The sequence below is a fragment of the Streptomyces sp. NPDC001514 genome (assembly GCF_053597075.1).
The window spans coordinates 1-45,702 of record NZ_JBSFHO010000048.1 but is presented as its reverse complement, the minus strand read 5'-3'; the positions used below and the strand labels follow the sequence as shown (position 1 = coordinate 45,702).

The window sequence follows — 45,702 nt, the reverse complement described above, 5'->3', positions numbered from 1 at the left end:
GAACGGGGTTATCCAGGACGGCTCCGACGCCGTGATCACACCAGACACACCAAGATCATCTCACCCGGGACCAGCAGTTGCGGGACAGCGCTTAGAGCCGGGCGAAGGTTCGCTCGACCACCCATCGATAGGTTCCCAGGCCGGTTCCGTGCCGGGTCCCCGGCGGGCGATGGCCAGCACGATTCCCAGGGGTCGGACCTGGTCGCGGTAGATGTCGTGGTCGTAGCCGCGGTCAGCGAAGAGGGAGTCGGGCTTGCTGCCTGGGTGGCCGACGCGGCCCGGATGGGTGGGATCGCTTCCAGGAGGGGCATGAGCTGGGTGACGTCGTTGCAGACCTGCAGAAGATGCTCGCCAGCATCCCGGTGACCGACGAGGAACGCGCCGCGGCCGACGACGGCCAGGCCGCCCTCGATCAACTCCAGGAACGGCTCACCGATTTCCCCGCCTCTGCCGGGCCGGCCCGCGCCAGATCGGTGTCCCCACCCGCCGCGACGCTGCTGCCCGTCGTGGAAGTGAGTCAGCGGTCCGCAACGACGTGACAGGACCCGCGCCACTCGAACAGGTCCTCACCCCCGCAGGGGATAGCCAATCTGGGCAATGTCCTCTTCAAGGCCGGCAAGGTCGACATCGGGGTTCAGCGATGACACGACGCTCTGTGTGAGAGGTCGCAAGGCATAGACGTGACGCGCGGCCTCGAGGTCTACCGCCACCTCGTAGTACTTGTCGTCCTCCACCCCCTTCGGCAGGGCCTTGACGGCACCGCACTTCCACTCGGTGTCGGCCTGTTCGCGCCAGAAGCACACCGTCGCTCGCGGTGTCCGGTCGACCTCGCTGAAGGCGGACTCTGCGACCTGGGGAAGGAATGCTTCGGGCAGTCCGTCGAACAGTCCGGGCCACGGCGCCGGGGAGTCACCCGATGCGGGCTCATCGGCGACTCGTGATCGAAGCCGCGGGCATAGACACCCGCTGGTGAGAAGACGATCGAGTAGTTATTGCCGCAGCCGTCGCGCATGGAGGCCAACTCCTGCGTCGGCGACCACCGGGGTCGAACGCGTAGAACCGGGACTCCCGGTCCGGGCTCATGAGGGCATCCGCCATGGCCATGGCCGGGGAGCGATCCCGAACGATCGAGATCTCGGGCAGCCGGCGGATCACTTCATAGGCAGACACAGCCACATCCAAGCCGATCTCACTTGTTGAAGGAGAGGCGACCACCCTTAGCCACGCGGGCCGTTGTGCGTAACTCTGCCTGGCCTGACCTCAGGCGCCATCAGTGATCACCCTGAGTCCGCGAGACACCCGTCAACTTGACCCGGCTCTAAAGGGCCGGGCTTGGAGGTAGTGCCCAACTGGCTGCTGGGTGGGCTCCTCCGTCCAGACACCCCTATGGGGTGGCAGGGGCGCGTGACTCACGCCCCGCAGTCCACGCAGCCTCGCCCTTGCGGGCGATGTTGCGGGAAGCGTTCCGGTCTGCGTGGGCAACGACCCCGCAGTTCCGGCAGGTGAACAGGGCCTGGCTTGCCCGGTTCTTCTTGTCGATGTGGCCGCACTCGCTGCACTGCTGCGAGGTGTAGGCGGGATCGACGAAGACCACGGGCACGCCGGCCCGCTTGGCTTTGTAGACGATGAAGTCTCCGAGCTGGGCGAAGGCCCAGGAGTGGAGTGCGACCCGTTGGGGCTTGCGGAGCCGTACCCTCTGCCGGATTCCCTTGAGTTCTTCCAGGGAGATCCCGGCCGAGGTGCGTTCAGCCTCGGTCACGATCGTCTTGGCGATGATGTGGTTGGTGTTCTTGGCGTGCCGCTGCTCTTTGCAGGCACGGGCCTTGAGTCGTCGCTTGGCGGACTTGGTGCCCTTCTTCTGGAGCTTGCGCCGCAGGTCGAGCTGCCGCTTGCGGTGCCGGTTCAGGCCGCGCCCGCCGGCCTGGTAGCCGGTGGACGTTGTGGCGATGTTGACGATGCCGAGATCCACGCCGATGAAGCCGTCCGGCTCGTACTGCTCGGCCTCGGGCACGTCGCAGACGGCGATCAGGTAGAACACGCCGTCGCGCTCGATCAGGTCGGATTCGCCCTTGCGGTGCTGCTGGAGGGTCTTGAGTGCGTCCGGGGAACAGGCGAACCGGACGTTCTTGATGCGCCCGGCGGTCGTCCAGATCGACACCGTCTGCGCGTCGTACTGCCAGGAAAGGCACCGGTCGTCATACGGCTGTGCAGCCTCGGGCCGGAAGGTGACCGGCTTCATCTCGGCCTTGGTCCGGCGCTTGGAACCCGGCTTGCCGAGGTTCCCGGCCCGGATGTTGGCCTTGAGGGTGGTGTAGGCGTCACGGACCTTCTTAATGGTGTGCTGAGCAGCCTGCGACCCCAGTCCCCTCGCCCTGAGTTCGGCGTAGGTGTGCTTGCGCAGCTCGTACTCACGCGGCACGCCACGCTCGAACGCCACCGCCGACACCCAGTTCGCTGCCTCGTTGACCGAGTGCAGGGTCGCCGAGAGCGCGGCGGCCTGGTCGGCCTCCGGTATCAGCTTCACCTGCGTCACGATCTTCACAGGCGTGATCATACCATCACTCTATGTCACCTCGATGGGAGTCAAACCCCGATATCCGCAGGGGCCGTACGGTCGTCTACACCCTGCATGCGCACTTGGTCTTCACCCCCAAGTACCGGCGCGGACCATTCATGCACGACATCCTCAACCGCTGCGAAGAGATCATGCGCGCCGTCTGCGAAGACTTCGGCGCGGAGCTGCGGGAGTTCAACGGTGAGACCGATCACGTCCATCTGCTCGTGCACTACCCGCCGAAGGTCGCTTTGTCCCGGCTGGTAGGCAGCCTCAAGGGCGTCTCCGCCCGCAGGCTCCGCCAGGAGTTCCCCGCACACATCCGCAAGTACCTGTGGGGCGAACACTTCTGGTCCCCGTCCTACTTCGCTGCCTCCTGCGGCGGCGCACCCCTCGCCGTCATCAAGGAGTACATCGAGAACCAGAAGCGTCCTGGTTAAGAGGTCGTTTTCTCCCGGTGTTTCATCCCGGAATCTGCAGTTGATGCGGCTTTGCGGGGTCGCGCCAGGAGATGGTGGTCTCGCCAGTGAGGCGGCGGGTCATGAGGTCGGTCATGGCCAGGTGGATCATGGCTTCGGAGCGGGCGGGCAGGGTCTCGTAGTCGCGGGCCAAGCGGCGGTGGAGCATCAGCCACCGTAGGTCCGCTCGACGGTCCAGCGTTTCGGGATCGGGGTGAATCCCCTGGTCCCCGGGGTGCGTTCGACGATTTGCAGGTCGATGCCGAGGGTGGCTGCGTGCTCGACGAAGTGTTTGCGGTAGCCGCCGTCGACCCACTCCTTGCGGATGGTGGGGTGAGTGGCGGCCACCTGGTCGAGCAGGTGGGTGCCGGCCACGGAGTCCTGGACACTGGCCGCGGTGACCAGCACCGCCAGGAGGAGACCGAGCGTGTCGGTGACGATGCTGCGTTTCCTGCCCACGATCTTCTTGGCCGCGTCCGTGCCCTGACTCGTGGCGGGGACGCTGGTGGAGGTCTTCACGCTCTGCGCGTCGATAACGCAGGCCGACGGTTTGGCGTTCCGGCCCTCCTTTTGCCGCACCAACTCCCGTAGCAAGCCGTTGAGCTGGGCGAACACGCCGTCTTGCTGCCACTTGGCGAAGTAGCCGTAGACGGTTTCCCAGGGCGGGAAGTCGTGCGGCAGGTAGCGCCACTGCACTCCGGTGCGGTCCACATAGAGGATCGCGTTCATGATCTCGCGCAGTTCGTGCTCGGGTGGCCGGCCGATGTCCAGGGCATGCCGCCGTCGCTCGGCCCGCCAGGCCGTCAGGACCGGGTCGACCAGCTCCCAGCGGGCATCGGATAGATCACTCGGATACGCACGACGTTCAGCCATGACCTGGACATACCGCCCCAGTCGGAGTGCGCCCAGGCGCGCAGCATCGCCCCCGGAAGCGCGGGCACAGATCGGGCGTCCCGGAATGAGACAGGCGCAAGCCGCCACCTGTCGCAGCTGCCACACCGCTGGACCCATGGGAGCCGATCGACCCGACAGCCTCTTCAGCACCACACCATCGCGGGAAAAGAATAGGGCGATAGCGGTACACCACAGGTGAAAACGACCTCTAAGGACAACAGTGCAGACCCGCGGTCCAGCACGGGTCAGGGCAATCGAGAGAAGCGCTTCCTCCCGGGCGTGAACGCCCGGGGTTCCGCGCTAGAGCGTGCTGAAAGCCCCCTGCCACCCGTCTCGGACAGGCCCTAGCTGCACCGCGTCAGGTCCGGCGGGCTTCCCTCTTGGAACGTGTGCAGTTCCAGCGACTCGGAGACCGTCCGGGTTCCCCGCCGCACCTGCACGGTCACCGAGCCGAGCGTGAGGTCGAGGAACTTGAGGGCGTGGACCGTACGTCGCCCGCCCGCCATCACGCCGACTTCCTTTACGTCAACCGGTTCCCCGTTGCACGTGACGGACTCCACCGTCTGGTGCTCCGCGCCGAAGACGACGTTCCAGCCCGTGGCCATCATCCGTACCAGCGGCACGAGCCGGGGGTCCTTCCCCACCGGGGGTGAGTTCGGATGAGTGGCGCAGGCAACGGTCGACGACCCGGTCGTATTCGCGGCACCGTGGCAGAACCGCTTGTCCGCCGTCTCCCAGATGAAAAGGGCACTGCTCGTCGACTTGTCGACCAGCAACAGCCCGGGAGGGGCTGGTGTATTGGCCCCGGTCGCGCCGGCCAGTACCCGTTCCCGGGCCGCAGCGACGGCATCGACAACGCTCGGTGAACCGTCCGGCGAGTCGTGCGGGCCCGTTCCCGGCTTCGCCGAGGATTTCACGGGAGCCGCCGGCTGCTGTTGCCCCGGCCTCTCACTGCCTGCACACGAGGCCACCGAGAGGACAACCGCTCCCGCGACCAGACGCGTGATCACCCTTCGCACCGTTCCCCGTTCCCCCACGTCCGCGCTCTCACCGACCGCTCGACGATCTCACCGAAGCGCGGCGCGCGCAGCGGCAACGACGCAACAATCCGGGCTCGGTACGCGTCATGTGCAGGAGAGTGCCGCTACTGTCGCCCTCGGTGCGGTGTCTCGACCGCGGTCTGAACGTACGCATGACGAGACCTCCCGGTGAGCACCGGGAGGGGCTTGTGCGTGGGCGGGGCGGGGGCTATCGGGAGTGCCGGAACCTGCTGCGGTATTCCGTCGGTGTGGTGTTCAGTTTCCGGCGGAATGCGCGGATCAGGGTGTCGGGTGTGTTGAAGCCGCATGCCGATGCGACACGTTCCAGGGTGTCGTCGGTGGATTCGAGCTGGTTCCGTGCCACTTCGACGCGGGCCGATTCGATGTAGGCGGCGGGGGTCATGCCGAGTTCGGTCTTGAAGATGCGGGTGAGCTGCCGTTCGCTGACGTGGGCGTGCTCGGCGAGATCGGTGACGGTGAGGCGGTCGGCGATGTGCTGCGTGATGTAGTGGCGGATGTCGTCCATGCGGCGGGTGGTCGAGACGGGTTCGATGGGGACGCTGAACTGGCTCTGTCCGCTGGGGCGTTTGAGGTACATGACGAGCTGCCGGGCGACGCGCAGTGCGACGGCCTCGCCGAAGTCTTCGGCGACGAGAGCGAGTGACAGGTCGAGGCAGGCGGTGATGCCGGCTCCGGTCCACACGTTGTGGTCGCGGATGAAGATGGGGTCGGCGTCGACGTCGACCGCCGGGTGGTCGGCGGCGAGCTGCTGTGCGGTGGACCAGTGGGTGGTGGCGCGCTTGCCGTCGAGCAGCCCGGCGGCTGCCAGGATGTGCGCCCCCACGCACACGGACGCGACGCGCTTGGCCCTGCCTGCCAGGTCCTTCACCCAGTGGACCACGGTGGGGTCGGTGATGGCGTGGACGCGGCGGTTGGCGTCGACCTCGACCGAGCCGGGGACGATGAGGGTGTCGATGCTGCGTGTGGATGCTTCCTGGAAGGTGGTGTCGGGGAGGATGCGCACCCCGGCAGAGGTGGTGACGGGATGCATGGTTTCGGCGGCCAGAACCACGTGGTAGCTCTCTGCGTTGCCGGTCTCCCGTTGCAGCAGGGCGAACACCTCCGGGGGGCCGGTGACGTCGAGGAGGTCGACGCCGTCGAAGAGGAGCACGACGATGAACCGGTTGAGGCTGCTCAAAGGGGGTGTCCGTCCGGTCGGGGGCGGTGACACGACACCAACCAGGTGTCTGTATCTGCAAGTTACCTGACATTGCCGCCATGCGGGGTGGGTTCGTAGCGTGGGCGGTGCGCCATCACACGGTGGCCCTGACCTTTTGATACGTGACCCGAGAAGGTGCAGCATGCCTACGACAACCCTGCGGGAACTCAACGGATTCGACCAGACCCCGGCGTCGCTGGCCGGTGCGACGCTGATCCTGGTCGACTACCAGAACACCTACACCCGCGGTGTGATGGAACTGGAGGGGTGGCAGCCCGCGCTCGAGGCTGGTGCCGCGCTGCTGACCCGAGCCAGGCAGGCGGGTGCGAAGGTCGTCCACGTCGTCAACGACGGCGGCGAGGGCACCCCGTACGACATCCGTGCCGAGATCGGCCAGATCCACCCCGGCGTGGCGCCCGTCGAGGGCGAGCCGGTGGTCGTGAAGACCACGCCCAACGCGTTCCACGAGACGAACCTGGGTGAGCTGGTGGATGGTTTCGGGAACAAGGACGTCATCATCGCTGGGTTCATGACCCACATGTGCGTGCAGTACACGGCGTCCGGCGCGTTCCTGCGCGGCAACCGGCCGACGGTGGTGGCGGATGCGTCGGCTACGCGTTCCCTGCGGGCGGCGGGTGTCGAGGTGCCTGCGGCGCAGGTTCACGAGGGTGCGCTGGCGACGATCGAGGACCTGTACGGCGTGGTCGCCCCGTCCGCTGCGGCGCTGGGCTGATCAAAGGACGAGCAGAAGACGCTCGCCTCACCCGTGCGTGGAGCACACGCCCCCGGCCCGGCCCGCTTCGGTCAAGCAGACCGGGGCCCGCACACACCGGCCGGAGCGCAGCAGAACGCTGCCCGCGCCGCAGCCATGGCACGCAAGGCGGCAGCCGAAGCAGTTCGTCGTGCGACTGCGTCGAGTGCGGGGCCATCGGTCGTCTTCACCACTCGGGCTCTGTCCGAAGTGCGCCGCACCGCGCCAGCTCCGCTCGCTCCTCACCGGCCGGACGGCCTCATGCGTCCGGAGCTCGAGCCCATCGTCACGGCCCTGGCCTCCAGCAGCCCCGCGTCCCTCCTCACCCGGCTGCGGCACCGGGGGCCTCGCCTTGTCCTCACGGCGCTGGCAGCTGAAACCGGACCCGTCACCCACGAAGTACTTGACCGACTGCCGCAGCCCCAGTCGGTTCGCTACCTCCGCGCCGCGCTGGTCTCGACCGGGGTGCTGCCCGAACGAGACGAACTGCTGATCCGGTTTGAGCAGTGGATCAACCGCGTCGTGGAGGAGGTCCAGGACCCAGCCGAACGCCAGGTCGTCAAAGCCTTCACCGCGTGGTTCTACCTGCGCCGGCTTCGACGACGCTCTCCACGGCGTCGCCCGACCACCACCAGTCTCTACAGCTGCATGAGGTTCGAGATCCGGGCGGCCATCCGTCTGCTCGCATGGCTTCGCCAACGTGGAGCCACCCTGGCCACCTGCACGCAGAGCGACATCGACCAGTGGCTGAGTTCCCAGGAGTCCGGCAAATACACCATCCGGAACTTCGTGGTTTGGGCCGTGAGGCGCGGACACGCCCGCAACATCACAGCGCCCACCCACACCAGCTCGCGCGGCCAGGAAATGCTCGGTGAAGTCGACCAGCGATGGGACCTGAGCCGCCGCCTTCTGCACGACACCACGATCGCCACAACCGACCGAGTTGCTGGATGCCTCGTTCTTCTCTACGGGCAGCCCCGCACCCGTATCGTGGCCCTGACCACCTCGCACGTCACGAAGACTCACGACGGAGTCCAGCTACGGCTTGGGCCGAAGCCACTTGAAATGCCAGAGCCCCTGGCTGGCCTCGTCCTCAAGCTCGTTCGCACTCGGCAGGGGCATGCCGTGGTGGGCCACACGGACAGAACTCCCTGGCTGTTTCCCGGCGCACTCCCCGGCCGCCCTATGAACGGCGTCTCCCTCACGGCTCGGTTGAACCGCATGGGGATCAAGGCCCGAGCCGGACGCAACACCGCACTCATGGAGCTCGCTGGCGAACTCCCGGCTGTCGTCCTGAGCGACCTTCTCGGCATCCACATCAGCACCGCCACGCTCTGGTCCCAAGAGTCGGGCAACACCCGACCGGGATACGCAGCAGAGGTGGCACAGAGGGAACTCGGCAAGAACTGATGGGCAGGGTTACCAGTACACCCCTGGAAAGTGATGTCACACCCATCATGACAGGTCAGAGGGTGTTTTCGTAGGAGGAACGGCACAGGTGACCAGCCTTGCTCGGCCCCCTCCGGGGCACCCAGAATCTCCGTTATGAATCACTCGGGGAAAGCCGATCAGGACGACATCGTGCGAGCGCGGAATGTGCTGCTTGCGTCGGGACGTCGCACGCCGCGCGAGGAAGTCGACGCCTACCGGGTGCTCGCTCAGGTCAGCCCCGCCTCGTACCTGCCGCTCTTGGCCAGGGCGCTGCAACGTCTGAGCTACGACAGCGGCTCCGGCAAGAAGCATGCGGCCTGTCTCGCGCTGTGCGAGGAGGCGGTGGCCGCGGCGCGGTCCATCGATCCGGCCGAACCTGCCCGTGCGGATGTTCTGTACGAGGCCCTCAACACGTGCCAGAGAGAGCTGTACAGCCTGGGTCGACGCGCCGAAGGACTCGCCATGCGTGCCGAGATGCTCGCCATTGGCCGTGCACAGGCCGAACTGTCCGGAGACCCCGTGGTCAAAGGGCTGCATGAGTGGGCTGCCGGACTCTGCGAGGAAGGCCGGTATGCCGAGGCTGCAGATGCCATGACCGAGTTGGTCGCAGCGATCCTGCCCGACGGGCCCCGCAGTGGGGCTCTCGCCTGGTCACTCCTGGAGTGGATCGCCGCTCTCCATGACGCCGGCCGGTCCGGCAAAGCACTCGCCGCATTCGAGACACTCGTCAGCATGGAAGCGGCCGAAGCCGCGAACGACCGCGGGCCGATGGCCTGCCATCTCTACTCGCTCATCGGGTACGCACAGATGCTCGACACCCACGGCCGAGACGAGCAGGCGGCCCTCGCGCGGCAAGAGGCACTCGCCTTGCTGAAGGAGTTGGCCGATACCAGTGAGCGGAAGTCCTGGAGTGGCTATCAGGCGTCGTATTGGGCGGTGCTGCTGACCTTCTCCGGCGCCGAAAGCGATCGGCCTGCGTCCGATGAACCGCGTCCGCCTTCGGGTGCGGCGCCCATGCAGTGGTCGCCCGATGTCAAGCAGCGCTACTTCGACAGCCGTCATGCCCTTCGCGAAGAGGTGGACACCCTTGCTCCGCGAGCCACCGAAGATCCGGACCAGCACCTGGCCGAACTGGTCCGCCTGCATCGCGTCCTCACCATCCGCTCCGCTGTCTACTGGGAGAACCGCACCCATCTGTTCGCGGAGCAAGTGCACTCCCTGTTCGACGAGGGAGTGAGCCTGGCCCGCCGACTGTCTCAGCACGACCCGGCAGAGGGAGCGCGAACACTGGCCAGGAGCCTGATCGACCGATCGACCTTCCACACCGCCGCCCGCGAGTTCAGGCCCGCCCTCGATGACTTCCGCCAAGCCCTGAGCTACCTGGGGGAGGCCAACTAGCCCGAGCCGACCAACGTCCGCCCCAGGACTCGTGCACACAAGCAGCTCGCGTCAGATCAGGAAGTTCGGCCATTCCGCAACTTCCAATAGCCCGGGTTACCAGTATCAGCCTTGTGCGTGAGCACGACGCGATCGGGCACGAGCGGCTGAACACAGCGGGGACCTGCGCCCCAAGGCCAAGCCCGACCCCGACCAGGAAGGCGCATTCCTCCCGAACGGTCCTGCCGCGAAGGCCGGACCGAACCGCAGTATTCTCGACGCATTGGGGCACTGCGAACGCAGACCACGTCGGCGCAATGAACATCCTCAGCAGGGCCGGGCTGGTCCTCTGCGACGCTCTTAGCCAGCGACGCAGACGCCTCACGGACCCAAGCCGTCAAGGGGCGGGCTGAGATGCCCTGTGTAGCTTTGCTGCCTGTTCGATTACGGGTTCAAGGGGAGTTTCAGTGGACGTGGTGCGCGTCATGGAGTCGCTGGCCGAGCAGGGGGTCACAGTCCTGTTCAAGGCTGATGCCGAGCGCATGCGTGAGGGCACGAAGCCGTGGACGTTCGTTGCGAGCGGAGCCCCGTTCCACGAGGACCTCCTGGTGCGCACGGACGCCGTCTCTGTGGAGGCCTGCCTGGACGTCTGCTTGCCCCGGCTGCGCGAGTTCGGCCTGGTCATCCCCGAGTAAGGGCAAGCCCGTCATCGCCCGCCGTTGCACCGAGCACGGCTCTGGTCTGGGGAGCAAGCGGTGGGTGGTTGAGCAGACCATCGCGCTGCTGCACTGGTCAGCCGCCTGCGCATCCGTTGGGAGATCCGAGACGACATCCACGAGGCGTCTCTCTAGCTCGCCTCCTCGCTCATCAGCTGGCGCCGCGTGCAGACTGGAGCTCGGCCAGCGGCCCGCTATTCGGCCTGGTCAAGCCGTTGCAGCACCTCATCGACGGCGAAGCTCCATCCCACCAGACGTGGCCCGGACCAGTTGATACCGACGAGCAGACCGTCCCGGTCCGCGCAGGGCAGTTCCCTGTCACGCCAAGCGTCCAAGGGCATCGACTCCACCCGCAGCCCCGGTCCCCAGATGTCCACCGCGCGAGCTGCGCGAGTGGCAGACGACCAGAAGGGCAGGCTGCGCCTACCGTCCGCACCCAGAGGGGCGGGGCTACCTCCGTCGTCCCGGACGAACCAGACCGTCCCTTTCTCACGGACATCTCGAAAGAAGGCTGCCGCCTGTGCACCGCTCTGACTCATGGCAGACAGAGCGTAGCGTGGCCCATCCTCATTCCGGTCGGGGGCTCTTATGCGCCGGTCGCCTCAAGCCCTTCCGGCGAGGGCGGGAAGGCCAGTGCTTCGTCGTAGCGATGATCGTGCTGCAGGCAGTGATAGAGCTGCCCGACCATGCGGTTGAACAGGTGGCGCAGGGCTGAGGCGTGCCAGTCACCGTGCTTGTCTCGTCGTCGCCGGTAGTGGACCTTGGCGCCAGGCGACGCGGTCAGCGCGGCGAAGGTCCAGAGGTAGCCGGCGTGGTTGAGTCGGTCGTTCTTCACCCGGCGTCGGGTGATGCTGGACTTCTTGCCGGAAGCTCGGGTGATTGGCGAGGAGCCGGCATAGGCCTTCAGGCCCCGGGCGTCGGCGAATCGCGTGTGGTCGTCGCCGATCTCGGCCAGCACCCGGGCGCCGAGCTGGACGCCGAGTCGCTGAGGAGGATGTCAGCGTCCGGGTGCTGAGGGAATGCTTCCTCCACCGCCTTCGCCAGGTCGTCGGCGGCGGTGCATGAGGCCTCCAGCTGCCCCAGAAGGGCCAGCATCTGCTTGCCGAGTGCCTCCTCGACCAGCGGCAGCTGCCGGGCCCAGTCGACGCGCAAGGCTTCCCGGAGCCGCTCAGTATCGGCCTCGATGCCACGCTTACGACCAGCGCGCTTGAGGGCAGCACTGATCTGCGTACGAGTCAGTCGCGCCGCCCTGGCGGGAAGGCATCAAGACCGGACCAACAAAGGCATTCCGCCCGGCAGCCACGAACGTCAACACCCTTCGCCTATGGCGGTGGCCACGAGGACGCCGGGCGCCACCGGTCTAACCAGAGACCTCAAGGCCAGCCCCGCAATAGGCATCCGCCCGGCATCCACGAGACCCCACCACGATGAGCGCAAGGCCCGCCCGCACGCTCTAACCAGAGGCTTCACAAGCCCAGCTCGAAGAAGGCGTAACGGACCTCACTACTCGAACACCCCGGTGATCCCACCCGGAGCCACCGGAGTGCTTAGCAAGGAATTGGGAAGCCCGCCGCTTCAGCGGCGGGTGGAGTCACGAAGTTCATTCTCACCTCGTACGCGAAAGATTCGGACTTCCCGGACAGTGAGACGGATGTCTCGTTCGTGGGTGCGGAGTTCCTCGCCGACCTGTTGGGGGTTCCGGAGGCCGGTCTCGTCGATACCTACCCTCCTCCGTCAGGCTTCCGGCCCGAGCGCGCGCTCGGGCCGGAAGCCATCTTCATCTGCAGCTCTGGTGGGTGCGGCGTGGTCTGCCGTTGACGCGGAAGGAACGCTAGGGCATCTCCCTGGTTGGGCAGGTCACCACATTGCCTGACCAGCGGAGATGCCCAGTGGCGTCCGGCGGGGCGGACCGGCGGTACTGCCAGGAGGGTTGTTGCCGCTTGCGTCGGATGGGGAGCTGGGATCCTGGGTGCCGGGCTTGCAGCTGCCGCAACGGCAACTTCTACCGTCTTTCCACCAGGGCCGGAGAGACCGGCCCGGTGAAACAGTCGTGAGGGAGGCGGCGATGGCCTGGCCGATCGCAGAGGTCGCCCGGATGTCGGGCGTGACGGCCCGGACGCTGCGGCACTACGACGAGATCGGCCTGCTGCCGCCTGCCCGGATCGGCCCGGGCGGCCACCGCTACTACGAGGAGCGCCAGTTGCTGCGGCTGCAGCAGATCCTCGTGCTGCGAGCGCTGAGCCTGGGTCTGTCCGAGATCGGTCGGATCCTGGCCGCGCAGGTCGACGAGCTGGAGGCCCTGCGCGGCCACCACCGCCGGCTGCTCGCCGAGCGCGACCGGCTTGACGCCCTGGCCGGCACCGTCGCCCGCACGATCACCGAACTGGATCAGTCCAGGAAGGACGGCAGACCCATGACCAGCATCAACCGGCCCGAGAACCTGTTCGAGGGAGTCCGGCCCGCCCAGTACGGGGAGAGTCTGCGCGACTTCCCGGAGCTGGCCGGGGAGGTCGAGCGGCGCACCTCGACGATGAGCGAGGCCGAGATCGAGGCCGGGCACCGCGAGCGCACGGCGCAGATGATCCGGCTGGCCGAGCTGCTGGCCGCCGGTATGCCCGCCGACGCCGGCCCGGTACAGGCCGAGGTCTATGCCCAGTACCGGCCGCTGGCCGAGCTGCGGGCGGTCTCCGCCGAGGAGTATCGCGCGATCGGGCGTTCCTGTGTGGACAACGAGCAGTGGCGCGCGGCGTACGAGGCGATCGCGCCGGGCCTGGCCGCGTACCAGCGGGACGCCATCGAGGCGTACGCCACGACCCGGTTGAGCTGAGCCGCACCGGGCCGCCGCCAGGGGATCGGGCCGCGGCGGCCCCTTTGCTCCTGCGGCTTCGTCGTGCTGCCACGCAGGTGGGTCGTTGAGCGGAGTCCGGCGTGGAGCATGCACGCCCGTCGGCATGCATGCGACGACGAAACAGCTCGTCCAGCACTCCGAGCGCTCATCACCTGGGCCGCCATCACTCTGATGACGCGCCGTCCCACCCGGGGCGAGAGCCTGACCCGCCTGTCCGTCATCCCCACCCGGGCTCACGCAAGCCGCCTGACCACGTCGGCCTCCGGGCGATCGAGCGTGCGGCTGGGGTGGTCACGTTTCGTACGCGGTCCTGCTCCGGGTCGGCGAGATCCCAGGGTGGGCCGGGGTGCAACTGCCGTGCACCACCTGGGGCCAGGCCGAGGCAGGCAGGGCCACCACTCGCGGCAAGCTGGTCCCCGGCGACCTGGTGCTCAGCTACGGCGGAGGCCACGTCCAGCTCTACATCGGTAACGGCAAGGTCGTCCACGCGCCCCGCCCCGGCAGCACCGTCACCATCGCACCGCTACCACCCGCCTCACAGGTCGTCGACTACCGCCACATCACCGCATAGGACCAACCGATGCCCGGATCACACACAGTCGTTGGTCACGTCCCAGCAGGTCTCCTCCGGGAAGGGATCGCCACCGCCATCCGAAGGCGGTGTGCTCGTCGAAGGCGGCGGTTCGTAGGGAGGTGGCGGTGGTTCGTAGGGGTCCGGTTGCGGTGTCCACGAGCTCCGTCCCGGCTCCGGCTCCCGGGGGACGGTCGTCTTCTTGGACGGGACGGGCGGCGAGACCACGCGCGTTCCGCCCGGCGCAGGCTTGCCCTTGATGGGCCTGGTGGCAGCATCGCTGGAAGTCGCACCGTCCGTGGGAGAGCTCGGCGTGCTCGACGGGGAGACCGTGGCCGCCGGAGCGCCCGACCGGCTCTCTTGCGGCTCGCCAGGATCGTTGTCCGGACGCAGAATCCCTGTGACCGTGGCTGTAAGAAGCACAATCACGACAGCGGCCGTGATGACCACGCCCGGTCGCCGAAGACCACGCAGGGCCGCCCTCGGCCCCGCCGGGGCGGGGTTCGCTGCCGGCGGCGCAACGGAGGAGCCCTCCTGCACCAAGTCCGCGGCCGGGGACCCCGTGTCGGCGTCAGCCACCGGCTCAGCGACCGGCAAGCCATCAAACCCGAGCGGATGCGGCACGCCCTCCTGAGCCTCCGTACGAGCAACGGGCTTCTCGCATGCGCCTACCGCTCCCGAGGTGTCCGTATCAGCAGCCTTGCCGTGGCAGTCGGCACCGTCCTGGGAGCCTTCCTCCGACCCACTGTGCGAGTCCGGGTCTCCCGCTGCAGGCACGAGATCACAGGAGTGCTGCTCGAGCTCCACAGCCAGGCGCTTGCGGACTCCCACCCAGGCCCCGACCGTGGCCTCGTCACCGCCGCAGGCCCGGACAAAGGCAACCAGCAACTCCTCCCGGGGCAGCTCCTGCCTGCTCAGCGCGCCGGAGAGGGTGGCACGCGGCAGCACGTCCCCCACCGCCCCCGCCCGGCGTTCCAACTCGCGATAACTCACATCCGCCCATCGGCGTAACTGGCGCATCACCGCCACGAACTGCGCAGAGTCCTTGACGTCATGCGGCCGCGGCATCCCCCCGTGCACCACGGTCCCCCACATCCTTTGTCGGAGCTCGGTCATCCTCCCGCAGCTTAGTACTGCAACCGCATGTGGGGGTCGTGGCCTCGGCGTTGGTAATGGCAGCGGCTGGCTCGGGCTTGGCTGCGGCGTCGGAAGTGTGACCAGTGCAGACGGTGCTCGTTGGCATGGCAACGGGGCGTGACGGCGATGTGCCCGATCATCCGGCGGATCTCCGGGACGCTGAGGGTTATGAGGTCATGCTCGTCCTCTCGACCGCCCCTTTTGCGGCTTCTGTGGCACGGACGGCCGTGAGGTAGGCAAGGACGGCCATGGTCAGGGTGATGTGCCGGTACCAGGCCCGGTAGAGCCGCACCTGGTAGTGATCGAGTCCGCACTCGCCCTTCGCGGTCTGGAAGCACTCCTCTACCTGCCAGCGTGCGCCGGCGGTCTTGACCAGGTCTTTCAGCCGGGATCCGGCTGGGCCGTAGCAGACGTAGTAGGCGATCTCGGTCGGGTCCGAGAGGCTTCGGCGGGCGAGTACCCAGTGCCCGTACCCGCCCTCCCAGGACGGCCGGATCGCGACACGGGCCCAGTGGTAGATCCGCAAGCCGTGGGCGCCGGCCCCTGCCGAGATCCGCTTCCATGCCTGCTTGGGCAGCGCCGCGATCAACTCATCGACCCGCACGTCGCGGCCGACGGTGGTCACAACGGTGTCGTTGACCTTCGTGGCCAGCCCATACGCTGCCCGCGTTCCTCCAGCCACATGCGGAAGTGTTTGACCTGCCCGTAGGCCTCGTCCGCGGTGACCCAGGCGAACGGGACACGGGCATCGATGGCGCGTTGCAGCATCCACGTGAGGTGCTCGATCTTCGTGGCGAACGGCACCGTGTCGTCGATCCCGGCCGCCCGGCAGCGGTCGCGGTCGTCCGTCCAGGACTTCGGGACATACAGTTCCCGGTCGATCAGCGCCCGCCCCTTGGCGGAGGCGTAGGCGAGGAAGGTGCCGATCTGGCAGTTCTCGGTGCGGCCGGCGGTGCCGGAGTACTGCCGCTGCACACCGGCCGACTTCACACCCTTCTTGAGGAAGCCGGTGTCATCCCCGATGAGCACGCCATCCTTGGCGCCGATGGTCTGCACGACGAAGTCCCGGACATCGTCCCGGACCGCGTTCTCGTCCCACTCGGAGTGGTTGAGCAGGCGTTGCACACCGTCCGGGCGGAGCTGGCCGACCTGCTCGGCCAGTGTCCAACCGTTCTTCTTCTCCAGCGGCGCAAGCAGGCCCGTCATGTAGTCCAGAGCCCGATCGCGCGGCTCTGACCTGCTAAAACGTCCCGCAAACCGGGCATGCAACCCTGCTATGCCCTCGGACCACGATGCGACCCGCTCAACCGTCAGCGACTGATCACACAGTCACACCAACGACCAACAACGCCAACAGTCACGCCACATGCGGTTGCAGTACTAGCCCGGTCGCATGAGAACCTGAAGGCCAAGCGAGTCTGCCAGTTCCTGCGCTCCCGCGATCTGCTCGCCGAAGACCCGGCCCGGCACCGCGACCGGCACCTGGAGTGGATCGAGGCCGCGATCGACGCCCTCCCGGCTCCCGTCGGCGGAGAAGTACGGACGTGGGTGACCGTGCTACGCGGCCAGGGCCGACGCGAACACCAGCCTCGCGGCTACGAATACATCCGCCGTTACCTCGCTGCCCTCCAGCCCGTCCTGACCGGCTGGACGGCCGACGGCATGACCACCCTGCGCCAGATTACCCCCGGCGACATCGAAACTGCTGTCGCCGACCGGCACGGCGCCCCGGGACGTCACCTTGCCGTCTGCCTGCGCAGCTTGTTCCGGGCCCTGCGGCAGGAGCGGATCGTCTTCCGAGATCCCACGCGGGACCTGGTCGTCGGCGGTGTCGGCGGCCTGCCGAAGTCGGCGCCCTCCGATGTGCTCGCCGGGCTGCTGGCCCAGGTGAAAACCGCATTTGGCTGCCTCGTGATCGCCCTGGTGGCAGTCCACGCGTTGCCCGGGCACGAGGTCCGTACCCTGCTCACCGAGGACCTCGACCTGTCCCGCGGCACGCTTCAGGTCCGCCGAGGGCCACTGCGGCACACCATGTATCTGGAGGAGTTCACCCACCAGCTCGCCGCCGACTGGCTGACCCACCGGCACCGCCGCTGGCCTGCATCGACCAACCCGCATCTGCTGGTCAGCCAGCGCTCGGCCCTCGATCAGGAGCGACCACCGGTGTCGATCGAAACCGTGCGTATGGTCTTCCCGAAGGGCGTGACGATGGACGGACTGCGTCAGGACCGCATCTTGGACGAGGCGTTCGACAAGGCCGATCCGCTGCACTGATGCGGCTATTCGGCTTCACCGCGCAGACGGCCATGCGCTACATCAAAGCCGCCCACCCCGAGCGCACAGCCAAGCTGCCGCGATGACGGCGGCCGAGGCGAAGGCCACGAGCGACTGCAGCTGCCAGAGCTGTCGGCGTCCACGTGAACGTCCCCACCCACGTACGGATGGCAAGGGGCAGTTGTTGCTGCGGTGAGACCTGCTGCTCGGCACTCTGCTGCTTGGTCGGTGTAAGACCACGGAGGGGAGCCGGTGGTCCTGGACCCGCATCGATGTCTGGAACTGCGGCGTTTCCGGGGCCTGCTGGAGTCCGGGGCAATGAGTCTGTCAACGATCCGAGACTATGAAGAGTAGCTGTGCGCGCGTCGCGATTGTCTTACGGTGAACTCCTAGCGTCATAGGAAAGATTTGGGGGCACAGAATGCCGCAGGAGCCTTGGGCGGAGCTCGGGGAGACGGTCGGCGCGATCCGCGCTCAGTTGCAGCAGGCAATGGACGAGGGCGCCGGGCAGACCCTGAAGTTCCGTACGGGACCGGTGGAGTTGGAGTTCTCCATCGCGGTCCGCAAAGAAGGCGAGGCCAAGACGAAGGTCTTCGTGCTGCCATGGTCCGCCGAGGCCCGCGGAACGGCCAGCACGGACACGGTGCATCGCATCAAATTCACCCTGCAGCCCCTCGACGAAGCGGGCGCGGACGCGCGCATCCACGGCCAGGCACCACAGCGGCCGTCCTGAGATACCGGCCCAAGGACCCGGAGGTGGGGGGATGGACCAGGCGCGGGTCATTGAGGTGTGGGTTCCCTCCGCGGGACGGGTGGGCAGCGGGTATCTGCTTGCCGAGCGTCTGGTGCTGACCTCCTATCACGTGGTGCAGGGCCTACCGGCAGGCGGCCGGGTTGAGGTTCGACCCCTGGAGGTCCCACAGCGCACTCCCTGGCTGGCGGCGAGTCTCTGCTGGCCGCAGGATGCGGTGGACCTGGACGCCGCACCCGAACAGGACGCCGCCCTCCTCGTGATCGACGACCCGCCTGGTGGGGTCAGCCCGCTCGTCGGGGCGGTTCGCTTCGGCCAGATCACCGGGCCGGACCGCGTGTCCTGCACGGGGTTGGGCTTCCCAGACGCGGAGGCGCGTCCTGGCAGTCGGCGCGACACCATGCCCGTGCGCGGCCACGTCGATGCCCTGCAGGGGCGTAGGTCCGGGATGCTGACTGTGCATGTCGACGAGGGCATTGTGCCCCGCCGCCTGGCCGGCGGTTCGGGCTGGGCGGGGAGTTCGGGCACTGCCTTGTTCTGCGGTTCACTGCTTGTTGGGGTGCTGGCCATCGACCACGCTCTCGCAGATGACGCCAGTGTCCTGCGCGCGGTGCCCATCACTGCCCTCGCTGGCCTGCCGGGTTTCGACGTCACGCTCACCGCCCACGGCGTCGACCTGCAGCTCGAACACGCCAGCCCGGCCGCACGGCAGCTGGCGGTCTATCTGGCCGCCGCCCGCCGCGCCGCCACCCAGCACCCGTACGCCGGCGTCTTGCCGGGCACCACTCCGCCACTGGCCGTGGTTTACCTGCGCCAGCAAGTGCGCCGCCTCGACTTTGAAGCCGCCTTGGGCGGCGAGGTCTCGGGTGCCAGCGAAGTAGCGGCACCCGCCAATGATGTCCTGGCCGACCCTGAGACCTGCGTGATCCTGTCGGGGCCCGGCGGCGGCAAGTCCAGTCTGCTGCGCACCCGCCTCGCCGACGGTGTCAAGCGCTGGCAGGAAGGCCGGGGCGAGAACCTCCTGCCAATTCTGGTCCCGGCTGCGGCACTTGCCCGACCCACCTTGACGGAGGCGCTCGCGGCGGCTGTGACCGCCGACCTCGGCTTACTGGAAAAGCTCCCCGCTACGTTCTTCGAGACCCCGCCACGGCCGGGCGCGCGGTGGCTGGTGCTCGTCGACGGCCTAGACGAGGTCGCTGACCCGGTCATGCGCGGCAAGGTCCTGGGTAAGGTGGCCATGGCAACCTCCGGCGAACACGCCCACCTGTACCGGTTCATCATCGCCACCCGCCCGCTGCCCGACGGTGAACTGGGCAGCCTCGGCAAGGGAGTGCCCCGCTACGAGCTGCAGCCCTTCGACCATGACGATCTGGAGACGGTCGCCCGCAGCTGGTTCAGTGCCCGCCCCCTGCCAGACCCTGCAGAAGCCGCGCGGCGATTCGTCCAGACTCTGGACCGCAGCCAGCTGGCCGAACTCGCCCGCGTCCCGCTGATGACCGCGATGCTCTGCCAGCTCCACGCCGACGCCCCCGAACAGCCGGTGCCCGCCAGTCGCGGCCAGATCTACCACAACTTCACCATCCTTCTGCGCAAGAGCCAGCCCCCCGGCGACACGCCCGGCGTCCGCTACCCCGGTCTGGAGAGCTACGGATCCAGCGCTCTCACTGACGCCGCCGACACGGTCTTGGAGCACCTTCAGGACCTCATCGCCCACCTCGCCGCCGAACGCTACGCCGGAAGCACGCTCCCGGCGCTCACCATCGTGCAGTCACAGCCCGAAGCCCGATGCCCCAAAGACGTGCTCGCCGCAGACTGGCACACCTTCCTGACCGCTTCCCTACGCCGCAGCGGCCTGCTCACCACGCAGGCTGGCGAGCTCGTCTTCCTCCACCAGACCCTCCTGGAGCATCTCGCCGCCCGCCAAGTGATGAACGAGCCCCGCACCGGCAAGCAAGTTCTGCGCCAGGTCTTCCACCATCCACGTCGATACCATCCCTTCAGTCCCAGGGACGGCATCGCTCCGTGCGTGTGGGGACGCAGGTACTGGGACCCCCCTTACGCCCTCAACAACCCTCGTCACCTAGACCCCTCTTACGTCGGCTTCCTGCTCGACGCCGCGCACGACACCGGCCTGTCCGAGGGTGCCCACCACCTCAGCCGCCTGACCCGGGGCCGCCTCTACGGCTTGGAATACATCGTCACCCTCCACCGCCTCGGAACGTACATACCGAGCGACGTCCTCTCCAGGACCGTCGACCTCCTGTATGCCTTCGCTCACGAGACCACCGTCAACGCCAGCTTGCGGCGGTACGCGGCTGAGGGGTTGGCCGAACTCGGGGACCCCCGTGGCGCCGACCTCCTGCTAGCCATCGCCCTGGGCTCCACTACCGGCAGTCTTCTCCGTGTGCAGGCGGCTGAGTATCTGGGCAAGCTCGGCGACCCCCGTGCGGCCGACACCTACCTCGCGATCGCCCAGGACACCACCGTGAAAGGTGATTTGCGCGGGCGGGTAACCAGGGAACTGGCCAAACTCGGCGATCCCCGCACCGCCGAGACGTACCTCGCTATCGCCCAAGACACCACCATCGAAAGCTTCTGGCGCGTGCGTGCGGCTGAATATCTGGGTGAGCTCGGCAACCCCCGTACCGCCGATGCCTACCTCGCCGCCGCCCAGGACAGCACCGTCGAAAGCGAGCACCGCGTGCGAGCCGTGAAGGGCCTGGCCGCGCTCGGGGACCCCCGTGCGGCCGACACGTTCCTCGCCCTCGCACAGGACACCACCGTCGACAGCAAACAGCGGGTGGAGGCCGTTGAGGAGTTGGCCCGCGACGGCGATCCCCGTGCCGCCGACATCTTCCTCACTCTCTCCCAGGACACCACCCTCGACGGATACGACCGCCTGGTGGCGCTTCAGCAGCTGTCGGGGCTTGGTAGTACCTGGGAATCCGAGCCACTGCCGTGGCCTGCCGACCCTCGTACTGCCGACGCTTACCTCGCCCTCGCACAGGACACCACCCTCGGCGCAGTCCGCGAAATTGTGGTTCGTCAGCTGGCGAGGCTTGGCGACCCTCGTGCTGCCGACGCCTTCCTCGCCCTCGCACAGGACACCGCCCTCGGCGGATACACCCGCTTCGAGGCGGCTCAAGGGCTGGCCCGCCTTGGCGACCCCCGCGCCGCAGACCTCTTCTTCGCCCTCACCCGGGACTCCCGCCGTAGCAGGACGCATCGCAGCATGGACCATCGCAGATATGCGGCTCAAGAACTGGCCCGCCTCGGCGACCCCCGTGGCACCAAGCGCCCGTCAAGGATTACTCTTGCGACGTTCATCCGACGTGCCCGGTGACCTCGGCAACCACCGTGCCAGTTGTTCGGCAAGCGGGGAGAATGCCGCCAAGCGGACGCCACGCAACCTTCGCACTGCCTGATGCTCTTCGACGGCGACATGAAAAAGTCGAGGACGTCTTCCAGGAGCACAATGCCGAAGGCAAGGGCACGGCTGGGAGGGCCTTGCCCATTCACTGGTCCACTCGTTCATGCCCGAACTCGCCGACCAACTGGACTTCCGGTTCGAGTCCGGCTCGTTTGATGGGGATCTCTGGAATCGGCTCTGGCGGCAGTTCCGTGACGAGCCACTGCAGTGCCTGCCCCTGGCGGCATCGGCTGTCAGTGGGAACGAGCACAATGCCGCCATGAGCTACAACCTGGCTGTTTGGGACGGTCCGACCCCCGCTGACGATGCAGCAGCGCTAGAGGTCTTCGAGGACCTGTACGACAAATTCATGGGAGCCAAAGGCCAGCCGCCGACCCCACGTATCGGGCAGTACGCCGAAGGGCTGGTGGCCCGGTGGCCTGACCTGAGTGCCGATGATGAGGACGAGGACACGAGTCCGTGGTCGGACGGCCCCTTGATCAACAACGCGAGCGGTCCGCTGTTCTACTTCGGCATGGTCTTCAGCAAATACCAGGAGGCCGCCTCGTTTGCCGCCGACCTGGCGCGGACCTCCGGCCTGGTGTGCTTCGATCCGCAAGATCGGCGTCTGATCACCTGACTGGTATCTCCTTTGTCGATCACGGCTGGGTGAGGATGCGGGTGCGGAGGAGGGGGGAAGGAGGCCCGGCCGTACATCGCTCTCTTGAGGGTTGTCACCCTGTTGACGTGCCCCTCGACGACGCCGGAACTCCAGGTTAGGGTCAGCCCGGCGGCGACGGCGTCGAGGTCGCGTCGGAGGAAGCCGGCGAAGCCGCTCATCGGTTTCGGAGCGTCGGTCTCGGCCTGGCGGATCCAGTCCATGAGCAGGTGCCCACTCTGGTGACGGACGAGTTCGGCGAAAGCTCGGGCGAGGTCGCACGTGCGGGCGATGTCCGGGCAGGCGAGGCGGGCTTCGAGGAGTCGCTTGTCCTGGCTGTCGGTGAGAGTCTCGCGCGGTCTCATGATCCATGAGGTGATCTTGCGCGGGCTCGGGATGTCGGCTCGGACCGGCTCGGCGGTGCCTGACCGCAGTGCGGCGAGATGCTTGCGGACGACTTGGCGGCTGCCTCGGTAGCCGCGTTCACGGAGTTCCAGGAACAGTCTGCTGCCGCTGACCTGGCCTTCGGACTCGGTGAACCGGGTGTTGAGGTAGGGCTTGAACGGTTCCAACACTCCGGCCGGACGCTCGCGGGCCGAGGTCAGGAGCTGGTCAAGGTCGGTGTCGCGGAAGCGGCGCACGGTCTTGCGTCCAGGTTCAGCCGACGGCCGATTGCGCTGATGGTCCATCCGGCTTCGACGAGCCGATGCACGTCGGCATGGCGGTGCCGGGTCCGCTCTATGATCTGCGTGCGGGGAAGGGCTGGCGGCGGCAGCTCCAGGAGCACGGGTTCCGGCGCCGTGGGTGTTTCGTCCTCAGCGTGTTTACGCAGACAGTTGCGGTGCTGGTGGCAGGTCTTTTCGACGGCTGCGGACAGGTTCTGCAGCAGGTGCCAGCGGTCGGCGACCTCCACTGCGTGCGGGACTGCCTCGCGGATCGCGCGGGTGTAAGCGGCGGCCCGGTCCCTGCAGATGATCTCGACTCCAGGGTGTGCCCGCAGCCAGTCGGCGAACGTCTCCGCGGTGCGGTCGGGAAGTACGTCCACGACCCGGCCTGCTTCGACGTCGACCAGCACGGTGCCGTAGGTGCACCCCTTGCGGAAGGCGAACTCGTCCACGCCGAGCACCCGCGGCGCGTGCTTGGGGACCGGCGGTGCTTCGAGCAGGCCGAGTAGCTTGCTGCGGCCCGCCGACAGGTGCAGCCGACGGCACAGCCGTTCGCCGGCCGGCCGCCCAGTTCGACGGCGACCGCCCGCAGCCACTGCTTCGTACCCAGGCTGGAACGACGGTACCGCTCACTCAGCCCGTCGACCTGTTCCACGAAGGTCTTGCGCCGGCAGGACGCTCGGTCGCAGAAGAAACGCCTCACCCGCAGCCTGATCTGCAACTTTCTACCGGTCAACGGACGTTCTGCCAGGCCACGTTCGTAGGTGGAGTGCACCCGCCGAGCTCGCGCCCGGCAGCCCGGGCATCGAGGAGGCCGGCCGCAGGCCACCGCCGACACCACCAGCACCTCCGCGGTGAACGCCACCTCGTCCAGCCGCACATCCATCCCCGGGAACAGCACATCATCCAGCGAGCCGACCCCCATACGGCAGAGATCCCCAGCCGAATCGTTCACGCAGTCCAGCGCTGACCTGCGGATTCACGGAAGCCCTGGAAGGCTCTGACCGCAATTCCGTGAAAGCCCAGCTGAGGAGGGTGAATGCAGGAACGTTCACTCGGGGCAGCTTTCGATCATGGGGGCCTCCTCGATCGAAGACGTGCTGTTTTCCGGGATCGATGTGCGGTTGGAGGGTTAGGACATCGGCAAGGCCCTCACCCGTCTTCCAACCACCAGCCCGACATAGCGAGCTTGTACTGCGCAGCTTCGGGAGTGGGCCAGAGAAGCGCGGGAGTTGATGGCCCGCGCGGACGTCTGCCCCGTCCTCCTCCGCGACCCCCACACTGGAGCTACAGCACACTGCGCGCGATGGTGTAGACGTCGGGCGGGAGCTGAACGCCGTCGGCAACCACGTCCGCAATGGGTGGATGACTCTCGGCGTCCGCAGTGTGGCAGAGGACATCGAGGACGCCTCCGTGGCCCAACTCACGGACCTGATGACCGGCCTGCACCTGAATGACGAGGGGTATTGCGCAAGGTGAGACGCTCATCGAAGTGCCGGTGGCTTCGGCATGGCCGCGCCGTTCTATCGGTGACGTGCTGTAACTTCGGGGCCCGAGTCGGCGAAGGCCGGTGACGGACGCTCTACCAACCTGGAAGGAGAAGCTGATGGCGCGGCTCACTGACAAGGTGCGTAGGCTGTTTGATGGCAAAAACTTCGCTGTATTGTCAACGCTCGAACCGGACGGCAAGCCGCACTCGACGGTGGTTTGGGTAAAGCGCGACGGAGATGACATCTTGTTCGCGCTGTCCAAGAGTCGCCGCAAGACCGCCAACTTGATCCGAGACCCGCGGGCGGCCGTGGTGATCTTCGATACAGCCAATCCGTATGAGAGTGCCCAGGTGCAGGGCACCGCGTCCATCGAGGACGACCCAGACGGCCTGCTGGTCGAAGAGCTGTCTCACAAGTACACGGGCGGGCCGTACCCCGGGTTCGCCGGTCCGAACCCGCAATGGGTAATCGCAAGAATCACGGTCGCCAAGGTCACCACCAGTTGGCCGAACTCATAACCGGTCGTTTCATTTGGTGAGTCTTCTGGAGCCGAGGGCTGCGGCTAACAGAATGAAGGCGCTGGAGCTGCGCTCGCACCGCAGGTGGAAGTGAAGTTCAGCAAGCAGCGCATATTCCCTGGTAGTGGCAGCTCCGATAGCCGTGGGGTTGGGGGGGGGCGGGGGCCGGAGCGTGCCCGGTAGCCACTGCGCCAGGGTCTTCAGGATCCAGTGGCGGTACTGCGGTTCCTGCTGCCGGGCCAGGGCCTGGCGGAGGAGTTCGACGGTCTCGTCCTGTCGGTCGCGCCAGACGGCGGCGAGCCGGGCAGCCCGGCGGTAGCCGGTTCCACTGTGGTCGCCTTCGGCGATCCAGTAGCGGGCCACCGTCACCATGCTCTGCGGGTCCTCGTCGATAGTGCCGTTGCCAGTCCCGTGGCCAGGGGCAGGCCCGGTCCGGGGCGATGGCGGTCAGCTGCGCCGCCCGTGCAGCGGCCCGCCTCGAGGTCCTTGCCGAGGCCGACCTTCCGCCTCAGATTTGCCATCAGCTGTCCGATCGCGAGGGCCTCGGTGTTGGTATCGCCCGAGTGGGAGTCCTGGCGGGGTGCCAGGTGGCCGTGGGCGCGGTGGTACGAGCGGAGCGCGGCGAGTTTGTTCCCCCAGGCTTGCTCACCGGGTTCCCACACTGTCCCGGCCTCGTTACGGCACCCCGCCCCAGATCGCCCCGGGTGTGCAGTTCGGGGCGACGATCTCGGCAAGTGGCTCCAGCGGCAGCGCCACGGCTGGACGGCCTGTCCGAGGAGCAGCAGCAACGGCTGCCGGCACTGGGCATCACCCCCGCCCCGGCAACCAGACTGCCGGGACGCAGCGGATCCGTCGGATCGTGTCGGCGCTGGGCGAAGCGGCTGGTGAAGGCCGCACGGTGTCGTGGTCGGCGAACTCGTCTCGGACTGCGACTGCTTCGGCTGAAGGAGTCCCTTTCCACCAGAAATAATCCGACTTGTTCCACCGGACCGGCTCCCGATGCACCGCGTTCTGCCATCAGCCGCCATCGCTCATGCACGTGAGCGCGCGGGAGCCAGGCAGTGCCCTGCCCATCCACGACCGGGCGGGGGCGATGTCCGCTCCCTGGTACCAGTCCACAGGCTCGTCGGGGAGTTCGGAAAGGCTCACCAGCATCCGGGAACCGGGCACGGGGGGTGACGCCACGTCGTCGTGGTCGCGGTCGAAGGTGAGGGTGAAGGTCAGCCGCGCGGGGCCGTCGGCGGGCTTCAGGCGGCGGTCGACCTCCAGCACCACGCGGATCTCCCCGTCGGTGCCGATGGGTTCGACCGCGCGGACCGTGCCCTCGGCGATGACCCTCGCGCAGGCCACGATCCCCTCCGGGGTGAGCTTCCCCAGGCCCCCCGATTCCCCGCCGCTCATGGCAGCCTGCCGTGCGATGCCGACGCCCGCGACGGCGACCACGCCCGCCACGACGGCGGCCAGGCACAGCGCGAGCGCCTTGCTCCGGCGGCCGACGGCGGCCGCGGGCGCCGGCTGGGCGGCGAGGGTGTCGCCGATCAGTCGTAGGTGCGTCCGCAGCAGCGCGACATCGGCGAGCGCGGCCGCGTACTCCTCGCCCTCCGCGTCCGCCGACGGCGCGTCCGTGAGCGCCGACATCAGCGCCTCGTCCTCGATCCCGCCCATCGTCACACCACCTCCTTGGTGTGCAGCCGGCCGCGCAGCGCGCGAACGGCGGTGTGCAGCCGGCTCTTGACCGTGCCCTCCGGAACGCCCAGCGCTGCGGCGATCTCCGCCACCGGCAGATCGGCGTAGAACCGCAGCGTCAGGACCTGCCGCTGCTGCGGCGGCAGGTGGTGCAGCCCGTCGGCGATCGCCAGGGCCAGCACATGTGCCTCTCCCCCGCCATGCCGGGACTCGCCCCGGGGCGCCAGCGCCGCGAGGCGCTCGCTCAGCCGTTCCTGCCTGCGCCGCGAACGGTGCCAGTCCATCGCCACGTTGGAGGCCGCCACGGCGGCCCACGCCCCCGGGTCCCGCAACGGCTCGCGGCCGCCGGCCCGATACTCCAGCAGCTTCAGCCGCACCTGCTGCACCCCGTCCTGCAGATCGCCCGCGGGCACCCCGCCGAGCGCCAGGACCGCCCGTACGCGATCGATCTGCGCCGGCGTCAGGGGGTCCTCATCCCCAGGCCGGGATCTCCGTCTCAGCAGCGCCACACCCCATCCCCTTCCGCGATTTCCCCTATGACGTGGCAGGGGAGGAAAACGTTCACCTGGGCTCATCGTCCGACAGCTCGTCAACGGCCTCGTGTGCGACGGCATCCAGCACACCGGCGGAGCCTCGCATACGCCGGCGTCGAACAGAGCGTGCATCACGGCCACCCTCCACGAACGGGAGGCCCGGCCCCCACCGCCGACGGCAACCAGGCGTCGCGACCAGCATCTCCACCTCGGGGCCCAGCAGGCGCGCTCGCACCGCCCATCGTCGACGCTGTGAAACCAGTGGTGGGGCGCGCGGGCGATGTCGACACCTACCCCCTCGGCAGGGGTATTACCGGGAGGTCGCATACTCGGTGATCGTTGCGGTGCCGGGAGCGCGGTGCCGGCCGGGCCCTGCGCGCTGGGGCGAAGGAGAGATTGATGGGGGATATGAAAGACCCGAACGAATTGGCCGTGCCCGAAGTAACGGCCAGTCCCGCTCTGCGGACACAGCCGAGCGGAGGCCTGGCACGGTGGCTGCTGCGCCACACGGTGCAACCGGGCGGTCCGGCGGCCGATGAGGGGCACGCCGAGCCGCACTCCTGGTGGAAGGTGATGTGCCTGACCGGGGTGGACTACTTCTCCAGCCTCGCCTACGTGCCGGCCATCGCCGCGTTGGCCGCCGGGGCGGTTTCGCCGTTGGCGACGCTGTTGATCGTGGCACTGACCCTGCTGGGGATGCTGCCGATGTACCGGCGGGTGGCCAAGGAGAGCCCGCACGGGGCCGGATCGGTGGCGATGCTGGAGGACCTGCTGCCGTTCTGGCGGGGCAAGCTGTTCGTCCTGGTCCTGCTCGGCTTCGTGGCCACCTCGTGGATCATCACGATCACCCTGTCCGCGGCGGACGCATCCGTGCATGTGGTGGAGAACCCCTTCTTCCCCCAGGCCCTGCACGGTCATGAGGTCGCCATCACCGTGGCGCTGCTGCTGCTCCTCGGCGGAGTATTCCTCCTCGGGTTCAGCGAAGCGGTCAGTGTCGCCATCCCCCTGGTCGCCGTCTTCCTGGCGCTCAATGCCGTCATCATCGCCGTCGGCCTGGTGGATGTGTTCACCACCCCGGGGGCCTGGTCGGCGTGGACGGACGCGCTCGCCGAGGGCGGAGGCGGCCCGGGCGACCTCGTCGGCCCGGCGCTGCTGGCTTTCCCACTGCTGGTCCTCGGCCTGTCGGGATTCGAGACGGGGGTCAGCATGATGCCGCTCGTCGCTGCCGACGGCGACGACGCCGAACAGCGGCTGCAGTCCCGGATCCGCAACACCCGCAAGCTGTTGACCACCGCTGCCCTCGTCATGAGCGTCTACCTGCTCGCCGCCAGCTTCGTCACCACCGTCCTCATTCCCCACAAGGAGTTCGAGCCCGGCGGGGCGGCCAACGGTCGCGCGCTGGCCTGGCTGGCCCACGAACACGTCGGGGAGGCATTCGGCACCGTCTACGACATCAGCACCATCTTGATCCTGTGGTTCGCCGGCGCATCAGCCATGGCGGGGCTGGTCAACATCGTCCCCCGCTACCTCCCCGACTACGGCATGGCCCCTGAATGGGGACGCGCAGTACGCCCGGTCGTCCTGGTCTACACCGCCCTGTGCATCATCATCACCATCGCCTTCGACGCCGACGTCAACGCCCAGGCCGGCGCCTACGCCACCGGCATCCTCGCCATGATGGTCTCCGGCGCCTTCGCCGTCACCGTCTCCGCCCGACGCCGCCGCCAGCACGCCACCACCGCAGGGTTCGCCGTCCTCGCCGCAGTACTCCTCTACGCCCTCTTGGCCAACGTCATCGACAAGCCCGACGGCATCACCATCTCCGGCATGTTCATCGCCGGCATCATCGCCGTGTCACTGATCTCCCGCGTCTCGCGCACCACCGAACTGCGCGCAGACCGCATCGTCTTCGACCTGGCAGCCCGCCAGTTCATCACCGACACCCTCGCCCACGACAACGCCATCAACATCATCGCCAACCGCCGTCAGGCCGGCGACGACGCCGAATACGCCGAAAAGGAACGCGAACAGCGCGGCACCAACCCCGTACCCGGCCCCGCCGACGTGCTGTTCCTGGAAATCGACGTGATCGACCCCTCAGACTTCAGCGACACCCTCGCCGTACACGGTGTCGAGGTCGACGGCTACCGGATCCTGCGCGCCGAGGCCCCGGCCGCACCGAACGCCATCGCCGCGATTCTCCTCGCCCTGCGCGACACCACCGGTGTCCAGCCGCACTGCTACTTCGCCTGGGCAGAGGGCAGTCCCCTGGTGCACATGTTCCGCTACTTCCTGATCGGCCGCGGAGACACCGCTCCTGTCACCCGCGAAATCATCCGCAAGCACGAACCCGACCCCGACCGCCGCCCCGGCATCCACGTCGGCGGTTGACCCCACGGGATATGAGGAAACAGGGCCTGGTGACGGCGTACACCCGAAGTCGCTCGGACGCCGCTGAGTCGTGCCGAGCACGCCGACACCAGTTTCCTCGATCCAGCGATGGCGCCACACCTGTTGCGCTCAGTACCAGCACCGGCGCTGAGCTGCATCACGTCGTTCTCCTTCGCCTCGCGCCACCTCCTGGGAGCAGCACCCGCACCAGGACAGGCACGGCGAAGTCATCAGGGGATCGTCATGCCTCCACCGTAGGCAGCGGCGCCTGGCGCCCACGGTGCTGCGCCTGGCCGACTGCTGCACCCGGGCTCCCGCGGCCGGCGACCCGGGCGCCGGCAGCCTCGGCGAGGGCTGCGGCCGGACAGCCCCTGCCGGTAGCCAACCGCGCGGGGCGAGAGGTGCGGGACGCAGCCAACGGCTGCGCCCTGCGGCACGTTGACAGGCGTCTGTCGACATGTTGCTATGAGGCGCCGCCCAGTCGGACCAGCGCCGCGTCGCATGCCGCTCAACAGGAGCGGCACCGGATCGACGGCCACGTGACCGGGGCGGCTTCCCGATGCCGCCCCGGAGTGGCGCCCCGAACCCAGAGCGAGGACCCATGCCGCAGCGCGCCGCGACCATCGTCGGCGGCGGGATCGGCGGCCTCGCGGCGGCCATCGCCCTGCACCGCCTCGGCTGGCGCGTCGAGGTGCTGGAACGGGCCTCGGAGTTCACTGAGATCGGCGCCGGTATCTCCTTGTGGCCGAACGCGCTCCACGCGCTCGAGGTGCTCGGCCTGGCCGGCGCCGTCCGGGCACTCGGCGCCGTCGAGGCCACAGGCGGCGTACGCGACCGCCAGGGCCGCTGGCTGTCCCGTACGGACAACGCGGAGCTGGCGCGCCGCTTCGGCCATCCCCTGGTGGTCCTGCACCGCGCGGACCTGTTGCGGGCGCTCACCGAGGCGCTGCCCGCGGACAGCCTGCGGTCGGGCAGCGAGGTGTCCACGGTCCGCGACGACGGCCACGGCCTGGTCGTCGAGCACCGTGGGGGCGAGTCACGGCCCGACCTCGTGGTCGGCGCCGACGGGCTGCGCAGCGCGGTCCGCCGCGCCCTGTGGCCCGACGCGGCCGGCCCCCGGTACGCCGGTTACACCGCCTGGCGCATGGTCACCGAGCCCCTCCCCGAGCCGCCCTCCGAGGGCGCCGCAACCTGGGGCCGAGGGGCGAGGTTCGGCTACACGGCGCTGCCGGGCGGGCGGATGTACTGCTTCGCGACCGCGTCGCTGCCGGCGGGAGCGGCCTCGGGCTCGTCCGAGTACGCCGAACTGCTGCGCCGGTTCGGGTCCTGGCCGGATCCCATCCCTGCCCTGCTGGCCGCCGTCCCCGCGCACGCGGTGCTCCGACACGACCTGTACGACCTGCCGCCGCTGCCCTCCTTCGTCCGCGGCCGGGTCGCGCTGCTGGGCGACGCGGCGCATGCCATGACCCCCAATCTGGGCCAGGGCGCGTGCCAGGCGCTGGAGGACGCGGTCACCCTCGCCCACTGCCTCGACGGCACCCCGGACGTGGCCGCCGCGCTCCGCTCGTACGACCTGCTGCGCCGCCCGCGGACCCAGGCCATCACGCGCCGCTCCGCTCGGCTCGGCGCAGTCGGCCAGCTGTCGTGGCCGCCCGCGGTGCTGCTGCGCGACACGGCCGCCCGGCTGATTCCGACGCGGGCGACGCTGCGTTCCATGACGCCGGTGCTCGGCTGGACCGCGCCAGGTGACGCGATGACCGCGACGGAGAGCGAGAGCCACTGATGCCGGACTGGACGTACCACCCGCTGCGCGGCTCGGCCGCTGCCGTCCTCGGTCGGCGCCGTTCACAGCTCACCGCACTGCGGCTGCTGGCCTCGATCGGCTCCCGTCCCGTCGGCGCGCGGCTGATAGCCCGCGGGTTCGGCCACCGCCATCCGCCGAAGCGGCTCGCCGGCGAGATCGCCGGCGTGCCCGTGACCGTCCGCCTCGGCATATCCGTCCCGCCCTCGCTCGCCCGCGAGGCGGTACGCGCCATGCCCCCGCTCGGGGCCGGTGTCGTCGAGGTGTCGCCCGTCTCGGCGGCCGACGCGGAGACCGTACGCGAGGCCGCTGCCGGCCGCTCGATCCCGCTGGTTGTCCGCGCCTGCGACCCGGAGGCCGAGGCCGCCCTCAAGCCCCATGTCGACGGCTTCACCAGCAGCGACGATCCGCACGTGGTCCATGTGTCCGACCCGTCGGTCACCGCCGCGGCCGCCGCGCTCGAGGAGCCGGGCGCCGTCGTGCTCGCCCGGCCCGGGGTGCTCGTCGCGGCCGGACCCGGCTGGTTCGCACGGGTCACCGAGGCAGCCACGCCCACCGCGCCCGCTCCGGTGCTACGGGACGTCGGCCGCGATCCCCGCCGCTGGCCCGCCTGGTGGTGGGCGCTGCTCGTCGGGCTCGGTATGACGGGCGCCGGCCTCGGCGCCGCGGCGATCACGCTCGGGCCGGTGCTGCTCTGGTACGACCGCGACTACCTCGGCATGACGCTGCACGAACTGCATGCCGCCAACCACCACCTCGTGCACTTCCTCCAGCACGACCGGATCACCATGGCCGGCACGATGGTAGCGATCGGCGCCCTCTACACCGGCCTCGCCGTGGGCGGGATCAGACGCGGCTGGCCCTGGGCCCGCGAGGTGTATCTGCTCTCGGGGGCGATCGGCTTCCCCACCTTGTTCTACTTCCTGGCCACCGGCTTCGTGGAACCCCTGCACAAGGCCACCACCATCGTGCTGTTCCCGATGTTCGTGGCCGCGGTCCGTCGGACCCCGCATGCACCGCGGTGGCGCCTGGCGCCCGAGGGGCCGGAGCGGGAGCGCCGGCGGGCGCTGGCCGGCCAGTTGCTACTGATCGTCACGGGAGCGGGGCTGTTCGTCGGTGGAGCGGTCATATCGGTGGTCGGTCTGACCGGTGTCTTCGTGCCGACCGACCTGACCTTCCTGGGCACCAGCACACTGACGCTGGAAACCGTGAATCCCCGGCTCGTGCCGTTCGTCGCCCACGACCGCGCGGGGTTCGGCGGCGCCCTGATGGCCGCCGCGGTGGCGATCACTCTGCTCAGCGCGTGGGGCTGGCGGCGGGGTGAGACCTGGGTGTTCTGGACCCTGGCCGCGGCGGCGGCCGCCGGCTTCCTGCCGGCTGTCGTGGTGCACGGCACGATCCACTACACGGACTTCATCCACCTCGCGCCGGTCTACTTCGGCATCACCATGACCGGCACCGGCCTGCTGCTCGCGCGTCCGTACCTCTGCGCCAAGACGTCGGCGAGGCCGAAAGACTGACGGGCCGCCCCGGCGAACACTCCGACGGCGATGGTCGTGGTCTCCGCGGCCACACTTCGCCGGTCCCGGTGGCACCGGGCCGCACAGCGTGGGTGAAGCTCACCTTCGTCCAGGTACAGGGCGAGGCCGACGGCTACTGCGTGTCCGGGGCCGAGCCGCAGTCCTACCCGACGCTGATCGTGGGCCTGCCCGGGGCGGGCCGGCACCAGGTCCAGCTCGAGGACGGAAGGCATGTCGTCGCCTGTGACGACAAGGTGACTGTCACCGCGGTCTCGGCGTCGAAGCCTTCCTGAAAGACGGGAAACGCCGGCAACCCTCTCGTGTGACCAGGGCCATGGCTGATACGTGCTGTGGCGCCGCAACCCCGAGATGACGTCAACCTTCACGCACATGCAAGGACTTCGGCGCACTTGCCAGGTGTGCTCCGGGCTGTCCGGAAGGTGTATGTCGCTTGCGGCGGCCGAGGGGCACGCGCCCACGGATCAGTGGTTCCCCGTGCCACAACCGCGCCAGATGGAGCGGGGACTCACGGGGAACCACAGCTCGCAGCGGGGACGACAGCCGGCAGACGCGGAAGTCTGCGTTCCGCATGTCGGAGGCCAAGTCGTCCCACCTCGCCGCTAAAGCGGGTGTCGCAGATTCGAATCCTGCAGGGGCACGGTGTCTGACCAGTGCGTTCGTCCCTGTGGGACGGGCGCGCTGTTCGTCGTGGCGTCGGGGTGGGGTCCTCGGAGGTGCCCGGGTGGTACGAGTACGGGGTACCCGGACTACGTACCGGGCCGCCCGCCGGACGAACGGGATCCCGAGCCGCCCGGTTCGGCGGGGGCCCAGGTGGGCTTGGCCGTCGCCTCGGCGGGATCGGGCTCGGCAAGCGTGAGGCCCCAGGAGTCGTCCTCGCCGATGCGTGCCTCGACCTCCTTGATCTGGCCGCTCTTGGCGAAGTACAGGACCACGACCTGCCGCACGGAGCCCTCGTCGTAGAAGTCCGCCGTCACCTCGCCCTTGGCGGCGGCGCCGAAGGCCCTGACCCAGTTGCGCGCCGTGGCGTCGGCGGAGGTGTCGTCGACGGCCAGGGCGGCCAGCCCTTCGGTGTCACCGTCGGCGAGCCGCCACACGGCCTTCTGAACCGTGTCGAGGCTTCCCGTGGAGGGGTAGCCGACGACACGCAGCGGCCGGTGGTTGCCGTAGTCGGTCTGGTACTCCAGGGACTCGTCCGACGTGCAGCCCGTCAGGAGTCCGCCCGCGACGACGGCGGCCACGGCGACGCCGGGGAACCTCTTCTTCAGCGCCATGGTCAGTTCCTCGCCTTCGGGCGGAGGACGATGACCCGCTCGATGTAATCGGCCTTGCCGCGGTACCGCAGGACAGCCGCTGCGAGGCTGGTCCCGTTCGCGGCGCCGTGCTGGATCAACTGGACCCCGTGCCGGTTGCGCTCCACTATGGCCACGTGGTTGTACACCTGCTCCTTCTTCCATGTGCAGAGCACGAGGTCCCGGGCTTCGCGTAGGCGGACGAGACGTGCGTCGCCCCGCGGTAGCCGATCATGTGCCGGCAGAAGTTCTCGGCGGCGGACCAGGTGTAGCTCTTGTTCCTTACGCTGCCGAAGAGGTGGTGCTGCTGCCACCAGGCACGGTCGTGCTTGCGCCCGCCGTTGCGGGTCTTCATCCCCCACCGTATTAGAGGTCGTATTCTCCCGGTCCCGGAATCTGCAGTTGATGCGGCTTTGCGGGGTCGCGCCAGGAGATGGTGGTCTCGCCAGTGAGGCGGCGGGTCATGCGGTTGGTCATGGCCAGGTGGATCATGGCTTCGGAGCGGGCGGGCAGGGTCTCGTAGTCGCGGGCCAAGCGGCGGTGGAGCATCAGCCATCCGTAGGTCCGCTCGACGGTCCAGCGTTTCGGGATCGGGGTGAATCCCCTGGTCCCCGGGGTGCGTTCGACGATTTGCAGGTCGATGCCGAGGGTGGTTGCGTGCTCGACGAAGTGTTTGCGGTAGCCGCCGTCGACCCACACCTTGCGGATGGTGGGGTGAGTGGCGGCCACCTGGTCGAGCAGGTGGGTGCCGGCCACGGAGTCCTGGACACTGGCCGCGGTGACCAGCACCGCCAGGAGGAGACCGAGCGTGTCGGTGACGATGCTGCGTTTCCTGCCCACGATCTTCTTGGCCGCGTCCGTGCCCTGACTCGTGGCGGGGACGCTGGTGGAGGTCTTCACGCTCTGCGCGTCGATAACGCAGGCCGACGGTTTGGCATTCCGGCCCTCCTCTTGCCGCACCAACTCCCGCAGCAAGCCGGGTCCTGCGCGGGTCTGGGCATCGACGAAACCGCCGAAGTCCTCTACCGCCACGTGATGCAGATCGAGTGGGCCGCGGGAAACACCGCTGGTGTCCGCAAGGCCATCGCCCGTGTGCAGCAGTTCAGCAGCGCTTAGGACACACCATGGGATCCCTCACCGAACAGACCATCAACCTTGCACTGGCCAACCAAGCCACCCCCGCCCACGCGTCGGCCTTCCCCAACCGACCCAACTCCTGAAGCACATCGGCGCGGCTGCCGCAGCTGGCCAACGCGTCGGGGCGCTCCGACCGGGGGTGGACTCCTCGTAGTGAGGACGGTCCTCCAGCCGAGTTCCGCAAGGATGTATCGCCCTTGCGGGTAGGCGGTAGCGGCAATACGGTCAGCGTCCTGGGGAGCGCAGCTGGCCAGGGCAGACATGCGCAGCGCCGTCGCATCGCTAAACTCCGCGCGGTGGAGACCATGAAGTGCACGCAATGCGGCAGAGCCGGCCTGGAGCCAGGATTCATCGAGGACACCGGCGAACACTCCCGCGGCTACGCTCGCTGGATCGCCGGCGCGCTTGAACGCGGCATACTCGGCGGCGCCAAACGCATGGGCCGCCCACGCTGGCAGATCGACGCCTACCGCTGCCCCACCTGCGGCCACTTGGAGCTCTTCGCGCGGCAGCCAGTCTGATTGCCGACGCAACAGAGGCATGAGTGGACTACCTACGGCCCTACGACCGCGCGAAGTCCACGGAAGGGATCAACCACTGGCCGCTGCTGGTGCCCGTGGCTCTGGTCGCCATCCCCGCCCTGACCGTGGGCGGTGATGCGACGGCCACCGGCACCGCCATCACGGTGGGCGAGCCGCTGCTCGACCGGGTGGAGATGGATTACCCGGTGGCGGACGAGTTCATCGCCTGGGCGCGCACAGGCGGCGGCCGGGTCGTAGCCGCCGACCGGAAACAGTGAGCGCCGGACTGACCCTGCCATGGAGCTCGGACATCGTCGAAGGCAAACGTGAACCGCGCGAAAACGATCAAGCGAACAATGTACGGCAGAGCCTCCTTCGGAATCCTCCGCGCCCGCATCCTCACCGGATCATGAATTCACGAAATGGCGGCCATCCGGACGGCGCGTCACGTCACAACAGGGGTACCCTCGCGGCGCTATGCGCTGGGGTCACGGAGGCCGACTGCATCGTGCCGCCAGAACGGCTCTGCATAGACCAGTGTCCCTGTCATCCACGACTCGTAGTCCGGGAGCCTGATGGCCTGGAAGGCGCCGTCCGGAATACGCAAGGATGGCTTTCGGAAGCCCTGGTCACCACCGGACACAAACCCGAAACGTGAGTAATAGCCCGGATCACCCTCCAGGAAGACGAGGGGGACGGCCCGTTCGGCGAGGGCCTGCAGGCCGTGTCGGACCAGGGCCGAGCCGATACCGCGCTTATGGTGCTCGGGCATGACGGCCAAAGGGCTGAGTACGTGCACCTCAACCAGTCGCCGAGGGGCATCGAGCAGACTGCGGGTGAACATGACGTGCCCGACGATCTGTCCGTCGTGCTCGGCGACCAGCGAGAGACCGTCCACGGGCGTGATGGTGCCCCGCAGAGTATCGACCAGGTCGGCCACGACAAGGCCGTGGTCACCGAACGCCCGCAGGTGGATGTTCCGCACAGACTCTCTGTCGCTCGGAAGTTCTTCGCGAAGATCCATGCCCGGAGGGTAACGACCCCTCCCGGTCGCTCACACACGGTTTTGGAGCTCGAAGTACGCGCGACGCCGGCGCGTCCTGCCATGATGCGTTTCTGCGATCATCAGCGATTTGCTCGGCATCCCCCAAGCACCCGCGACTCAGTGGGCCGAGTACGCACACGACAGCTGGTGCGACTATCTCGCTGCTGTCTCGGGGGCCACCAACGAAACTCGGTGACGTGCGGCCTTCTACGGTTGGTGGCGCTTTGCGGGGGTGGCTCTGATCTTGGGATCGGCGTGCGCGCGCAGCAAGAGTGCAATCCAGCTGCGGTAGGGCTTCCACCCCTCGGCGATGCGCACCAGCGCCGGGACGCCGGCCGCCCGGTTCTCAAGGGCGTAGGCGTCGGCCATGGCGGCGTGCAGCCGGGGTTCGTGGCGGGGGAACAGGTCAGGGTGTCCGGCGCCGCGGATGAGGATGAGTTCGGCGGAGAACGGGCCGATACCCGGTAGTTCCTGCAGTACGGCGAGGGCGTCCTGGGCCGGCAGGGCGCGCAGGCGGGCGGCGTCCAGTCCGCCGGCGGCTGCGGCTTCGGCACGGCGCGCAGCCGCTGGATCTTCACCTCGGTCAGGCCGGGAAGGCTCGTGATCGTCCGCAGGACCGGCGGGGCGGGGAAGGCGAACAGCTCTTGGCCCGCGACCTCGACGCGGTGTCCGTGCCGCTGGGCGAGCAGGGTTTTGACGGCGGCCGCGTGGCTCATGCGGACCCGTTGGCGACGATCACCGGTGCGGCCCGGGACGCGACCCAGGGTGCGGCCCGGGACGCGCCCCAGGGTGCCACCCGGAGCGCGACCCAGGGCGGGACCCAGGACGCGACCTGCGGCCGTGTCGTCATCCAGCAGCAGCAGAGACCGCCATCCCCAGCGCCGATCCGCCGGGGCGAACCGTCGTCCCCGGACCCTGGCTACGCAGGCCGCCACTCGACGACGCACCAGCACCGGAAGGGGAGGCTGTCCTAGGGTTTCCTCGTGGAACCCTTCGCCCGCCAGGAGCGTCGGCACGATCTCGCGGATGTCGTCTACGTGCCGACGGGGCAGGATCCTGACCGGCTCAGCGCGGCGATCGGCGCCGAGGAAGCGCTCGTGGCGCTGAAGGTGCGGTACGGCGGGTCGGATCCGTCCCGGGCGCCCTGGCTCGTGGCTTCCCGCCCCTTCCCGCTCGGTCCAGTGCTGACCCGGCGGCTGGAGCGGCTCGGAGCTGGGATCTTCGCGCTCTGCGACGCGGTCCAGGAACTGTACGCGGAAGGCGACCCACGCGTCCGGGCCGTACTGGACATCGGCGTTCCCGAGGACCTGCGCGGCCACGACCTCGATCGCCGCATCGAGCTGTTCCGGCTCGACGTCGTGGTCAGCCAGGGGATCCCACGTGTGACGGAGATGGAGGAGGCCTTCGGCAACGTCGGGAAGATGCACGCGCTGGAACAGGCCTACGGCGTTCCGGCCGGGCCGCTGTTCCACGCCTTCCACGTGCGCGGCATCGACCGGATCTGGATGGACGACCAGTACCCGACCTATCGCCCCGAGAACGAGCTGGCGGCCCGCCGTATGCGCAAGGAATTCGGCCACCCCATGGACGTGGAGTTCTTTTCCGCGTTCCGTGACGACGGACGTACGGGCTGGCGGTTCGCCTACGTCAAGGAGCTGCGCCAGTACGAGACCCAGCTGCGTCGGCGGATCGTCGCAGCCGCGGAGCGGCTGATCAACCCGTTGTTCCACGGCTACGGCACCAAGGCACTGCTCCCGCTCGTATGGGATCCCGTGGTGGAAACCCGGATCGCCGAGCGGCTCGGCAAGGACGCCCTGGCCGTACTGCGCACCGGCGTGCCGCGGTCGCAAGTGCTGCCGGCACGGCCCGACGAGGGACTGCTGGAGGAGCTCAAAGCCCACGGCCGGGACAAGGTGCTGAAGGTGATCGACGCGAGCGCCCCGGAGTACACCTGGGGCAGCCGCGGCGTATTCTTCGGCGACCACTCGGCGAGCAGTTGGCGTCGTGCGCTCGACGCGGCCGCTGCCGGCCACGTCCCGGGCCGTCCCGAGGCCACGGCCGCCCGCTTCCTCATCAGCGATCTCGTGGACAGCGACCGTTTCGACGTCGAGTTCCTCCACCCCAAGAGCAGACAGCTGTGCGTCATGCCCCGAGCGCGGATCCGCCTGACCCCGATCTACGCCCGCGAGGCCGTCGGCTCCCGACTGCTGTGCGGCCACGCCACCTTCGTCAACACCAGCCGAAAAGTCCACCTGGGCCATCACGCCATCTGCACACCCTTCGTGCCCGCCTGACACGTCCACGCACATGGCCCGGGCCTCCTCGCCGCCGCGCGCAGCAGCCGGGCGCTCGTGTCCACATCAGCCGGGACACGGCACATCCCCCACTCCCCCAGGTTGACAGCAACCGTCCAGCGCACTGTCCAGCCGCCTTTGGGTGCAACCCCTGTCCGGCCGTGCAGCGCCGCGTACCCGGGGTCCGTGCTCACTCCGAGTGCGCAGTAGTCAGACGCCCTGGGTGACGGGCTCCATATGGGAACCAGCCTCACACGGTCGAGGAGGCCGTAAGAGGCTCGTCGGATGGATCACGCGCTCGGTGCTCCGCCCGCTGACCGGGAGCTTCTTGACTTCGCTGTTCGCTTGGCCAGCACTGCCGGGCAGCTGTCCGGACAGGGCTTCTTCGGTGACCGGCGCAGCGGTCTCAAGGAGGACGGCAGTGAGGTCACCGAGGCCGACGTAGCGGTTGAGGAGCTGATCAGGGGCGAGCTGGGCCGCCGAGTGCCGGGACGTGGCTCCCATCCTTGATCTTGCGTGGGTGTCCCCGGCTTCGGCCGGGGAGAGAAACGCATCCTTGGCGCGGAGGTGCGAAGCGCCGGAGTTCTCTTCGTTGTCAGTGGCCTCCGCTAGGTTGATCACATATGGGCCGAAGGGGGGTGGGTCGGGTGATGCGTGCGTACAAGTTCCTCCTGCGGCCCACCGTTGGCCAGCAGATCGCTCTCGGCGAGATGCTGCGCGATCACTGCTCCCTCTACAACGGGGCGTTGCAGGAGCGCCGGGATGCCTACCGGCATGTCTCCAGGACGACGGTCCGGTACGGGCAGCAGTCCGCGCAGCTCAAGGACATCCGGGCGTTCGACCCGCAGCGGCAGGGCCGGTGGTCGTTCTCGTCCCAGCAGGCGACGCTTCGCCGGCTGGACAAGGCGTTCGCCGCGTTCTTCCGCCGCGTCAAGGCCGGAGAGAAGCCTGGCTATCCCCGGTTTCGTGGGGTGGGCCGGTTCGACACGGTGGAGTTCCCCAGGGACGGTGACGGCTGCCGGTGGGACTCCACCCCCAACGACCCCGTTACCCGCGTCCGCTTCCAGGGCGTCGGACATGTCCGCGTGCACCAGCATCGCGCGGTGGTCGGCAAGGTGAAGACGGTCGGCGTCAAGCGCGAGGGCAAGCGGTGGTATGTCGTCCTGACCGCCGAGCAGACCCAGCCGGAGCCGCTGCCCGCAACCGGCAGCATGGTCGGCATCGACATGGGCATAGCCTCGTTCCTCACTACCTCCAACGGCGCCCACGTCGCCAACCCCCGGCGCGGGGCCAAGGCCGCCGCGAAACTCGAAGCGGCACAGCAGGGCCTGGCCCGGTGCAAGCGAGGCTCGAAGCGCCGCCGCAAAGCCGTCGAGCGCATCGCGACCCTGCACCGTAAGGTCCGCCGCCAGCGCCTGGACCACGCGCACAAGACCGCTCTCGGCCTCGTGCGCGAACACGACTTCATCGCGCACGAAGACCTCAAGATCCGCAACATGGTCAAGACCCCCACGCCGAAGCCCGACCCCGACCAGCCGGGCGCGTTCCTGCCCAACGGGGCCGCCGCCAAGGCGGGGTTGAACCGTTCGATCGCCGATGCCGGATGGGGGGTGTTCCTGACGATCCTGCACGCCAAGGCTGAAAGCGCCGGACGGGAAGTGATGGCCGTGGACCCCCGCAACACCTCCCGGCGGTGCCCGCAGTGCGGGCACACCGTCAAGGAGAACCGGCCCACCCAGGAGAAGTTCCACTGCGTCTCGTGCGGCCACAGCGCGCACGCGGACACGGTGGGCGCCCTGAACGTTCTACGGGCCGGGCTGGCCCGTCGCGACGCCTACCAGGCTTAGCGAGAAGCCCCCGGCTTTAGCTGGGGGAGGAGTCACGCCCGTCATCGTCACGGAAGCCGGCTCGGCCGGGTGACCGACCTCGGCGGGGCGTCGGTACTGGAGGGCGACATGACGGTGCTTGCCACCAACGGTCATCTGCACGACGCGTTCTTGGAGACGCTCAAGGCCTTGCCGCGCAGCCGTGACCTGCACGCCCTTGATCTTGGTCATCAGCGTGCCCGGCCCGGACATCGTGCAGCTGGAGGACCCGCCTTGGCCGCCACTGGCGTGGAGCCACATGAGGACGCCGGTGAACCCGTGGCCGCACGGATACGTCGGGCAACCCGGAGAAGGAGCACGAGCGGATCGTCCTTCAAGCCGACGTGATTGTGAGGCACTTCCACCGGCACCTGGAGGTGTCCTTCGACGGCGACCACGACTGCGGGCCGCGCCGCCCATCGAAGCCAGTGAGCGCCAGCGCATGAGACAGGTCCACCCAGTGGGTCGCCGAAGCCACACCGTGATCCGGGCGATATCTCGCCGGGCTGGTACCACAGGCCAGCCGGTGTGATCGTTGCTGGCACTGCCTACCGATTTTGAGGTCTGTCATGCTCGGCCTGGCCTTTGTCGCCCCCTGGATGGTGCTGGCCTCCACGTTCTGGGCGATGCTGCCGCTCCTTTGCCCGCGGCGGCGGCGGGCGGGCGTCATCATCGCCGTCTCGCATCTCATCGTGACGCTGACGATCACACGACCCTGGACCGAGGACTGGTACTGGCGCGACGGGCCATGGCTGATTCTTGTCTTCGGGCAGGGCACTCTCATTGCGCTGGGACGGCTGGCCTACGAACTCAGCCCGCTCGGCGCCCGCCGGCGCCGCGCGACGCCCCGCCCCCCGGGCAGCGACCCGGTGGTGGACCAGCCCCAGCCATGAGAGGGCGTTTCGTGCCGTTGTTTCACTCCGCGATGTGTGGTTGGTGGAGGTTTTAGGTGCCACGCCAAGTAAGGGTTGATTCGCGGGTGAGACGGCGGGCCATGAGGTCGATCATCGCGAGGTGGATCATGGCTGCGGAGCGGTGGGGGTGGGTTTCGTAGCCGCCGGCCAGGCGTCGGTGGAGTGGCTTTGTTCGGCAGTAGTGAAATCAGATGTCGATGGGTTTGGGAGGCAACCCGTTCCACGGAAGGGTGGTGTTGACGAGTTCGGGAGGCACTGGACCTCTTGCCAGGGCAGCACCCGAGCCCGAGCCGAGGCCGGCTGACTTCTGCCGCTACTCTCTCGTGGCCCGCCGTCCTGACGGGCGGCTGTCAATCACTCAGTTCGTCAAAGTGCCCTGGTGGAAGTACATGCGCCAGCCCGTTTCCGTCAGACGCCACAGAGAGCTCCGCCATACACGGCGTCCTCGGTTGTCGGCGAAGTACGTGAGATGAACGATGCCCGGAGCGAGTGCAGCCCCTGTAATCTCGCTGACCATCTATGGGGACTCTGGGACCACGGAACCGGCACTCGTTACCGTGAGGATCGACGTTGCGTCCCAGCGTCGTCCCGATGCTCCGATCTCGGTGAACTGTGGGTCCAGAAGCTCCGCAACCAGGGACGGCGAAGCACGCACGTCGGGGTCGAGGAGCCGCATCTCCGCCGCAACAGCCGCCTGAACTGCTTGCTCGCTCTCGTCTGCCATGCCCGAACCCTACGGACACCCATCGTGTCGTCGGTCGTGTCCGGCCGCGTGGTGTAGGGCGTGGGCTTCTCTGCGCGACGTCCGGTACAGCACACACCGGCGAAGCGGCCCTTCGGGCACGCTCGGATCCTCGAAGTCGTCGGCCGGATCCCGGGTCATGCCGATCCGGCGCATCACTGCCTGGGAACGAAGGTTGTTGACGGTCGTCGACGCAACGACCTCCGGCAGTCCGAGGGCCTCGAAGCCGAAGGCCAGGCAGGCCAGGGCGGCCTCGGTGGCGTAACCGTGACCCCACGCCGAACGCATCAACCGCCACCCGATATCCACCCCCGCGAACGGCATGTCCTCGCCCACCTCGTCCAAGCCGACGCGGCCGATGAACTCGCCGGTCTCCCGTGCTTCGAGCGCCCACCACCCAAAACCTCGCTCGTCGAACTCGGCCTGCATGAGAGCCACCGCGGCATCGCTTTGCTCCCGCGTCAGCAGTTCCCCCAGGTGTTCTCGGACTTCGGGATCGGCGTTCATCGCCGCCCACGGTTCGAGGTCGGACTCGTGCCACCGGCGGAGCAGAAGACGATCGGTACGCAGCTCTGGCATGCCGCCCAGCTAACGCCATTACGATCAGGGTGTCGATCGGTTATGTCGAGCCCTGCGGTGCACGCCAATGCCAGCCCCGCTGCGCAGGTCCTCATGGCTTTCACCACCCGGCGGCGGGACGCCATCGTGTCGTCACAGCGAACCAGTTGACCCGCCGCGGCAGCGACCGGCAGTGCCGTCATTTCTGGCAGCACTACGACCTGGGGCACGGCTACTGCACCTACACCTTCTTCGAACAGTGCCCCCACCGCATGGCCTGCGCACGCTGCGACTTCTACACCCCCAAGGACTCAACCAAGGCCCAACTCCTCGAAGCCAAGGCAAACTTGCAGAAGATGCGTGCTTCTATCCCGCTCAGCGAGGACGAGCAGGCCGCTGTCGACGACGGCCAAGCCGCCCTCGACCGCCTCCTGGAACGACTCGCCGACGTCCCCACCCCGTCCGGCCCGACGCCCCGTCTGCTCGACGTCCCGGTGACCGCCACCCTCCTGCCGATCGTCGACATCAAGCAGGGCAAGGAGATGCCGAGGTCGAGCTGATATCGGAATGCGAACCCGCCCGGCGGCGTGGCACAGTCGCTGCCGTGACCTTGATGGACGTCCTCGTCGACTTCGCCCGCACCGGCCGAATCGGGCCTCTTCACTGCGGTATGCACCTGACCGAGGCTGAGGGCCTCCTTGGTCCGGGGCGTCCGCACCCCGCCATCCTCATGAAGGGGCCCGACATCGACGGCTACCCCTATTCCTGGGACGGGCTGCAGCTTGTTGTCACCCGGCGGGCGGTCAGCGGTATCTGGATCAACCTCTGGCCAGGCTCGACTGCCAAGCTTCCCGCTCTCGTCCTGCCCGAATCAGAGTCGTTCGAGGCCACCGTGCTCCGCGAGGAACTGGTTACGGCCCTGGACAAAGCAGGCTGTGAGCACCACGTCAACGACACCCTCACGTTCGGCCAGCAGTCCAGCATCCTCACCCGGCCCGCTGACGTCTGTGCGGTCTTCAGCCTCCCGGGCCGGGACAACCACGTGCCTCACCGAGACCGTCACTACCTCGACGTGATGCACAAGCACACGGCTTGACATCGCTGATTCCAGAGAAACATCAAATTGGTCAAGCGCCAGATGTTCGGCCGCGCCAAACTCCCGCTCCTCCGCAAACGGGTACTTCTCACCGCCGCTCGATGACAGCCCTGATCAGGCAGGACGAAGTCGTCGGAGTACGTACTCTGACGGCCAGCAGAGGGCTCGAACGACGGCGTTGGTGACGACGAAGTACCCCAGACTCACCCACCCGTCCTCTTTGCTCACAAGCCCCGGACCGTCCTCACGGTAGTAGCGACGCAACATGCGGCGGCGCAACGGAGTCCCAGCCACCAACAGAACCGGAGCGGCGACGACCGCACCGACCGTCACGACAAGCCGGACTGCCTGGATCCTGACCACGCACTCTATCCGCATCGCTTCAGTCTGCCGATCAGAAGACACTCGTCCACCGCTCTCACGGAATGTGTGCCAGAACCACCCGACATCGAAAAAGCCAGTGGAGCATCAGCCGGCCCAGCGTGCGCTCGACCGTCCCTCGGGAGGACGGTGAATCCCCTGGTCGCGGGATCGCGCCGCACGATGTGCATGTCGATGCCGAGGGTGGCGGCGTGCTCGACGAGGTGCTGGCGGTAGCCGCCGTCCACCCAGGTCTTGCGGATGGTGGGGTGGGGTGCTCGGTGGCCACCTTTGCGGTCTCCTCACGTCTCGCCGGCTGGGCGGCGGTGGCATGCCGCCGGTCCAAACGCGCCCCGGTGGGCCCTGTGGCGTCGACTACGCGAGTGCGCCGCAGGATTGGCCCAACTGGACGCCCACTCACGGCCTACGGGTGCATTCACCGGCCCGCCCGGCTCCGAAGCGGTCCGCAGGGGAACACGTCCCCGTCGGGTGCAGTGGAACCGCCTGCGCCCAGCCGGCAACGACGAAGCGAGGAACCCCATGGATGCGATCGTGATGCTGCGTGAGGACCACAAGACAGTCGACAAGCTGTTCAAGCGGTTCGAGAAGACCGACGACGACGCCCACACGGAACGACGGGAAATCGCCGACCAGGTGATCGAGGAACTGACCGTCCACGCATGGATTGAGGAACAGATCTTCTACCCCGCCGCCCGCGAGGCGGCTCCCGACACCACAGACCACATCCTCGAAAGCATCGAGGAGCACCACGCAGTGGTGTGGATACTGTCGGAGATCAAGGGCATGGATCCGGCCGACGAGCGCTTCAAGGCCAAGATGAGCGTGCTGATGGAGAACGTCCGCCACCACGTGGAGGAAGAGGAGAAGGACTGGTTCCCCCAGGTCCGCAAAGCCATGGGCCGCAACCGGCTCATCGAACTGGGTGAGCAGCTTGTCGCAGCGAAGAAGGACGCGCCCCGTGACCCGCTCGCAGTGCCCAGTGCCACTCAATAGCAACGTCATCGCATCCCCGTCGCCAGCCATGCTGCCCAGGCGGGGTCGACGCGCACTTACCTAAGGGCTGTCCCGTAAATGATCTTTGATGTGCTGGGGGACCCTGCTGGTTTCTTCGTCACCCGGCGAGGGTGAGGTTGTGCAGGCGGGCGAT

The 45,702-nt window shown here is 68.2% G+C and carries 41 protein-coding genes and 12 pseudogenes; 29 read left to right on the top strand and 24 right to left on the bottom strand.

The window, feature by feature from the left end; genetic code table 11:
• Positions 1–94: 94 nt before the first annotated feature.
• Positions 95–329, bottom strand: a pseudogene (locus ACWCXB_RS34110) (transposase); the annotation flags it as partial.
• A gap of 15 nt (positions 330–344) precedes the next feature.
• On the opposite strand from ACWCXB_RS34110, the gene ACWCXB_RS34105 reads away from it, so the two are divergent.
• Positions 345–539, top strand: coding sequence for a hypothetical protein (locus ACWCXB_RS34105; RefSeq protein WP_450727960.1), 195 nt, complete (start codon positions 345–347; stop codon positions 537–539).
• Between the two features lie 27 nt (positions 540–566).
• Here ACWCXB_RS34105 and ACWCXB_RS34100 read toward each other — a convergent pair whose 3' ends face one another.
• The gene (locus ACWCXB_RS34100) at positions 567–803 is read right to left on the bottom strand and encodes a hypothetical protein (protein WP_450727948.1); all 237 of its coding nucleotides are present in this window, start codon (positions 801–803) and stop codon (positions 567–569) included.
• A gap of 581 nt (positions 804–1,384) precedes the next feature.
• The gene (locus ACWCXB_RS34095; RefSeq protein WP_450727946.1) at positions 1,385–2,554 is read right to left on the bottom strand and encodes an RNA-guided endonuclease InsQ/TnpB family protein; all 1,170 of its coding nucleotides are present in this window, start codon (positions 2,552–2,554) and stop codon (positions 1,385–1,387) included.
• 11 nt (positions 2,555–2,565) lie between these two features.
• Between ACWCXB_RS34095 and tnpA the strand changes: the two genes are divergently transcribed.
• Entirely contained in the window at positions 2,566–2,994 is a 429-nt protein-coding gene (gene tnpA / locus ACWCXB_RS34090) for an IS200/IS605 family transposase (protein ID WP_450727944.1), read from the top strand.
• Between the two features lie 22 nt (positions 2,995–3,016).
• Here tnpA and ACWCXB_RS34085 read toward each other — a convergent pair.
• From ACWCXB_RS34085 to ACWCXB_RS34075, 3 genes and pseudogenes are all read right to left on the bottom strand, one after another.
• A pseudogene (locus ACWCXB_RS34085) lies at positions 3,017–3,885 on the bottom strand (IS5 family transposase).
• Between the two features lie 365 nt (positions 3,886–4,250).
• Positions 4,251–4,529, bottom strand: coding sequence for a hypothetical protein (locus tag ACWCXB_RS34080; protein WP_450727942.1), 279 nt, complete (start codon positions 4,527–4,529; stop codon positions 4,251–4,253).
• A 625-nt stretch (positions 4,530–5,154) separates the two neighbouring features.
• Entirely contained in the window at positions 5,155–6,144 is a 990-nt protein-coding gene (locus ACWCXB_RS34075; protein ID WP_450727940.1) for a GlxA family transcriptional regulator, read from the bottom strand.
• 163 nt (positions 6,145–6,307) lie between these two features.
• On the opposite strand from ACWCXB_RS34075, the gene ACWCXB_RS34070 reads away from it, so the two are divergent.
• From ACWCXB_RS34070 to ACWCXB_RS34050, 5 genes and pseudogenes are all read left to right on the top strand, one after another.
• The gene (locus ACWCXB_RS34070; RefSeq protein WP_450727938.1) at positions 6,308–6,898 is read left to right on the top strand and encodes a cysteine hydrolase family protein; all 591 of its coding nucleotides are present in this window, start codon (positions 6,308–6,310) and stop codon (positions 6,896–6,898) included.
• A gap of 279 nt (positions 6,899–7,177) precedes the next feature.
• Positions 7,178–8,326, top strand: a complete 1,149-nt coding sequence (locus ACWCXB_RS34065) for a hypothetical protein (RefSeq protein ID WP_450727935.1) — start codon at positions 7,178–7,180, stop codon at positions 8,324–8,326.
• 135 nt (positions 8,327–8,461) lie between these two features.
• Positions 8,462–9,745: a hypothetical protein gene (locus ACWCXB_RS34060; RefSeq protein WP_450727933.1), complete on the top strand. Its 1,284-nt coding sequence runs from the start codon at positions 8,462–8,464 to the stop codon at positions 9,743–9,745.
• Positions 9,746–10,191: 446 nt separating this feature from the next.
• Positions 10,192–10,419, top strand: coding sequence for a hypothetical protein (locus ACWCXB_RS34055; protein WP_450727931.1), 228 nt, complete (start codon positions 10,192–10,194; stop codon positions 10,417–10,419).
• A 4-nt stretch (positions 10,420–10,423) separates the two neighbouring features.
• A pseudogene (locus tag ACWCXB_RS34050) lies at positions 10,424–10,575 on the top strand (IS5/IS1182 family transposase); the annotation flags it as partial.
• Positions 10,576–10,634: 59 nt separating this feature from the next.
• On the opposite strand, the gene ACWCXB_RS34045 reads toward ACWCXB_RS34050, so the two are convergent.
• Both ACWCXB_RS34045 and ACWCXB_RS34040 read right to left on the bottom strand, forming a co-directional pair.
• Complete coding sequence (locus ACWCXB_RS34045; protein WP_450727929.1) at positions 10,635–10,979, bottom strand: DUF2750 domain-containing protein; 345 nt, start codon at positions 10,977–10,979, stop codon at positions 10,635–10,637.
• A 47-nt stretch (positions 10,980–11,026) separates the two neighbouring features.
• A pseudogene (locus ACWCXB_RS34040) lies at positions 11,027–11,697 on the bottom strand (transposase); the annotation flags it as partial.
• Between the two features lie 808 nt (positions 11,698–12,505).
• Between ACWCXB_RS34040 and ACWCXB_RS34035 the strand changes: the two are divergent.
• The 3 genes and pseudogenes from ACWCXB_RS34035 to ACWCXB_RS34025 all read left to right on the top strand — a co-directional run bounded on the left by ACWCXB_RS34035 (position 12,506) and on the right by ACWCXB_RS34025 (position 13,859).
• Positions 12,506–13,267, top strand: a complete 762-nt coding sequence (locus tag ACWCXB_RS34035; RefSeq protein WP_450727927.1) for a MerR family transcriptional regulator — start codon at positions 12,506–12,508, stop codon at positions 13,265–13,267.
• A 36-nt stretch (positions 13,268–13,303) separates the two neighbouring features.
• Positions 13,304–13,480, top strand: a pseudogene (locus tag ACWCXB_RS34030) (IS5-like element IS4811 family transposase); the annotation flags it as partial.
• A gap of 154 nt (positions 13,481–13,634) precedes the next feature.
• The gene (locus tag ACWCXB_RS34025; protein ID WP_450727925.1) at positions 13,635–13,859 is read left to right on the top strand and encodes an NlpC/P60 family protein; all 225 of its coding nucleotides are present in this window, start codon (positions 13,635–13,637) and stop codon (positions 13,857–13,859) included.
• A 1,303-nt stretch (positions 13,860–15,162) separates the two neighbouring features.
• Here ACWCXB_RS34025 and ACWCXB_RS34020 read toward each other — a convergent pair.
• Positions 15,163–16,310, bottom strand: a pseudogene (locus ACWCXB_RS34020) (IS701 family transposase).
• 234 nt (positions 16,311–16,544) lie between these two features.
• On the opposite strand from ACWCXB_RS34020, the gene ACWCXB_RS34015 reads away from it, so the two are divergent.
• The 4 genes from ACWCXB_RS34015 (at position 16,545) to ACWCXB_RS34000 (ending at position 22,070) form a co-directional block, all read left to right on the top strand.
• Positions 16,545–17,270 (top strand): hypothetical protein, encoded by a 726-nt coding sequence (locus ACWCXB_RS34015; protein WP_450727923.1) that lies wholly within the window; start codon positions 16,545–16,547, stop codon positions 17,268–17,270.
• Between the two features lie 421 nt (positions 17,271–17,691).
• The gene (locus ACWCXB_RS34010) at positions 17,692–18,003 is read left to right on the top strand and encodes a trypco2 family protein (protein WP_450727921.1); all 312 of its coding nucleotides are present in this window, start codon (positions 17,692–17,694) and stop codon (positions 18,001–18,003) included.
• 31 nt (positions 18,004–18,034) lie between these two features.
• On the top strand, positions 18,035–21,364 hold the full coding sequence (locus ACWCXB_RS34005; protein WP_450727919.1) for an NACHT domain-containing protein: 3,330 nt from the start codon (positions 18,035–18,037) through the stop codon (positions 21,362–21,364).
• Between the two features lie 190 nt (positions 21,365–21,554).
• A complete protein-coding gene (locus ACWCXB_RS34000; protein ID WP_450727917.1) occupies positions 21,555–22,070 on the top strand; it encodes a hypothetical protein in 516 nt (171 codons plus the stop codon).
• Here ACWCXB_RS34000 and ACWCXB_RS33995 read toward each other — a convergent pair.
• The 3 genes and pseudogenes from ACWCXB_RS33995 to ACWCXB_RS33985 form a co-directional block, all read right to left on the bottom strand.
• A complete protein-coding gene (locus ACWCXB_RS33995) occupies positions 21,956–22,777 on the bottom strand; it encodes a transposase (RefSeq protein ID WP_450727915.1) in 822 nt (273 codons plus the stop codon). The two genes, ACWCXB_RS34000 and ACWCXB_RS33995, sit on opposite strands and share 115 nt — an antisense overlap.
• On the bottom strand, positions 22,690–23,205 hold the full coding sequence (locus ACWCXB_RS33990) for an ISL3 family transposase (protein WP_450727913.1): 516 nt from the start codon (positions 23,203–23,205) through the stop codon (positions 22,690–22,692). Before ACWCXB_RS33990 ends, ACWCXB_RS33995 begins: the two co-directional genes overlap by 88 nt.
• Positions 23,206–23,447: 242 nt before the next feature.
• Positions 23,448–23,639 (bottom strand): annotated as a pseudogene (locus tag ACWCXB_RS33985) (ISL3 family transposase); the annotation flags it as partial.
• 720 nt (positions 23,640–24,359) lie between these two features.
• On the opposite strand from ACWCXB_RS33985, the gene ACWCXB_RS33980 reads away from it, so the two are divergent.
• Positions 24,360–24,761 carry a PPOX class F420-dependent oxidoreductase gene (locus ACWCXB_RS33980; RefSeq protein ID WP_450727911.1) on the top strand — a complete coding sequence of 134 codons (402 nt, stop codon included), beginning with the start codon at positions 24,360–24,362 and terminating at the stop codon, positions 24,759–24,761.
• A 9-nt stretch (positions 24,762–24,770) separates the two neighbouring features.
• Here ACWCXB_RS33980 and ACWCXB_RS33975 read toward each other — a convergent pair whose 3' ends face one another.
• The 3 genes from ACWCXB_RS33975 to ACWCXB_RS33965 all read right to left on the bottom strand — a co-directional run bounded on the left by ACWCXB_RS33975 (position 24,771) and on the right by ACWCXB_RS33965 (position 26,950).
• Complete coding sequence (locus ACWCXB_RS33975) at positions 24,771–25,133, bottom strand: hypothetical protein (protein WP_450727909.1); 363 nt, start codon at positions 25,131–25,133, stop codon at positions 24,771–24,773.
• A gap of 645 nt (positions 25,134–25,778) precedes the next feature.
• On the bottom strand, positions 25,779–26,432 hold the full coding sequence (locus tag ACWCXB_RS33970) for a hypothetical protein (RefSeq protein WP_450727907.1): 654 nt from the start codon (positions 26,430–26,432) through the stop codon (positions 25,779–25,781).
• Positions 26,429–26,950: an RNA polymerase sigma factor gene (locus ACWCXB_RS33965; RefSeq protein WP_450727956.1), complete on the bottom strand. Its 522-nt coding sequence runs from the start codon at positions 26,948–26,950 to the stop codon at positions 26,429–26,431. Before ACWCXB_RS33965 ends, ACWCXB_RS33970 begins: the two co-directional genes overlap by 4 nt.
• Before the next feature lie 438 nt (positions 26,951–27,388).
• On the opposite strand from ACWCXB_RS33965, the gene ACWCXB_RS33960 reads away from it, so the two are divergent.
• The 4 genes from ACWCXB_RS33960 to ACWCXB_RS33945 all read left to right on the top strand — a co-directional run bounded on the left by ACWCXB_RS33960 (position 27,389) and on the right by ACWCXB_RS33945 (position 32,985).
• On the top strand, positions 27,389–29,371 hold the full coding sequence (locus tag ACWCXB_RS33960) for an amino acid transporter (RefSeq protein ID WP_450727954.1): 1,983 nt from the start codon (positions 27,389–27,391) through the stop codon (positions 29,369–29,371).
• 601 nt (positions 29,372–29,972) lie between these two features.
• Positions 29,973–31,154 carry an FAD-dependent monooxygenase gene (locus tag ACWCXB_RS33955; protein ID WP_450727905.1) on the top strand — a complete coding sequence of 394 codons (1,182 nt, stop codon included), beginning with the start codon at positions 29,973–29,975 and terminating at the stop codon, positions 31,152–31,154.
• On the top strand, positions 31,154–32,692 hold the full coding sequence (locus tag ACWCXB_RS33950) for a hypothetical protein (RefSeq protein ID WP_450727903.1): 1,539 nt from the start codon (positions 31,154–31,156) through the stop codon (positions 32,690–32,692). Before ACWCXB_RS33955 ends, ACWCXB_RS33950 begins: the two co-directional genes overlap by 1 nt.
• Complete coding sequence (locus ACWCXB_RS33945) at positions 32,659–32,985, top strand: DUF4232 domain-containing protein (RefSeq protein ID WP_450727952.1); 327 nt, start codon at positions 32,659–32,661, stop codon at positions 32,983–32,985. Before ACWCXB_RS33950 ends, ACWCXB_RS33945 begins: the two co-directional genes overlap by 34 nt.
• Positions 32,986–33,459: 474 nt before the next feature.
• On the opposite strand, the gene ACWCXB_RS33940 is transcribed toward ACWCXB_RS33945, so the two are convergent.
• The 3 genes and pseudogenes from ACWCXB_RS33940 to ACWCXB_RS33930 all read right to left on the bottom strand — a co-directional run.
• A complete protein-coding gene (locus tag ACWCXB_RS33940; RefSeq protein ID WP_450727901.1) occupies positions 33,460–33,984 on the bottom strand; it encodes a hypothetical protein in 525 nt (174 codons plus the stop codon).
• Positions 33,985–33,986: 2 nt separating this feature from the next.
• Positions 33,987–34,151, bottom strand: coding sequence for a hypothetical protein (locus ACWCXB_RS33935; protein ID WP_450727900.1), 165 nt, complete (start codon positions 34,149–34,151; stop codon positions 33,987–33,989).
• Between the two features lie 217 nt (positions 34,152–34,368).
• A pseudogene (locus tag ACWCXB_RS33930) lies at positions 34,369–34,980 on the bottom strand (IS5 family transposase); the annotation flags it as partial.
• A gap of 464 nt (positions 34,981–35,444) precedes the next feature.
• On the opposite strand from ACWCXB_RS33930, the gene ACWCXB_RS33925 reads away from it, so the two are divergent.
• Together ACWCXB_RS33925 and ACWCXB_RS33920 are read left to right on the top strand one after the other, a co-directional pair.
• The gene (locus ACWCXB_RS33925) at positions 35,445–35,660 is read left to right on the top strand and encodes a hypothetical protein (protein ID WP_450727950.1); all 216 of its coding nucleotides are present in this window, start codon (positions 35,445–35,447) and stop codon (positions 35,658–35,660) included.
• A 23-nt stretch (positions 35,661–35,683) separates the two neighbouring features.
• Positions 35,684–35,938, top strand: coding sequence for a hypothetical protein (locus ACWCXB_RS33920; protein WP_450727899.1), 255 nt, complete (start codon positions 35,684–35,686; stop codon positions 35,936–35,938).
• A gap of 197 nt (positions 35,939–36,135) precedes the next feature.
• On the opposite strand, the gene ACWCXB_RS33915 is transcribed toward ACWCXB_RS33920, so the two are convergent.
• Positions 36,136–36,684 carry a GNAT family N-acetyltransferase gene (locus ACWCXB_RS33915; RefSeq protein WP_450727897.1) on the bottom strand — a complete coding sequence of 183 codons (549 nt, stop codon included), beginning with the start codon at positions 36,682–36,684 and terminating at the stop codon, positions 36,136–36,138.
• 228 nt (positions 36,685–36,912) lie between these two features.
• A pseudogene (locus ACWCXB_RS33910) lies at positions 36,913–37,430 on the bottom strand (DNA-3-methyladenine glycosylase 2 family protein); the annotation flags it as partial.
• Between ACWCXB_RS33910 and ACWCXB_RS33905 the strand changes: the two are divergent.
• The 5 genes from ACWCXB_RS33905 (at position 37,350) to ACWCXB_RS33885 (ending at position 41,757) form a co-directional block, all read left to right on the top strand.
• Complete coding sequence (locus ACWCXB_RS33905) at positions 37,350–37,679, top strand: hypothetical protein (protein WP_450727958.1); 330 nt, start codon at positions 37,350–37,352, stop codon at positions 37,677–37,679. The pseudogene ACWCXB_RS33910 and the gene ACWCXB_RS33905 overlap by 81 nt on opposite strands.
• Positions 37,680–37,688: 9 nt before the next feature.
• Positions 37,689–38,999 (top strand): hypothetical protein, encoded by a 1,311-nt coding sequence (locus tag ACWCXB_RS33900; RefSeq protein WP_450727895.1) that lies wholly within the window; start codon positions 37,689–37,691, stop codon positions 38,997–38,999.
• A 345-nt stretch (positions 39,000–39,344) separates the two neighbouring features.
• Entirely contained in the window at positions 39,345–39,509 is a 165-nt protein-coding gene (locus tag ACWCXB_RS33895) for a hypothetical protein (RefSeq protein ID WP_450727893.1), read from the top strand.
• Between the two features lie 137 nt (positions 39,510–39,646).
• Positions 39,647–40,846 (top strand): RNA-guided endonuclease InsQ/TnpB family protein, encoded by a 1,200-nt coding sequence (locus ACWCXB_RS33890; protein ID WP_450727891.1) that lies wholly within the window; start codon positions 39,647–39,649, stop codon positions 40,844–40,846.
• A 587-nt stretch (positions 40,847–41,433) separates the two neighbouring features.
• Positions 41,434–41,757, top strand: coding sequence for a hypothetical protein (locus ACWCXB_RS33885; protein WP_450727889.1), 324 nt, complete (start codon positions 41,434–41,436; stop codon positions 41,755–41,757).
• 52 nt (positions 41,758–41,809) lie between these two features.
• Here ACWCXB_RS33885 and ACWCXB_RS33880 read toward each other — a convergent pair.
• From ACWCXB_RS33880 to ACWCXB_RS33870, 3 genes and pseudogenes are all read right to left on the bottom strand, one after another.
• Positions 41,810–41,938: pseudogene (locus ACWCXB_RS33880) on the bottom strand (IS5 family transposase); the annotation flags it as partial.
• Positions 41,939–42,136: 198 nt separating this feature from the next.
• A pseudogene (locus ACWCXB_RS33875) lies at positions 42,137–42,502 on the bottom strand (nuclear transport factor 2 family protein).
• A 9-nt stretch (positions 42,503–42,511) separates the two neighbouring features.
• Complete coding sequence (locus ACWCXB_RS33870; RefSeq protein ID WP_450727887.1) at positions 42,512–43,099, bottom strand: GNAT family N-acetyltransferase; 588 nt, start codon at positions 43,097–43,099, stop codon at positions 42,512–42,514.
• Between the two features lie 146 nt (positions 43,100–43,245).
• On the opposite strand from ACWCXB_RS33870, the gene ACWCXB_RS33865 reads away from it, so the two are divergent.
• On the top strand, positions 43,246–43,638 hold the full coding sequence (locus ACWCXB_RS33865) for a hypothetical protein (RefSeq protein ID WP_450727885.1): 393 nt from the start codon (positions 43,246–43,248) through the stop codon (positions 43,636–43,638).
• A 44-nt stretch (positions 43,639–43,682) separates the two neighbouring features.
• Entirely contained in the window at positions 43,683–44,174 is a 492-nt protein-coding gene (locus ACWCXB_RS33860) for a hypothetical protein (RefSeq protein WP_450727883.1), read from the top strand.
• Positions 44,175–44,634: 460 nt separating this feature from the next.
• Here the strand turns inward: ACWCXB_RS33860 and ACWCXB_RS33855 are convergent.
• Positions 44,635–44,812 (bottom strand): annotated as a pseudogene (locus tag ACWCXB_RS33855) (IS5 family transposase); the annotation flags it as partial.
• A gap of 262 nt (positions 44,813–45,074) precedes the next feature.
• On the opposite strand from ACWCXB_RS33855, the gene ACWCXB_RS33850 reads away from it, so the two are divergent.
• Positions 45,075–45,548: a hemerythrin domain-containing protein gene (locus tag ACWCXB_RS33850; RefSeq protein ID WP_450727881.1), complete on the top strand. Its 474-nt coding sequence runs from the start codon at positions 45,075–45,077 to the stop codon at positions 45,546–45,548.
• Positions 45,549–45,702 lie beyond the last annotated feature (154 nt).

What these genes read in the sequence shown, in the direction of transcription:
- ACWCXB_RS34105 (WP_450727960.1), top strand. Translation starts at nt 345, where the DNA reads ATGCTCGCCAGCATCCCGGTGACCGACGAGGAACGCGCCGCGGCCGAC.
- ACWCXB_RS34095 (WP_450727946.1), bottom strand. Translation starts at nt 2,554, where the DNA reads ATGATCACGCCTGTGAAGATCGTGACGCAGGTGAAGCTGATACCGGAG.
- tnpA (WP_450727944.1), top strand. Translation starts at nt 2,566, where the DNA reads ATGTCACCTCGATGGGAGTCAAACCCCGATATCCGCAGGGGCCGTACG.
- ACWCXB_RS34070 (WP_450727938.1), top strand. Translation starts at nt 6,308, where the DNA reads ATGCCTACGACAACCCTGCGGGAACTCAACGGATTCGACCAGACCCCG.
- ACWCXB_RS34065 (WP_450727935.1), top strand. Translation starts at nt 7,178, where the DNA reads ATGCGTCCGGAGCTCGAGCCCATCGTCACGGCCCTGGCCTCCAGCAGC.
- ACWCXB_RS34060 (WP_450727933.1), top strand. Translation starts at nt 8,462, where the DNA reads ATGAATCACTCGGGGAAAGCCGATCAGGACGACATCGTGCGAGCGCGG.
- ACWCXB_RS34045 (WP_450727929.1), bottom strand. Translation starts at nt 10,979, where the DNA reads ATGAGTCAGAGCGGTGCACAGGCGGCAGCCTTCTTTCGAGATGTCCGT.
- ACWCXB_RS34035 (WP_450727927.1), top strand. Translation starts at nt 12,506, where the DNA reads ATGGCCTGGCCGATCGCAGAGGTCGCCCGGATGTCGGGCGTGACGGCC.
- ACWCXB_RS34010 (WP_450727921.1), top strand. Translation starts at nt 17,692, where the DNA reads ATGCCGCAGGAGCCTTGGGCGGAGCTCGGGGAGACGGTCGGCGCGATC.
- ACWCXB_RS34005 (WP_450727919.1), top strand. Translation starts at nt 18,035, where the DNA reads ATGGACCAGGCGCGGGTCATTGAGGTGTGGGTTCCCTCCGCGGGACGG.
- ACWCXB_RS34000 (WP_450727917.1), top strand. Translation starts at nt 21,555, where the DNA reads ATGCCCGAACTCGCCGACCAACTGGACTTCCGGTTCGAGTCCGGCTCG.
- ACWCXB_RS33995 (WP_450727915.1), bottom strand. Translation starts at nt 22,777, where the DNA reads ATGGACCATCAGCGCAATCGGCCGTCGGCTGAACCTGGACGCAAGACC.
- ACWCXB_RS33980 (WP_450727911.1), top strand. Translation starts at nt 24,360, where the DNA reads ATGGCGCGGCTCACTGACAAGGTGCGTAGGCTGTTTGATGGCAAAAAC.
- ACWCXB_RS33975 (WP_450727909.1), bottom strand. Translation starts at nt 25,133, where the DNA reads ATGGTGACGGTGGCCCGCTACTGGATCGCCGAAGGCGACCACAGTGGA.
- ACWCXB_RS33960 (WP_450727954.1), top strand. Translation starts at nt 27,389, where the DNA reads ATGAAAGACCCGAACGAATTGGCCGTGCCCGAAGTAACGGCCAGTCCC.
- ACWCXB_RS33955 (WP_450727905.1), top strand. Translation starts at nt 29,973, where the DNA reads ATGCCGCAGCGCGCCGCGACCATCGTCGGCGGCGGGATCGGCGGCCTC.
- ACWCXB_RS33950 (WP_450727903.1), top strand. Translation starts at nt 31,154, where the DNA reads ATGCCGGACTGGACGTACCACCCGCTGCGCGGCTCGGCCGCTGCCGTC.
- ACWCXB_RS33940 (WP_450727901.1), bottom strand. Translation starts at nt 33,984, where the DNA reads ATGGCGCTGAAGAAGAGGTTCCCCGGCGTCGCCGTGGCCGCCGTCGTC.
- ACWCXB_RS33925 (WP_450727950.1), top strand. Translation starts at nt 35,445, where the DNA reads ATGAAGTGCACGCAATGCGGCAGAGCCGGCCTGGAGCCAGGATTCATC.
- ACWCXB_RS33915 (WP_450727897.1), bottom strand. Translation starts at nt 36,684, where the DNA reads ATGGATCTTCGCGAAGAACTTCCGAGCGACAGAGAGTCTGTGCGGAAC.
- ACWCXB_RS33885 (WP_450727889.1), top strand. Translation starts at nt 41,434, where the DNA reads ATGCTCGGCCTGGCCTTTGTCGCCCCCTGGATGGTGCTGGCCTCCACG.
- ACWCXB_RS33870 (WP_450727887.1), bottom strand. Translation starts at nt 43,099, where the DNA reads ATGCCAGAGCTGCGTACCGATCGTCTTCTGCTCCGCCGGTGGCACGAG.
- ACWCXB_RS33850 (WP_450727881.1), top strand. Translation starts at nt 45,075, where the DNA reads ATGGATGCGATCGTGATGCTGCGTGAGGACCACAAGACAGTCGACAAG.